We start from the raw sequence: 57,671 nt of genomic DNA on the forward strand, positions 1-57,671 counted from the left end.
CCATTATGGATATTAAATTTTTATTTATTTTATACTTTCCTTTATTTTCGATATTAAAATTATTAACTGTTACAAAACCCGATGAATTTTTTGATAACTTCCCATACAAAACTATAATTTTTAATTCAATAGAATAGTTGCTAATATTTAATGAATAGTTTTCTCCACGAAAATATGATTTTTTTAAAATTTTGTTTGAAAAAAAATTTATATAGGCAATATCCTTATCAATATAAGCACTGTCTAAGTGAATTTTGTAATTATTTATTTCAAATGAAAGTTCATTATTAATAATTTCTTCTATATTAGCAATAGCTTCTGTTGCTATTAGGTCATTTTTATTATGAATTAATATAGGCCATGGATTGTTCCTGTTTTTAATATCATCACTTAATTTACTAATAACCTTGTATCTAGATGGGTCATTTCTTTCTATTCCAACAATTTTTTCTATATTTGTAAGTTTCATAGAATCAAATTCTATTAATTTTCTTTTATTCTTTATAATTTTATAAAGGTCCAAATTAATTTGCCAGATTGGTTCTTCTTTATTTTCTATTAATCTAATATTTAAAAAAGGTAGATCAAAAATATCTCCATTATAGGTTATTAATTTTTTGTTTTGAATTTTTTCTTTATAAATTTTTAATAATTTTACTTCTTCTTTATCATTTTTTGAAAAATATTGGTCTATATAAAATTTATTTTTTTTATAATCAAAATAGATTAGTCCTAAAACTACAAGCTTATCTATTTTTGGGTCAAGTCCTGTAGTTTCAATATCTAAAATACATTCATCTTTTTTTAAATTTTTCCCATAAAAAGGGTATCTAACACATAACATACTTATACTATACCTTATATTTGATTTATTTTCTTTATAATAATATAATAAATAAGTTAAAGGATGTGATAAAATGATATATTTAGATAATGCTGCTACAACAAAAATGTATGATGAAGTTATTGATATAGAAAAAGATTTTGAAAAAAATTTTTTTGCAAATCCATCTGCCTTACATAGTTTTGGTATGGATGTGGAAAATAAAGTAAAAGAGGCTAGAGAAATTATTTCCTCTTACATAAATGCAAATGAAAGTGAAATTTATTTTACAAAGGGAGCAACAGAATCCAATAATATAGTAATAAATTCATTAGCAAGCGAAAATAATAAGGCGATAACTACAAAATTAGAACATTCGTCTGTTATTGATGCTTTTGATAATTCAATTTATAAGGAAGTAAAACTTATTTCAAATGATGAATTTGGATTTGTTGATATTGATAAATTAGAAAAAGCTATTGATGAAAAAACAAAATTAGTATCAATAATTTACGTTCAAAATGAAATAGGAAGTATTCAAGATATAAGAAAAATTTCTGATATCATTAAGAAAAAAAATAAGGATATTTTATTTCATATAGATGCAACTCAAGCATTAGGTAAAATTTCATGTGATGTTAAAAAATTAGGAGTTGATGCTATGAGCTTTTCATCACATAAAGTTCATGGACCAAAAGGAATTGGTGGTTTATATATTAAAAATTCCTTTAAAAATAAAATTAAACCCTTAATGTATGGGGGAAGGCAAGAAATATTTTCTTCAGGAACAACCAATGCTCCTGCAATTTACAGCTTTGCTAAGGCGTTAGAATTATCAAAAGAAAAAGAAGATTTTTCTTATGTTAAAAATTTAAATATTTATTTAAGAAATAAAATTTTGGATAAATTTTCTGATATTCACGTAAATTCTCCATTAGAAAATTCAAGCCCTTATATTTTAAATATATCTTTTGGTAAAATAAAATCAGAAGTTTTACTTCACATGCTAGAATCAGATGAAATTTTTGTATCAAGCGGTTCAGCTTGCTCAAAAGGAAATAATAGCAGGATACTTTCAGCGCTTAATTTAAATGAAAAATATATGGATGGAGCTATTAGATTTTCTTTTTCAAATGATATTTCCATGGAAGATTTGGATTTTGTAGCTAGTAAATTATATACTTATGTAGAAGAAATAAGAAAGGTGTTTTAATGGAAGATTTACTATCAGTAAGCTTTGGGGAATTGTTTTTAAAAGGGAAAAATAGAAATAAGTTTTTCAAAGCTGCAATCGATAATATAAAAAGAAATATAAAAGACATTGGCTATGAAGATATGTATCTTGAAAGCTCAAAATTATATATAAAAGCCGATAAAAATGATTTTGATGATCTTATTAGAGAAATAAAAAAAGTTTTTGGAATAATTTATATTTCAGAAATTAAAAGATGCGACAAAAATAAAGAATCTATAGAAAATGGTCTAAAAGAAATTTTAGATAATATGGATATAAAAAATAAAACTTTTAAAGTCACAACAAATAGAGTTGATAAAACATTTGAAATTAAATCTCCAGAATTTTCACAAATGATGGGTGGATTTATCTTAAAAAATTATGCCAAAAAAAATAATTTAAAAGTTGACGTTCATAATCCAGATTTTAAAGTTTTTATAGATATAAAAAAATACGCCTATGTTTATGCAAATAGACACGAAGGAATGGGAGGACTTCCACTAGGCTCAAGTGGAAATGGACTTTTGTTATTATCAGGAGGAATTGATTCGCCCGTTGCAGGTTTTATGATGGCAAAAAGAGGAATGAGAATTAATTGTCTTCATTTTCATTCTTATCCATTTACATCAAAAAGAGCCTTGCAAAAAGCTATAGATTTAGGAAAAATATTATCCCAATATACTGGGAAAATGAGAATATATTCTGTAAATATGGCAGAAATTTATAAGGCAATAAATAAAAATTGTCATAGAAATCAAACAACAATTTTATCGAGAAGATTTATGATGAGAATAGCTGAAAAAATTTCAGAAAAAAATAGTTATGATGCTTTAATTACAGGAGAAAGTTTAGGTCAAGTTGCAAGTCAAACGGTTGAGTCTATGACTGTAATAGAAGATGCAACAAAACTTCCAATTTTTAAACCACTAATTGCGCTTGATAAAACAGAAATTATTGATAGGGCACTATTCATTGGTTCTTATGAAAAAAGTATTGAACCTTATGATGATTGTTGCTCAATTTTTGCACCATCAAATCCAATTACAAAACCAAAATTAAAATATATAAAAGAAAGTGAAAGCAATTTAGATATTGAAAATCTAGAAAATAAGGCGATTGAAAATATGGAAATATTTGATATATAAGTTGACAAAACTTGTATTTATTGGTAATATATTAAGGTAAACCGCTCAGTATGGGTACTGATCACCTTGACTGGCGAGAATCTAAATAGGAGGTGTACTATGTACGCTATAATTAAGACAGGTGGAAAACAATATAAAGTATCAGAAGGCGATCTAGTTAGAGTTGAAAAACTTAATGCAGAAATAGGAGATAGTGTAAGCTTTGAAGATGTACTATTAGTAAAAAGCGATAGTGATTTAAAAGTTGGAACTCCAATAGTTGAAAATGCAAAAGTTGAAGCTACTGTAAAAGATCAAGCTAAAGACAAAAAAATAGTTGTGTTTAAATATAGACCTAAAAAAGCATCAAAAACTAAAAAAGGTCATAGACAACCATATACTTTAGTTGAAATTAACAATATTTCTTGTTAATGATTGATGTTACTTTATTAATAAAAAAGGAAAAAAGATTAGGATTTGCAATAAAAGGTCATGCAAATTTTGATCAACACGGATATGATATAGTTTGTGCTGCAGTGTCTATTTTATCATACACAGCGGTAAATACCCTAGATTATTATGAAATAGATTTTGATTTTTTTGATGATGAAAACGAAATGAAAGTTTCGCTAAAAAATTCAAATGAAAAATCTGAAATTATTTTAAATAATTTTGAAATTGGTATTAAAACTTTACTCACAAATTATAATGAATATGTTAATTTAAATTATAGGGAGGTTTAGGATGTTTTTAAACATAAACTTACAAAGATTTTCTAGTAAAAAAGGAGTTTCTTCTTCTAAAAACGGTAGAGATTCTAATGCAAAAAGACTTGGCGTTAAAAGAGCTGATGGACAAACAGTAAATGCTGGAACAATTATCGTTAGACAAAGAGGAACAAAAATTCACCCTGGCGAAAATGTAAAAAAAGGTGGAGATGACACACTTTTTGCTGTATGCCAAGGAGTAGTTAAATTTGAAAGAAAAGGAAAAAATAGAAAACAAGTTTCTGTATATCCAAAGCAAGACATTGCTTAATAGAGAACTAGCTTGCCCACGGGCAAGCTTTTTTTGTAAAAAGGAAATTTACACCAATGATTGATTATGCAAAAATCGAACTTCAAGCGGGAAAAGGTGGAGATGGAGCTGTTGCCTTCAGAAGAGAAAAATATGAACCTACAGGAGGCCCTGCAGGTGGAGATGGAGGAGATGGAGCAAGCATTTATATAAAAGCTACAAATTCCCTTTCAACCCTTGAAGAATATAGATATAAAACAAAATATAAAGCAACAAATGGCGAAGACGGTATGGGTAAAAAAAGATTTGGAAAAAAAGGAGAAGATCTTTATTTATATGTACCAGTTGGAACAATTGTTAGAGAAAGTACAAGCGGAAAAATTATAAAAGATTTGAAAAAAAATGGAGAAGAATTTCTAATAGCAAAAGGTGGCAAAGGTGGAAAAGGAAATGTTCATTACAAATCTTCCACAAGGCAAGCTCCACGTTTCGCTCAAAAAGGAAAAGAAGGTCAAAAAATAATTATAAGCCTTGAGCTTAAAATTCTGGCTGATGTTGGTTTGGTTGGACTTCCAAATGTAGGAAAATCAACCTTGATTTCTGTAATTTCTAAAGCAAAACCAAAAATTGCAAATTACCATTTTACAACTCTTGATCCAAATCTAGGAGTAGTTAAAATTGATAAAGAAAGATCTTTTATAGTCGCTGATATTCCAGGACTAATAGAAGGGGCCAATGAAGGTTTAGGTCTTGGTCATGATTTTCTAAAACATGTTCAAAGATGTAAAATTCTTGTTCATTTAGTAGATATTTCAGGTTTTGAAGGACGTGATCCTATTGAAGATTTTGAGCTTATAAATAATGAATTAAAATTATTTGATGAAAATCTTTATAACAAATATCAAATAGTTGCTCTTAATAAATCAGACTTAGATTTTAATGGAAATTATAAAAAGTTTGAAGAAAAATACTCAGATAAATATAAAATTTTTAAAATTTCAGCTGCTACGACAAATGGAATAAAAGATTTGATTGATGAAGTTTCAAGAGTTTTATATAATTTTGAAGATGAACAATACGATCTTGATGAAAAAGTTGATGAAGCTTATCTTGAAGAATTTTATGATAAGTCAATTGCAAGTGATGAATTAAACTTTGAAATAGAAGATGGGATTTATGTTTGCAATGGATATAGAATCGATAAGCTTTTGGAAAAAGTTAATTTAGATGATTATGATAGTCGTATGTATTTTGAAAAAAATCTGAGAGAAATGGGCGTTTTTGAAAAGTTTGTAGAAATGGGAATCCAAGAAGGAGATTCTGTTGCTATAGGAGATATAGTTTTTGATTATTATGAATAGGAGATAAAATGATTTCAGGAAAACAAAGATCATATTTAAAATCTTTAGCTCATGATTTAAAGCCAATAGTTAATATTGGAAAAAATTCATTAACTGATGAAGTAATCACATCAATTGATGAGGCTTTAGAAAAAAGAGAGCTTATAAAAATAAAAATACTAAATAATAACTTAGACGATAACGATGAAATTGTTGATGAAGTTATTGAAAAATTAAATTGTGAATTTGTTTCTCATTTAGGTAATATTTTTACCATATATAGAGAAAGCAAGAAAAATAAAAAGATAGATTTATAATGAAAATTGGTCTATTTGGTGGTACATTTGACCCAATTCATATTGGGCATATGATATTGATGGAAAATGTGATTAATAATTTGGATTTGGATAAAATATATGTTCTTCCAAATTCAAATCCACCACACAAATTAGAAAATAAAAAAACAGCCTTAAATTTAAGGCTAAAAATGGTAAATGAAGCAATAAAAGACAATCCAAAACTTGAAATTAATGATTATGATTATAGAGATAATGAAATTCACTATACCTTTGATACGATTAATTATTTTAAAAAATCTTATCCCGATGATGAAATTTTCTTTATAATGGGCGAAGATTCATTTCTTGATATTGAAAAATGGAAAAATTACAAAGAAATATTAAAAGAAAATTTGATTATTTTTAAAAGATATAGCAACAAAAATTTTTCTCTTATATCTAAAATAAATCAAGTAAGAAAGTATAATAAAAATATATACCTAATTGATAATATAGCTTTAGATATTTCATCAACTTTAATAAGAAATTTAGTAAAAGAAAATAAAAGTATCAGATATTTGGTAAACGATGAAGTTATAAATATTATTAAAGAGGAGAAATTGTATGTTTGATTTTTCTAAATATAAAGATAAGCTTAAAAATGATATTGGAGAAAAAAGATTTAATCATGTAATCAGAGTTAAGGATATGGCTTTAAAAATCAATAAAAATATAGATATTGAGAAAATAAAAACAGCAGCTTTATTACACGATTGTGCAAAATATAATGAAAAATATTATTTAGATAAGTATAAGAAATATTGTGATTTTTCAAATGAAATTATTAGCAATAAAGCAATTTTACATTCATTTTTAGGACCTATTGTTGCTAAATATGAATATGGAGTAGATGATGAAGAAATTTTAAATGCAATTAAATATCATACAACTGGAAGAGAAAACATGACTGATTTTGAAAAAATAATATTTCTTGCAGATGCTTGTGAAGAAAATAGAAATTATGAAGGTGTAGATAAGTTAAGAGAGTTAGCCTTTAAAAATTTAGATGATGCTGTTTTATTTAGCTTAGATGGAACTATAAAGTCATTGGTTGATAGGAAGATGGTAATATTTCCTTTGACTATAAAAGCAAGAAATTATTTATTAAGGGAGAAAAATGGGTAAATTAGATATTATAGTAAAAACATTAGAAGATAAACAAGCTTATGATATTAAAGTTATTGATCTTGAAAATAAATCTTCAATAGCAGATTATTTTGTACTTGCTACTGGAAATTCAATTAATCAAAATAAAGCTTTAATAGAATATATTGAGGAAAATCTTAAAAAAGAAGGATTTGATGTTTTATCTATCGAAGGATTGAGAGAAGGAAAATGGATATTAATGGACTGTGGAGAAGTGATAGTTCATATATTTTCATCAAATCAAAGAGAATTTTATAATATAGAAGATTTATGGGAGTCATAAATTATCGTTTAATAGAGGTATTTTATGGAAACTGATAAAAAAGATAAGATTATCATTGCTTTGATAATTGGAATTGTTATTGTTATATCTCGAAATTTTGTTTCAAGTAAAAATACTGATGAGCTTGTATTTGAAAAACATAGCTCATCAATTGAAATGAAATCAAATGAAGATATGAAAAATACTGATGATAATAAACTAAATTCTGAATCTAAAAATTCTATTAAAAAAGTACATATTAGTGGTGAAATTAATAAGCCTGGAGTTTATCAAGTAAATGAAGATTATAGATTAGAGGATTTAGTAAATGATGCGGGAGGGCTTACTGAAAACGCTGATATTGATAAAATAAATTTGGCATTAAAGCTTGAAGACCAAATGAGAATAATAATTCCAAACATCAATGACAAAAATAATGATGTGGAAGTTTCTACAAATCAACTTATTAGTCCCGTAGAAAAAATTGACGATAAAAAAGTTAATATTAACAAAGCTGATAAGGCTCAGTTGATGACTTTGCCAAATATTGGAGAAAAAAGAGCGCAAGCTATTATCGAATATAGAGAAAAAAATAAATTTAATAAGATTGAAGATATTAAAAATGTATCTGGCATTGGGGATAAGTATTTTGAAGCGATGAAAGATATGATAGTGATAGATTGAGGAGTAAATATGAAATTATCAACTAGAGGTAGGTATGGACTTAGAGCTATACATTATTTAGCAGAAAATGAAGATAATGGATATATTTCAGTTTCTGATATTTCTAATGCCTTAAAGTTGCCAGAAAATTACTTAGAACAATTAATAAGAATACTCAAAAGAAATAATTTAGTAATATCAGCAAGAGGTGCTAAGGGAGGTTACAAACTTTCTAGAAATTCAAGTGAAATTACAGTTGGAGATGTTTTGAGAGTATTGGAAGGCGAAATGACCTCAAGTGAATGCGTAGCTGATAGAAATAACTGTAATAATTCGGAATGTGAAGCTTATTATGTTTTTGCAAAAATTGATGATGCTATCAACAAGGCAGTTAATTCAATAACTATAAAAGATATGGTTAATGAAAAACTATAAATAGGAGAAAATTATGAGAAAACTAGGAATGAACGAACTTAGAAAAGAATATTTGAATTTTTTTGGCTCTAAAAAAAATCATACAGTATTAAAATCTTTTTCTTTGATACCAGAAGATGATGAATCATTACTTTTAATCAATGCTGGTATGGCACCATTAAAAAAATATTTTACTGGCGAAAAGAAAATGAAAAATAACAGAGCTACATCTTCACAAAGATGTATAAGGACTGGAGATATTGAAAGAGTTGGAATAACTGAAAGGCATGGAACTTTTTTCGAAATGCTTGGTAATTTTTCTTTTGGAGATTATTTTAAGAGAGAAGCTATACATTGGGCATACGAATTTTTAACAGTTAATCTTGAAATTGATAAAAATCTTTTGTGGGTTTCAGTTTATGAAAATGATGATGAAGCATTTGATATTTGGCATGATGAAATAGGAATTGCCAAAGATAGAATTTTAAGATTTGGAAAAGAAGATAATTTTTGGGAACTAGAAGTAGGTCCATGTGGCCCAGATTCAGAAATTTTTGTTGACAGAGGTATAGAAAAAGCTGTTGATGAAAATGATAATAAACCAGGAAATGATGATTCAGATAGGTTTATGGAAGTTTGGAACTTAGTTTTCACTCAATTTAATAAAAACGCAAATAAGGAATATATACCATTAGCTCATCCAAATATTGATACAGGAATGGGACTTGAAAGAATGGCGATGGTTCTTCAAAATAAAGACAATATTTTCGAAGTTGATGTAAACCAAAATATTATCAAAGAAATTGAAGAATTATCAAATAAAAAATACAAGGAAAATAAAAAAGATGATATTTCTATAAGAGTTATTGCAGATCACGCTAAAGCTATGACTTTTATGGTATCAGACGGTATTCAACCTTCAAATGAAAAAAGAGGGTATGTTTTAAGAAGGCTAATAAGAAGAGCATTTAGACATGGAAAACTATTAGGAATTGAAGGAGAATTTTTATCTTCTATTGTTGATTGCGTTATTGATTCTTATAAAGTTGAGTATGATGAGCTTACAAACAATAGAGAAAAAATAATTAACATTATAGAAAAAGAAGAAGAAAATTTCCAAAAAACAATTGATAGTGGTCTGGATATTTTAAATTCTTATATTAAAGAATTAAAAGAAAATAATAAAGATATACTTAAAGGTAAAGATGCATTTAAGTTGTACGATACTTACGGTTTTCCTTTGGATTTAACAAAAGAAATTCTTGACGAAAATGATTTAAAAGTTGATACAAAAGAATTTGATGAATATATGGAAAATCAAAGAAATCTTGCAAGAAATGCAAGAAAATCTGATGCAGGTTGGTCTCTTGAATCGATAAATGTAGATGAATTTAAACAAACAGATTTTGTAGGTTATGAAAATTTTGAAATAAATTCAAACATTATTGGTTTATTTGATAGTAAAGAAAAAGTAAACTTTATAAAAAAAGGTCATAAGGGTATAATTGTAAGTGATAAGACTTCTTTTTATGCAGAAGGTGGCGGACAAGTAGCTGATACAGGATTTATTATCACAGATGATGCAAAAGCAAGAGTTTATAATGTACAAAAGAAAAAAGATGTTATACTTCATTATGTTGAAGTTGAAGAAGGTAAGTTAGAATCTTGTAATGCATTATTTAAAGTTAATAAACAAAGAAGATTAGATATAACAAGAAACCACACTGCAACACATTTACTAGATCAAGCTTTGAGAAATTTATTAAGTGACGAAGTTAAACAAGCTGGATCATTAGTAGATGAATATAAATTAAGATTTGATTTTACTTATCCAAATGCTTTAACTAAGGATGAAATCAAGAAAATAGAAGATGAAGTAAATGAAAAAATTAGAGAACAATTGCCTGTAAAAAAAGAAATTATGTCTTATAAAGAATCAGAAAAACTTGGAGCTATAGGTTTATTTGAAGATAAATATAAAGATATGGTTAGAGTTGTTTCAGTTTCTGATTATTCAAAAGAATTATGTGGTGGATGTCATGTAAATAATTCATCTGAGATTTTAATGTTTAAAATAATTCAAGAATCATCTGCAGCTTCAGGCATAAGAAGAATTGAAGCTATAACAGGAAAAAAAGTTTATGAATATTTAAATAATAATATAGAATTAATTAACTCAATTTCTGATGAATTAAAAACAAACCCTAAAAATATATTGTCAAGAGCTAAATCTTTAAATGAAGAAATAAAACAGCTCAAAGATGACATTCAAAAGCTAAAAGAATTCAACGAAAAAGATATTTATAAAGATATGGAAAGTGAAGTTAAGGATATTAATGGTATAAATCTTTTAGTTCACAAATTTGATAATGAAGATCTTGATACATTGAGAAATTTTGAAAACAGAATAAAAGATAAATACAAAGATTTAATAATTGTATTTGCTACTGTAAAAGATAATAAAATAATCTTTACAGCATCTGTTTCTGATTCATTAACAGATAAATACAATGCAGGAAAAATTGTCAAAGAAGTTAGTAAAATAACAGGTGGAAACGGTGGAGGAAAGAAAAATTTCGCTCAAGCTGGAGGTAAAGATATTTCTAAACTAGATGAAGCTTTAGAAAAAGTTTATGATTTAATATAAGGAGAAATTATGTCAGACAAAAACTTCAATGAAACTATGCGTTTCGATCCACAAGATGAGAAAAAAGTTGATATAAGAGAAATTATTACAGAAGTTTATAATGCTTTAGAAGAAAAAGGATATAAACCAACTAACCAAATTATTGGATATTTAATTAGTGGAGATCCTACTTATATTACAGGACACAAAAATGCTAGAAAATTGATAAGACAAGTTGATAGAGATACTATTCTAGAAGAAATATTAAAATATTATATTAATGAGTAGAATTATGGGATTAGACTTGGGTGATAAAACAATCGGAGTCGCATTAAGCGATCCGTTTTTTATCACTGCCCAAGCCTATATTACAATTAAAAGAAAAAAAGCAAGTTTAGATATTGAAAAATTAATTGAAATAATTAATGAAAAAGAAGTAAATTTAATAATTATTGGACTTCCAAAAAATATGAATAACACCTTAGGACCTCAAGCCATGAAGGTGATTTCTTTTGTCGATTTATTAAAAAAATCCACTGATATTGAAATTAAATATCAGGATGAAAGAATGACTACTATACAATCAGATCAGGTCTTGATGGATATGAATGTTAATCTTAAAGATAGAAAAAAATATGTAGATAAAATTGCTGCCTCTTTTATTTTACAGACCTATTTGGATGGGAGAAATAATGGATAAGATAATTTTAACAGATGAAAATAATAACGAAGTCGAATTTAATTTGATAGATACATTCGGAGTAGACGATAAAGATTATGCTGTTTTAGAGCCAATAGATGAAGATTTTATATTGATTTTTGAAATGATGAAAAGTAAAGATTCTGTTAGCTTTAAGGCAATCGATAATAATAAAGAATTAGACGAAATTGTAAAAATATATGAAGAAATGAAAGAAGATGAAAATGAACATTGAACAGTTAAAAAAAGTATTTGAAAAAAATGGTCATAAATTTACAAAACAAAGACAAATAATTTTCAATGCTCTTAAAAATTCTAATTCAAAACATTTGACACCAGAAGAGTTGTTTTCTATAGTACATGAAGATAATAAACAAGTTGGTATAGCAACTGTTTATAGAACTCTTAATATTTTTGAAGATTTGGGAATTGTTAATAAGCAAGAATTTACAGATTCTGTGAATACTTATGAGCTTATTAGTCAAAAAGATGCACACCATGACCATTTAATTTGTACTAATTGTGGAAAAATTGTTGAAGAAAAAATTTTAGATAATGAAAAATTAGCAAAAAGTTTAAAAGATAAATATAACTTTGAATTGGATTATTATTCTTTAAGAATATATGGTATTTGCTCCGAATGTGAAGATAATTTAAGGAGTAAAAATGAGAATGCAAAATAAACTAAAAGTCATCCCATTAGGAGGACTTGGAGAAATAGGTAAAAACTGTACAATTGTCGAATATAAAAATGAAATGATTATGATAGATTGTGGCTTAACATTTCCAGATGAGGATATGTTAGGTGTAGATATAGTAATACCAGATTTTACCTATGTTGAAGAAAATAAAGATAAGTTAAAAGGTATATTCATAACTCATGGTCATGAAGATCATATTGGGGGAATTGCATACCTTTTAAAAACAGTAGATACTAATGTTTACTGTTCAAAACTTACAAAAGGATTATTAGAAAATAAATTTAAAGAACATGGACTTAATCCTAATAGACTCAAGATGGTTAATGTCAATAATACAGTAAAAGTTGGAAATCTAAGTGCAGAATTTATCAGAGTAAGTCACTCAATCCCAGATTCTTGCGCAATAGCTGTAAAATCTCCAATAGGAACTATATTATTTACTGGCGATTTTAAAATGGATTTTACGCCTATAGATGGCGAACCTACTGATATACAAAAGCTTGCTTCTTTAGGTAGAAAGGGATTATTATGTCTTTTTTCTGATTCTACAAATGTAGAAATAGAAGGAAGTTCAATGAGTGAGAAAGAAGTAGGAGAAACTTTTATTAATTTATTTGGACAAGCACCAGGTAGAATAATTGTAGCAACTTTTGCTTCAAACCTTCATAGAGTACAACAAGTAATATTTGCTGCTGAAAAATATAATAAAAAAGTAGTTTTATCTGGAAGATCTATGATAAATAACGTAAAAATTGCAAGTTCACTAGGATATTTGAAAATTAGAAATAATACTTTAATTGATATGAAAAATATTAAAGATTATTCTGATGATCAAATTGTTGTCTTGTCAACTGGAACTCAAGGAGAACCACTATCTGCATTGACAAGAATGGCAAATAATGAACATAAGCAAGTTCATTTAAATTCTTCAGATACAGTTATACTATCATCATCAGCAATTCCTGGTAATGAAATGCCAATTAATAATACAATTAATAATTTGACAAAAATTGGTTGTGATATTATATATGATTCTTTGGCAAAAGTTCATGCATCAGGTCATGCTTGCCAAGAAGAAATTAAATTAATGCACCAATTAACAACACCAAAATATTTTATCCCAGCTCACGGCGAACCACGCCAATTAAAAAAGCACATGGAAATAGCTATGGATATGGGATTGAATAAAGAAAATATTTTAGTCGGTCAAAATGGAGATGTATTTGAATTTACAAAAAAATCTGCCAGAATTAATGGTAAAGTTCAAGCAGGGAATGTTCTAGTAGATGGTTCTGGTATTGGCGATGTTGGAAATATTGTTCTTAAAGATAGAAAACATCTTTCTGAAGATGGGCTTTTAGTTGTAAGTTTAACAATTGAAAAACATACACAAAGAGTTTTATCAAATCCTGAAATTGTTTCAAGAGGATTTATTTATGTAAAAGAAAATCAAGATCTTATTGAAAATTCAAAAGATATTGTTATGAGAACAATGAAAAAATGTGAAAAAAAAGATATTCATGCTATTAGCCAAATTAAATATCAAATAAGAGAAGCTTTAAAGTCATATATTTATAATCAAACTGGAAGAGATCCTATGATTTTACCAGTTTTAACAGAAGTTGATAGCAATGAATATTAATTATAATCATATAGTTGATTATTTAAATAATATTTATATTGATGAAGATTTTATTGAATTAAGAAATTACGGAATTGAAAATAATATTCCTATAATGAAATTAGAAACAAAAGAATTTCTTAAAACTTTAATTTCAATTTCAAAACCTAAAAATATTTTAGAAATTGGAACAGCGATTGGTTATTCTTCTTTACTTTTTTCTAAATATTCTAATGCAAATATTACTACAATTGAAAAGAGTAAAGATATATCAGAAATAGCTAAAGCTAATTTTTCTAAATATAATAAAAAAATAAATTTAATAAATATGGATGCAAAAAAAGCCTTGAATAATTTTAATCAAGGCTTTGATTTTGTTTTTATAGATGCAAATAAATCACAATACGAATATTATTTTAATGAATCATTAAAATTATTAAATGAAAACGGACTTATTGTTTGTGATAATATTCTTTTTAGAGGAGAAATTACAAACGATGATTTAATTAATAGACGACACATAACTATGGTTAAAAATTTGAGAAAATTTTTATCTCATATTACAAATTTAGACGATTATGTAACAAGTATAATACCAATAGGCGATGGTATTAGTTTAACGACAAGGAGAGTTGATGAAAGATAAAGTTGAATTATTAGCACCAGCTGGAGATATGGAAAAATTAAAAGCAGCTATAAAATTTGGAGCAAATGCTGTTTATATGGCTGGAAATAATTTTGGTCTTAGAAAAAATTCAAAAAATTTTGATAAAGATGAACTTAAAGAAGCAGTTGATTATGCTCATGAACATGGAGTTAGATGTCATATTACTATGAATATAGTTCCTCATGATAATGATCTTGAGGGAATTGTAGAATACATCAAATATCTTGAAAAAATTGGGGTAGATGCTTTAATAATTTCAGATCCTGGTATTTTTAATATAGCAAAAGAAAATTCTAATATAGATTTACACATTTCAACTCAAGCATCTGTAACTAATTCTCACACAATTAATTTTTGGTATAAACTTGGTGCAAAAAGAGTTATACTTGCAAGAGAATTATCACTTGATGAAATAATAGAAATTAGAAAAAATGTTCCAAAAGATTTAGAAATTGAATGTTTTATTCACGGAGCTATGTGTATTTCATATTCTGGAAGATGTTTATTAAGTAATTACATGACAGGAAGAGATGCAAATAGAGGAGATTGTGCCCATGCTTGCAGGTGGAAATATGCTCTACAAGAAGAAAAAAGACCGGGCGAATATTATCCAATAGGCGAAGATGAAAATGGAACATTTATTATGAATTCCAAAGATTTATGCCTAATAGATGAAATTGATAAACTATTAGAGGCAGGAGTTGATTCATTTAAAATTGAAGGAAGAATGAAAACTGTCTTTTATGTTGCAACAGTTATTAGAAGCTACAGACAAGCAATTGATGCATACTATAATGGAGTTTATAATGAAGAAATTGCTAAAAAATATATGGATGAAATAAAAAAAGCTAGCCATAGACATTTTACAAAAGGATTTTTCTATAATAAAGCAGATTCTTCTTCTCAAATTTATGAAAATTCTTCATACATTAGAAATTATGATTTTATTGCTGTGGTTTTAGATTATGATAAAGAAAATAAAATTGCAAAACTAGAAGAAAGAAATAGATTTGTTTTGGGAGATGAAGTTGAGATTTTTGGAAATAGTCCAGACTTTATAAAATTTAAAATTGAAAATATGAAAGATTCCAAAGGAAATGATATAGAAATAGCCAACAAGGCAAAACAAATAGTTTATATAAAAATTGACCATGAGCTTAAAAAAGGAGATATGGTAAGACGCAAAATTGATGAATAACTTTAAATTTTAAATGATTTTTTAAATCATATAAAATTTATATAAGCACCTTCTGATTAGGATTAACAAAACTAATCAGGAGGATTTTTTATTTCAAAGAGAAAATTATTAATTTTTAATTATTTATTAAAATTGGTATAATCAAGATAGTAACTTTAACTAATTAATTTGGAGGATGAATTGTTAAGTAATAAAGGTTTTGATTTGTGGGCTGATGATTATGATCAAAGCGTTGAAATATCTGATAATGATGGTTCATATCCTTTTTCAGGATATAAAACTATACTTAATGAAATATATAATAGGATATTAAATGAATCTTATAGAAATATTTTAGACATTGGATTTGGCACAGGAACTTTAATATCCAAGTTATATGACCATGGCTATAAAATCTATGGGCAAGATTTTTCTAAAAAAATGATAGAGATAGCACAAAATAAAATGCCTAATGCGAAGCTTTTTTATGGAGATATTTCTAAGGGCTTGGTTAATCCCTTGTTAGAACATAAATATAATGCAATAATTGCTACATATTCATTACATCATCTAACTGATGAGAAAAAAGTTATATTTTTGAAAAATTTACTAGAACAATTAGATGATGGGGGATGTATATACATTGGAGATATAGCTTTTCTATCTCGTTCTTTACATGATAAATGTATGAAGGAAGCTTATGAACAGTGGGATAATGATGAGATTTATTTTGTTGTGGATGAATTTAGGTCTTATTTTCCTAAATTGAAATTTGAAAAATTTTCTGAATGCTCAGGATTAATTACATTGAAAAAATAGGATATTTTCTAGATAAATTAAATGGTAATAATAAAATTTAGATAAAATACAAAAAAAGGCTGTAATTATTTTACAGCCTTTAAATTTACTTATCTTTTGATGGATTTTCAGAAAAATCTGATCTTGTTCTTCTTGCTTCTGCTCCAACGTTTGAGTTGGTGTCAGCTTCATCAGTTATACTTCTTAAATTTTCTTGATCTGCAGTATGTTTTTTATCTAGAGATTCACTGCCATCAGCTTTATTTGTTTCTCTTGATTTTTTATCGAGTTCTTTGTCTCCTCTGTATTGATTGTCATTGCTTATTCTGTTTTCGTCAGTCATTTTAATCTCCTTTTTAAATTTTAAAATTAGAATCTTACTATTACTATACCCAATTGGACAAATTTAACCATTTTATTTTTTTGATATTTCTTTTATAATTTCTATAATTGTATCAGAGGCTTTTTTCATATCTTCGATAGGTATCAATTCATAAATACCATGGAAATTATAACCGCCTGTAAACAAATTTGGACATGGAAGATTCATAAATGATAATTTTGAACCATCGGTTCCGCCTCTAATAGGTTGTGTTATTACTTTTATTCCTAAATTTTCCATAGCTTTTTTAGCACATTCAATTATCTCTTTATGATTTTTTAAAACATCACCCATATTATAGTAAGTGTCGCTCATTTCTATTTTTATAATATTGCCATATTTTGAATTTAAGAAATTTACACAATCATTTAGGAAATTTTTCATGTTTTCAAATTTTTCCTTATCAAAATCTCTGATTATATAAACTAAATTTGTATCTTCTATACTTCCATCAATTGAAATCATATGATAGAAGCCCTCATAGCCTTCTGTATGCTCTGGTCTTTGAACTTGACCTAATAAATCATCTAACTCTTTTGCAACGCTTATAGAGTTAATCATTGTGTTTTTTGCAGTACCTGGATGGACAGATTTTCCTTTTATTGAAATTTTTGCTTCTGCTGCATTAAATGATTCATATTCTAATTCGCCAAGTCGTCCTCCATCTAAGGTATAAGCAAAATCTGCATCAAAATAATCAACATCAAAGCTATCGCATCCTGTACCGATTTCTTCATCAGGTGTAAAAGCAATTTTTATATCTCCATGTTCTATTTGTGGATTATTAATAAGATATTCTATGGCATCCAGTATTGCAGCAATTCCTGCCTTGTCGTCAGCTCCTAATAACATTTCTCCATTTGTTGTAATTAAAGTTTTTCCTTTTAAATCTTTTAAAAATGGAAAATCATTTTCTTTTATAAAGATATTTTCTTTTAGTTTTATATCTCCACCTTCGTATTTTATAATTTGTGGATTTTTTATTCCTCCTGGCATTTCTGGAGAAGTATCCATGTGAGCAATGAATCCAACTTTTGGTAAGATTTTATCTGTATTTGCTTTTAGACATGAAAAAACAAATCCTTCATCATTTATATAGGCATCAAGACCTAAATCATTCAATTCTTCTTTTAAAATTTTACCTAATTCTAATTGACCTTTGCTTGTTGGTTTTATCAAATTTGCTTTTGATTCGTCACTTCTTGTATCTATTGCAATATATTTTAAAAATCTGTTTTTTATTTTTTCCATTTTATCCTCCTATAAATTAATTATACACCCTTAGAATATTTAATTATACTGGTATTTTTAATTCAAATTTCTTTTGATATATGATAAAATATAAAAGACATTAGATAGGAGAAATTATGACTAAAAAAATTTTAAAAATAAAAACTAATAATAAATTACCAGAATATAAAACTTTTTATTCAGCTGGTATGGACATATATTCTTCAAATGAAGAAGAAATTATTATAAAGCCAGGAGAAGTGGGTAAAGTTCCTACTGATTTAAAAATTGAAATTCCCGAAGGCTTTTTTGTTGCTATTTATCCTAGGTCATCTACAGGTGTTAAAAGACAATTAATGCTTGCTAATTCTACTGGAATTATTGATAGTGATTATAGGGGAGAAATAAAATTATTTTTTTATAATTTTGGAAAAAATGAACAAGTTATCAAAAAAAATGAAAGATTGGCTCAAATGGTAGTTCAACCTTATGAAAAAGTTGAAATTCAAAAAGTTAATGACTTATGTGAAAGTGAAAGAGGAGAAGGTGGATTCGGTTCAACCGGAAAATAATGAGAAATAATAAAAATAACAATATTTCAAAAATTTATAATAAAAATAAATACAATCTTGTTTTACTTGTAATAGTCTTATTGATTTCAATCTTTTTATTTTCAAAGCTAGCAAGTTATATTTCTAATAAGTCATTATCTAATTATGATAATGAAATTGTTGTAATTAAAAATAATGATAGTGAAATAGATTCCTTGTCTTTGAAAGATATAAGAAAAATGGGAAAAAACGAAATGAAATTTACTACTCCTAAGGGAGAGGAATTTAAACTTGTAGGTGTATCGATTGAAAAAATCCTAAACAAAGAAGGTATTAATCCTAATTTGAATAATACAGTTGAGTTTTCGGATGGGTATGGACACACTACAAATATGAGTATGGAAACTGCTCTTGAAGTAAACAGAGTTTTATTAGTTTATAAAATCAATAATAAGGCTAATATGGACTATGACAAAAAATTGGGCATATTTTTTATAGTTGATAAGCAAGAAAAAGATTCAAGTAAATGGATAAAAAATATTCAATCAATAAATATTAAATAACTCATGATTTATCATGGGTTATTTCTTTTATATGAATTTTCCTATATGTTATAATAATCAAAGGATGTGATTATATGAATTCAGATTTTAAATATGATAAATTAACCCCTATGTTAAGGCACTATGTGGATGTCAAAAAAAACTTTGAAGATTCTCTTTTACTTTATAGAGTCGGAGATTTCTACGAGGCTTTTTTTGATGATGCTATAATTATTAGCAAAAATCTCCAATTAGCTTTGACTGGAAAAGAATGTGGTCATGACAAAAGAGCACCTATGTGTGGAGTTCCTCATCATGTTATTGATACATATATAAATAAATTAGTTCAAAATGGATTTAAAATAGCCTTGTGTGATCAAGTTGAAGATCCGAAAATGGCAAAAGGCCTTGTAAAAAGAGCTATAACAAGAGTTATAAGTCCAGGTACAATAATAGATTTGGAATCGCTTGATAAAAAAGAAAATAATTTTTTACTTTCAATATATGAGAATAAATACGGAATTGGTGCTTGTTTTTCAGATATTTCAACTGGAAAATTAATGGCCTTTGAAATAAGAAATAATCAAAGCATTAGCGCAAATAAATTAATAGATGAGATAGAAAAAATTTCTCCATCAGAAATAATCATAAATTCAAATTTTTCCAATAAAAAAGTTTTAAAATATCTAAACTTAAATAAAGAAATCCTTATAAATAAAATTGATGATACAAAGGACTATGAAAGTTTAAGCAAAAATGTATATAAAAATTTGGGAGTAGAAAATTTCAAAAAAATAGAGAATATGAGAATTTCTTTAATAGCTATTTCAAATTTATTGGATTATATTTATAGTTATCACAAGGAAAAATTAGCTCATATAAATGATATTGAAATTTTAGATATTGCATCTTATATGCAGTTAGATGCAAATACACGAAGAAATCTTGAACTACATTCAAATATTGATAAAAAAGGTAAGGATAATTCTTTATTTAAATTGATTGACAAAGCTGATACTGTTATGGGTTCAAGGCTTTTAAATATGTGGCTTGAAAGACCTTTAATAGAAAAAGAAAAAATTGATAAACGTCTAGATTTGGTTGAATTTTTCTTTTTAAACCCTGATTTATCAAATAAAGTTTCATATTTTTTGGATGATATATTTGATTTAGAAAGAATTATTGGAAAAATTTCTTACCAAAGAGCTAATGCAAGAGATTTTATTTCTTTGAAAACATCAATAAGAAATATTCCAGAATTTAAGAAATTTTTGGCAGGACTTGATAATAAAGATATTATTTCTTTTTCAAAAAATCTTCCAGATGTTTCCAATATTTATGATATTTTAGATAAATCTATAGTTGAAGATCCACCTGTTTTAATTACTGAAGGGGAAATTATCAAAGATGGTTTCAATGATGATTTGGATAAGTTAAAAAAAGATTCTTTGTCAGCAGAAAATGATTTGATTGCTTATGAAAATGAACAAAAAGAAAAGACAGGCATAAATAAATTAAAAATAAATTACAATAAAAATAACGGGTATTCAATAGAGATAACTAAATCAAATTTAGACTTAGTTCCTGATACTTATATAAGAAAACAAACTTTAATTAATCGAGAAAGATATACTACAGAAAGACTTGAGGAGCTTTCAAATTTGATTTTGGGCTCTAGCGATAGAATAAATAATCTTGAGTATGAAATCTTTTGTCAAATAAGAGAATTTATATTGGATAATACTAAAAAACTCCAATACTTATCAAAATTAATTTCAATTATTGATTCTATTAATGCATTGGCAAAACTTGCTAGGGAAAATAACTATTGTAAACCTGAAATTACTACAGATAATATTATAAAAATTAAAAATGGCAGACATCCTGTTATTGAAAAAAAACTTAAAGAAAATGAATTTATTTCAAATGATACAGACATCGGAGAAAGTAATAATCTAATTCAAATAATTACAGGGCCAAATATGGCAGGAAAATCTACTTATATGCGACAAATGGCAATAATTATAATTCTTGCTCAAATGGGTTCTTTTGTTCCTTGCGAAAAGGCAAGTATTTGTATTTGTGATAAGGTATTTACAAGAATTGGAGCTAGCGATAATATTTCAAAAGGCGAGTCAACCTTTATGCTTGAGATGAATGAAGTAAGTAATATATTAAAAAATTCAACTGACAAGTCCTTCATTATTTTAGATGAAGTAGGGAGGGGGACAAGCTCTGATGATGGTTTATCAATAGCTATGAGCTTGGTTGATTATTTAAGCAAAAAGAAGAAGGCTAAAACAGTTTTTGCAACTCATTTTCATGAATTGACAGTTCTTGAAAATAAATTGGATAATGTCATCAATTTAAAAATAGATATATTAGAAGAAAATGATAGCTTAGTTTTTTTGAGAAAAATTTCTAGAGGAAAATCTGATAGGTCTTATGGGATTGAAGTTGCCAGAATGTCAGGGTTGCCATTAGATTTAATAGAAAATGCTAAAATATTTATGAATAAGCTTGATGAAAGTGATGAGATATTCAAGGACAATAACAAAATAATAAAATCTTCTATTGATGATTTGAATAGAATTAAAATTGATGAATTGAAAAATAAAGTAAATTTGATAAATATAAATGAATTAACCCCATTAGAAGCAATAAATATTCTAAACAAGCTTATTGATAATATAAAGGAGATATGATGAAAATCATAGAACTTGATAAAAAAACAATAGAAAAAATAGCAGCAGGAGAAGTTATAGAATCTCCTGTTTCCATAGTAAAAGAATTAGTAGAAAATGCAATAGATGCTAAAGCAAAAAATATAGTTGTAGAAATAAAAAATGGCGGAAAATCTTATATAAGAGTTACAGATGATGGTATAGGAATTGATGAGGATGATTTTAAAATAGCTTTTAAAAGACATGCAACTTCAAAAATTAAAGATTTCTCAGATTTATACGATTTGTTTACTCTTGGTTTTAGGGGTGAAGCCTTATCATCAATTGTTGCTTGTGCAAATATAAAAGCGATTTCAAAAACAAAAAATCAAAATCTAGGCAAAGAATTGATTTTTGAAAATGGAAATATAAAGTCATACAATTCTATAGCTACAAATATGGGGACAAGCATAGAAGTTTATGATTTATTTTCAAATCTTCCTGTAAGACGTAAATTTTTATCATCTGATATAAATGAATCAAATAAAATAGCAAAAATAATGCAAGCATTAGCTCTTGGTTATAATGATGTATCATTCAAATTTATAAAGGACAATAGGCTGATTTTTCATACATTAAAAGACCAAGATATGGATAATAAAATTATTGAATTGTTGGATGAGAACTTAAAAGACAATCTTATCAAAATAGAAATTCAAAATTCTCTTTATAAAATTAAAGGATTTATTTCAAAAGTTAATTATTATAGGGGAAATAGGTCTTTTCAATATATTTTTGTAAATAATAGGCTTATTGAAAATGATAATATAAGCAAGGCAATAGAAAATGAATATAGAACACTTATTCCAAATCAAAGATTTCCAGCTTTTTTTATCTTTATAGAAACAAATTCTAACAATATTGATGTAAATATTCATCCTAACAAAAAAGAAATTAAATTCACATATCAAAATGAGTTAATTGATTTATTAGAAGATAAAATATCTAAAATATTATATGAAAATATTAATATTAGAGAAGTTAAAGTTTCAGAAAAAAATAAAGAAGAATTAAATTTTTATGATGATTATAGCGAGATCTTAAATTCATACAATAGGGTAAAAGAGGAAGATAATTCTTATAATTTTGAAAAAAATCCAGATAAGAAAGAACAAGCAAAAAAGGAAGAAGATTTCTTTTCTGGTGTAGAATTAAATTTTATAGAAAAAAATGAAATAATTGAAGATATAGACTACAATAAAAAAAGTCTTGGAACAGTAAAAAAATTAGAAATTGATAAGCTTATTTATAAGTGTTCAATTTTTAATAGGTATTCTTTATTTTCTTATAATGATAAAATTTTAATCCTTGATAATAGACGAGCTGATCAAAGAATTAAATTTGATAAATATATAGAAAATTTTAATAATGGAAAAATTTCATCTCAACAATTGATTGAATCAAAAATTGTCAAAGTAAATCTTCAAGAATATAATAAATATCTTGAAAAAAAAGAAATTTTCAAAAAAATGGGTTTTGATATTGAGGAATTTTCTTATGACAAATTAATAATTAGAGCTGTTCCTTTTATATTTGAAGAACCTGAAAATAATAATTTTTTCTATGATTTATTAGATATTGATGAGAAAAATGAAAACTTATTTTTAAATAAAATTTCAAAGCTAATAAACAAAAATGTCTTTAGAAAAGGAGATCTTATTAATAAATCAGAAGCTATGGCTACAATAGATAAATTAAATAAGTGTGATAATCCATATAAAACTTACGATGGAAAATCAACTATTATTATGATTGAAGAAGATGAATTGGAGAAATATTTTGATAGATAAAGTTTTGATTGTAACAGGACCTACAGCTTGTGGGAAAAGTGATTTTGCTATAAAACTTGCCAAAAAATTTAATGGAGAAATTATTTCTGCTGACAGCCAACAAATTTATAAAGATATGGATATAGGAACAAACAAAATAAAAGAAAGCGAAACGGATGGCATAAAACATTATGGACTTGATATAAAATATCCTAATGAAGAATATTCTGTTCAAGAATTTAAGGATATGTCAAGAAATCTAATAAGTGAAATCAATTTAAAAAATAAAATTCCTATTGTGGCTGGTGGTACTGGTTTTTATATTGATTCAATTTTATTTGATATGAATTATGGAACAAATAAAAAAGATGAAAATTTAAGGGACAAGCTTACAAAAGATTTTCAAATGTTTGGAAATGAATATATGTATGAAAAATTTTGTGAAATTGATCCTATAGAAGCTAAAAAATATCATCCAAATGAAACCCAAAGAATCATAAGAGCCTTTGAGACTTACAAATTAACTGGAAAAAAACCAAGTGAATTAAGAAAAGGACTAAAAAATTTAAATAAAAATATAAAGCCTATAGTGTTTTTTATAAACTACAAGGATAGGTCAAAACTTTATGAAAAAATCAATCTTAGAGTTGACCAAATGATTAATGACGGATTAGAAAATGAATTTGATTTTGTAGCTAAAAAGTATAAGCTAAGCCCATTATCTAAGTCATTACAAGCTATAGGTTATAAAGAATTTTTTCCTTATAAAGAAAATGAAATTTCTTATGATGAACTAAGAAGTGAAATCAAAAAAAATACAAGACGATATGCCAAAAGGCAAATCACATGGATGAAAAAATATTTAAAATATGATTTTTCTCATTTAATTTATAGGGATGAGGATATGGATGAAAAAATCTTGGAAAATATGGAAAAAATTGTAAAGGAGACTTATGATTTACAATAAATTATATGGAATTGATACAAAGATTGAAAATTATATTGAAAAAATAGATCTAGATTTAGAAGATAAATTTAAAGAATTAGATAAGATAAGTGAATACAATCAAATAAAGGTCTTAAAAGCTTTTAGCGATAATAGTCTTTCTGCTATTCATTTTAACTCTGCAACAGGATATGGATATGCAGATATTGGTAGAGAAGTAGTTGAAAATATTTTTTCTTCAATTTTCAAATCGGAAGATTCTCTTGTAAGACCAAATATAGTATCTGGCACTCATGCTATTTCTTTGGTTTTATTTTCTCTTTTAAATTACGGAGATAAGATTTTATCAATAAATGGAGATCCTTATGATACTTTACAACAGGTTATTGGAATTGAAGGAAATAAAAAAGGAAATTTGATTTCAAAAGGAATTAAATACGATAAATTAGAATTAAAAAATGATCAAGAAATTCAATATGAAAAAATTAAAGAGAAATTAGATGATAAAACAAAGCTTGTAATGATTCAAAGATCAACAGGATATACAAATAGGAGAGCTTTTAGTATTAGTGAAATAGAAAAGGCGATTATTGAAATTCGAAAAATAAATAAAGACGTAATTATTTTTGTAGATAATTGTTATGGGGAATTCACAGAAATTAAAGAACCTATAGAAATAGGCGCAGATATAATTGCTGGCTCTTTAATTAAAAATCTTGGTGGCGGAATTGCAATAACTGGCGGATATATTTCTGGTAAAAAAGATTTAATTGAATACTGTGCAAATACCCTTACAGCACCTGGAATTGGAAAAGATGAAGGATTAAGTTTTGGAACAAATCGAAATGTCTTGCAAGGTTTATATTTTTCGAGCAAAACCACAATTGAGTCTATAAAAGTTGCTCTTCTTTTCGCAAAAGTTTTTGATAATTTAGGATATGAAATAATCCCAAAATTAGATGATCCAAGAAGCGATATAGTCCAAGCTATAAAATTACATTCTAGTAAAAAACTAGAATTATTTGCAAAAGCAATCCAAGAATCTTGTAGCGTAGATTCCAATTTAACACCGATAGCTGATCAAATGCCTGGATATGAAGACCCTGTTATAATGTCATCAGGAGGCTTTGTAGAAGGAGCTACTTCTGAATTATCTTGCGATGGGCCATTGAGAAAACCATACACAGTTTATTTGCAAGGCGGATTAAATAAATACCACGGAAAACTTGCCTTGATGAAAGTATTAGAAAAATTTATTGATAATAAAATTTTAGATATAGATTTACTAAAATAAGTGATGAAACTAAAAAATACTCAACCAATAAGAATTAGTCATTGATTGAGTATTTTTTTATAAATTCTAGCTTTGAAAAATTAATATTAATAGATAAGAATTTTTTTATATTTTTAAATTTGATAAAGGATTTTTGTTTACTGCCTTTTTCAAATCTTCATCATCCAAGTGGGTGTAAATTTGAGTAGTAGATACACTTTCGTGTCCTAATACATCTTTTAAGGCTCTTATATCCACGTTTCCATACTTATACATCAAAGTCGCTGCTGTATGTCTTAGTTTGTGAGTAGAATAGATTTTTGTATCAAAACCTGCTTTTTCTAAATATTTTTCAACAGTTGATTGAACAGCTCTGTTTGAAATTCTTTGTTTTCTAGTAGATATAAACAAAGCGTCAATTTTTTTGTCTTTTAAATATTTTTTCCTAATCTTTATATAATTTTTAATTAAATCTATGCAATTTTTAGTTAGGTATATAGTTCTTTCTTTATTACCTTTACCAATAATTGAAAAATGATCATCTTTAATATCTTTTAAATCCACACTAACAAGTTCGGAAAGACGCATGCCTGTTGTTAAAAAAGTGAAAACTATAGCCATATCTCTATTTTTTAGAAATTCATTTTTTTCTTGACTAACAATTTCAAGTAAGTGTTCTGTTTCGCTTAAAGTGAGGTAGACAGGTTGTCTTTTTTGAATTTTTGGATTTCTTAATTTTTCTGTTATATTATTATCAATAATTTCAATTTCTTGATGTAAATATTTATAAAAAGAACGCAAGGCAGAAATTTTTCTTGACCTTGTAGAAGTATTATCGTTTAATTCATTATCCAAATAAGATATATAAGAATACATATCCTGAATATTAATATCGTTAATAAAAGCTTGATTGAAAATTTTATTAGAATCAATATTTGATTTTTTTAAATCATAATCAAATTTTTCCTTATCATCAAAATAAACCTTTCTTAATATTTGATAAGAAATAAAATTAATAAGGTCGTAATGATATTCGCTAATAGTTTTTTCAGATAAGGCTCTAATAGATTTTAAGTAGGAAAGATAATCTTTTAAAATTAAAGGGGACTTTATTTTAGTCATAAAAAACTCCTAAATATTTCTTGCTAAGCTCATTATAGCAGAAAAAAATAAAAATATCAATCATTGCACAAAATAATAATTTTGTGCAATGATTTTAGAATTAAAAAGCCTATACACTAACAAAGTTTTTTAGTTCAAATATTTTAGTAAAAAACTTTTCAGATATAAAATTATATATAAAAACAGCAGCTTTATAGTTGACTCATAAATCATTACAACAAATTTTAAAAATATATTAAATTTCTAAAAAATCAGACGTCGTATTTTGCGTTTTAAGCGATTTTATATTTTTGCTAATACAATTCTACTCCTAAATAAATAATAAAAATCGAATTTTTATATTTTGAGTATTGATTTAATTTTAAATCGATTTAAACAATTCATTACAGTATAATTTGAAAAAATATATAAATAAAAAAATTGGATAAAGAATTTTTCTTTATCCAAAATTTAAATAATTATTTTCTTTTCTTAGATGCTATTAGAGCAAAACTTGCTGCAGAAAGTGTGGTTAAAATAGAACTTAGTGAACCTATTCCAGTTTTTACATTTTTTGAACTACTGTTGCTGTAAGTAGTATTTGTTGTTGCACTTACATTATTATCTGTAGTTTGTGATTTCTTTCTATTATTTATTGGGCTAGATTTTTTAGTTTCATTATTTTCTACATTATTATTTGCCTGAATATTTTCAACCGGTTTTTTTACTGCGTTAGCTGTTGAAGCTACAATAATATTTTTGCTATCGCTTGAAAGTTTTTTAGATTTAGTAGATGATGCAAGAATATTTTGTGGATTTGTAGTTGATTTAGTATCGGCAACTTTAACACTTGGTTTTTGTGTAGCTTTAGCAACTCTTTGACTTTGCTTGCTATTTGCGTTAGCCTTTTTGTCGGTTTTAATTGTACTTATATTTTTATTAGATGTATTAGATGCTAAAGTATTAGAGTTTTTCTTTGCGTTATTTGGTTTTGCAGCAGAATTATTAGCTCTTGTTGTATTTGAATTTAAATATTGATTAGCTAATGCAGATAAATTATTTCTAGTAATTACATTCAAAACAGCATCAACATAATTACTAGCTGTTGCATATCCAGCTTTTTTAATTAATCTTAGTTGTTCTTTATAATCTTTAGCTTTAGTAACACCAAAACTGCTATAATATCTACCACTTAGTAAGCTTAGGTATTGTCTAATACTTTGTTCGTAAGTATCAAATTTTCTAAACTCGTCTTTTATTTTTATATTTTTACCGTTAATTTCTTCGTTAGTTAGGTAAACGTGACCTTTACCTTTTCCTTTTTCAGAATTAGGAACTTTTACTCCAAATAAATTCTTACTATATTTTGCAAGTGTAGATTCTCCCCATCCTGATTCAAGGATAGCTTGTCCCATCATTACTTCCGGGAAAATATTATATTCTTTAGCAAGACTTGAATGGCTTGCAAGCATAGCAAGAAATTCTTTTCTATTATTGTAGTTATTTATATATTTTCCATTATTAGAAGATTTATTTTGGTAAGAAACAGCTTTAGGCGCAGCTTTTAATGCAGGACTTTTTACAGCAACCTTTTTAATTACAGGTGCTACTTGTAAAGCTTCATTAGAATTTTTTTCTTCTTTTTGCTCAATAACAGACTTTTCTTCTTTTATTAATTCTTTTTCAGAAGTTTCTATTTTATTATCAACAGCCTTATTTTCTTCAGCTTTTTCCCTAATAGGCTCTTCATCCTTTTTATCATTTATAGGATTTTCAGGTAAATTTTCTTTTACATTATCAATATTTTCTTCTTGAATATTGTCTTTTTCATCTACTATAAGCTTATCTTCATCAGTTTCTTCAGTTTCTTCTTTTACATCTTCAACATTTTCAACTTTTTCATTTTCATTTTTAGAATTTTCTATATTATTTTCTGAAACTTCAGGATTTTTAACTTCATTAAGATTTTCCTCCAAAGTTTCTTTTTCTGATTCTACAGTATTTGTTTGATCATCTTCTATATTATCTACAAGAGTTTGGATAGTTGAATTTTCCTCAGATTTATCTTCATTTTGATTATTTAAAACTTCTTCAATGTTTTTATCAGTGTTTTCAACTTCTTCATTTTTTTCTGATTCTTGTATAGATTCATTTTCCTTGATTTTGTCTTTTTCTTCTAAGTCAAGTTTTTTATCAACTATAACCTTTTCAACATTAGTGGATTCAAGATCTTTAGCAGAAGAATTAGAAAACAATCCACCACTAGCAAGTAATAAAACTAATGCTCCACTTGTAATTTTTGTTATATTCTTGTTACTATTTTGTTTCATTTAAAACTCCTTGTATTGTTATTACTATAATAATATATTGTTTTGTAATAATTGTCAATATTTAGTTTAAAATTCAATATATTTGTAATATTTTTAGAAAAAGTTTTGGATTTGTAATATATATTTAAAAGCAAATAAAAAGAGAGGATTTCTCCTCTCTTTAAATTTTATTTAGCATATTCTATTGCTTTTGATTCTCTAATTACATTAACTTTTATTTGACCAGGATATTCTAATTCATTTTCGATTTTTTGTGCAATCTCTCTAGCAATTACAACCATTTGATCATCTGATATTTTTTCAGGCTTTATCATTACCCTAAGTTCTCTTCCTGCTTGAACGGCGAAAGTTTTTTCTATACCATCAAATGAATTAGCAATTTCTTCTAAGTTTTCTAGTCTTTTAATATAATTTTCTAAGCTTTCTCTCCTTGCTCCAGGTCTTGCTGCTGAAATTGTATCTGATGCTTGTACTAGGATTGCAGCTATGCAATTAGCTTCTACATCTCCATGATGGGATTCAATACAATTAATTACATTTTTATTTTCGCCATATTTTTTGGCAGCTTCGACTCCTATTGATATATGAGTTCCTTCTACTTCATGATCTATGGCCTTTCCTAAATCATGTAATAGTCCTCCTCTTTTAGCATCTTTGTCGTCAAGTCCTAGTTCTTGAGCTAACATTCCAGCGATTTTTGCAACTTCTATGGAATGCTTTAAAACATTTTGTCCATAAGAAGTTCTAAATTTAAGTTTTCCTACAAGTCTTACAAGTTGAGGATGAAGATTGTGTATTCCCACTTCTTCAATTGCTCTTTGTCCATCTTCAATTATTCTTTGTTCAACTTCATCTTCTGCTTTCATTAGCATTTCTTCAATTCTTGATGGATTTATTCTTCCATCAAGTATTAATCTTTCCAATGCTACTTTAGCTATTTCTCTTCTGATTGGTTCGAATGCAGATATTACTACAGCTTCTGGTGTATCATCAATTATCATATCTGTTCCTGATAATTGTTCAAAAGCTCTGATATTTCTACCTTCTCTTCCAATTATGCGACCTTTCATTTCGTCGTTTGGCAATGATACTACTGTAACTGTGCTTTCTGCTACTTCATCAGCCGCATATCTTTGAATTGTTGTTGCTAGAATTTCTGAAGCTAATTTTTTACTTTCATTTTTTGTTTTTTCTTCAAACTCTTTAATGATTTTAGCTTGTTCATGAACAACATCATTCTTTAAGCTTTGAAGTAAAATATCTTTGGCCTCACTTGTTGTAAGTCCGGCAATATCTTGTAACTTCAACTCTTGTTCTTCGATAAGTTTCTCAATTCTGTCTTCTTTTTGTTTTAACTTTTTTTGGTCACTAGAGATTTCATCAGATTTCTTATCTAATAATAAGGATCTTTTGTCTAGACTCTCTTCCTTTTTTAAAAGATGACCTTCTTTTGTAGCAAGTTCATTATTTTTTTTGTTAATTTCTTGCTCGCTTTCTTTTTTGCGTTTAGAAATCTCATCTTTAGCACTTATTAGCGCATCTTTTTTTAGAGATTCGGCATCTCTATTTGCTTCATCAATAATTCTTGCAGATAATTCTTCTGCAGAAGAAATTTTTGATTCACCTATTTTTTTTCTACAAAGATAGCCTATAAAAAAAGCTAATATAATGAAGGCGACAGATAGAATAATTTGATTAAAATTCATTTTATCACCTCCTGTAATTAGGATTTTCATCCTATAAATAATTATATCATAAATCTATATTTATACGAAAAAGTTTTTCTAAATTTATTTTTCTTTCATTTGCTTTAGATACATTTTTTTGTATTCTCCATTATTTTGAATTAATTGTTCGTGATTACCGCTTTCTAATATTTTGCCGTGTGATAGGACAATAATTTTATCTACATTTTTTATTGTTGATAATCTATGAGCAACTATAAAAGTTGTTCTGTCTTTTTTTAATTCATTTATGCCTTCTTGAATTATTTTTTCGGTTTCCGTATCTATATTTGATGTCGCTTCATCTAAAATTAAAATTTTAGGATCTCTTATATAAGCTCTTGCAAAAGATATGAGTTGTTTTTCTCCTTGGCTTAAATTAGATCCATTTTCTAAAACTTTGCTGTCAATGCCACGTTTTAATAATTTTTGTCCACCAACCTTTTTTAATGATTCTATAACTTCTCTATCTGTAAAATCTTCTCCCAAGCTAATATTATCTTTTATGCTAGCCTTAAATAAAAAAGCATCTTGCAAAACAACTGCCATATCTTTTCTCAATAAATCTCTATTTATTTTATTAATGTTGGTATTTCCTATATATATTTTTCCTTTTCTTGGGGAATAAAAATTTAAAAGCAGATTTATCAAAGTTGATTTGCCCGAACCTGTTTGCCCAACAAAAGCAACAGATGTTCCGTTTTTAACTTCAAATGAAATTCCTTTTATTACGTCTTCATTATCATAAGAAAAATAAATATCATCAAAATTAATGTCATTTTCTAAATTTATTTTTTTATTTTCTAATTTTTCCATCGATTTCATTTCTAAAAGTTCAAAAATGTGATTTGCTGAGCTTAGAGCATCCTCGACATCTCCAAATCTCATAATTATTGTATTGATATTGTTGAAGATTTTAGTTGTATAGTCTATTGCCATATATAAAGAACCTATTGTTACAAAATATATATTTGTAATTGAGCCAATTCCAAAATAAATAAGCACGATTATTATAGCTAAAAATTGAATAATATCCATAGCTCTATAACCTGAATAAGATCTTAATTTGGATAATTTAATATTCAAATCGTATATTTTTCTATTTATCTTATCAAATTTTTTGAAAATATAATTTTCTCTATTAAAAACTTGAATGATTTCCATATTTTGAATATATTCATTAATTTTTGCATTAACATCTGCTGTATAGATTTTTATATCTTTTGTATATGCATAAGTTTTATTTAAATAAGTTTTAAATATCAAATACACAATGGGCATGAGTATCAAAAGCATTAAAGCTGCTATTGTATCAGTAAATAAAAGTGTTATATATAGACCAATAATTAATATTAAGGAATTTATAATATCAGAAAACAATAGTTGAAACATTGTTTTTAATTTATTTGTATCATTGGTTATTCTTGATGCGATTTTTCCTGATGGAAGATTATCAAAATAGGAAATTGGAAAAGTTGATACCTTATCATAAACATCTTTTTGTACTTTTGATGCAATTTTATTAGCTGCAATTTGAAAATTAACTCTAGACCTGTTTAATAAAATTCCTGACAATATAAAAACGATAAAATATATAAATAATAGTATTGCAATTTTTTTGTAGCTTTGTGGTGTAAGCTTAGATTTTAATACATCATTTATTATAAAAGCAATAATCATAGGTCCGATTATTTCAAGTATAGTTCGAAAAAAAGAAAAAATAAATCCAATAAGCAAAGACTTTTTTTCATCTAATGCGTAAGTTTTTAATTTATTATAATTTTTCTTTTCATTTGCCTTAATCATACATATCACCTAAAATTTGATTTTCATATTGTTTTTTATACCATTTGTCATTTTTCATTAGCTCATAATGGTTTCCTTTTTCAACAATTTTTCCATCTTCTAAAACAATAATTTCATCACAATTTTGCACTTGGCTTATCCTATGAGCTACTATAATTGTTGTTTTATTACTCCTATATTTATTTAAATTCGTAATAATATTTTTTTCGGTATTAGCATCAACAGCACTCATAGCATCATCTAGAATTAAAATTTCTGGATTTTTTAATACAGCCCTAGCAATAGACAATCTTTGTTTTTGTCCACCTGATAACGAAACTCCTTTTTCTCCAGTAATAGTTTCAAGACCTTCAGGAAAATCAGCTATATCTTTTTTAAAATCTGCTATTTCTATTGCCAAATTCAACTCTTCTTCACTTGCATCTTCTTTTGCAAATAATATATTATTTCTTAATGTATCTGAAAAAATCATATTTTCTTGTGGAACATACCCAAGATTTTCCTTAAAACTTTTAAAAGAAATATCTGATGAAATATCATCATTAAAATATATATCAGATTTATCAACCTTATATAAGTCTAAAATTTGTTTAATCAGGGTAGTTTTGCCTGATGAAGTTTTTCCTAAAATTCCCAAAGATTTAGAATTTTTTATAGATAAGTTTATTTCGTTTAATATATTTTCTTTTGAACTTGGATATTTAAAATTATGATTATCAAATTTTATATCCAATGGTAAATTGACGCTTTTTTTATTATCTGTATTTTTTATTTCCTCTTTATAATTTAAAGTTTCATCTATCCTATCCATAGCAGCGCTTGCTTGCTCTTTTAAATTTATAAAATCTCCTAGCGCATACATTGGCCAAACTAGCATATTTAAATAATAGGTAAAAGAAACAATTTGACCTATAGAAATTTTTCCTAAACTCATTAAATATGAGCCAAATCCTATTGCTATAATAAAAGTAAGTGAAGTTATAATTCTTTCTACAGGAGCTAAAAGTGCTTGATATTTTGCAAGAATTATATTGTTTGTAGCTAATTCATCAGCATTTTTATAAAATATTTTCCTCCTATTTTCAACTATATTGAAAACCCTAATAAGCCTTATACCTTCTGCATCTTCCAAAACACTATCATTTAACCTATCAAAGGATTGATTTACTTTTTTTGACTTATCGTAAATCTTATCCCCTATTTTAAAATAGATAATAGCAATAAAAGGTAGTGGTAAAATAGAAAGCAAAGTAAGTCTTAAATCGATAGTAAAAATCATAACCAAAATTATACTAAAAGGAAGAATTGTAGCATCTATTAGTGCTAAAGTTCCATAACCTGCCATTATTGATATTTGGGAAATATCATTGGTAGATTTTCCCATAAGAGATCCTGTAGAATTTTTTTCGAAAAATTCTTGAGATTGGTTTAAAAATTTTCTCATTAACTTATTTCTTGCTAAATATTCTATGCTTCCACTAGCCTTAAAAACATTATAAGACCAACCCATAGCCAAAAAATATTTTAAAATAACCACAAATATAGTAAAGGATATAATTTTAATAAAATTATTTAAATCAATTGAATTGTTGTATATTAAATCAATTAATTTTCCAATAATATATGGCAAAAATAGTGAAACAATATCACTTAATAATAAAAATATAACTCCTATAATATAATATTTTTTATAATACTTAATAAACCATTTAAATTTTTTGTACATACTACCTCTTAAAATTAAAGAGCTGCTAATTTTAAAATATTTGTTAATAATTTAAAATTAAATAACAGCCCTTTTATTATTTATTATGTTTATGTTTTATAATCTTAGCTGGAGCTCCTACTGCAGTACAATCATCTGGCACATCATCTAAAACTACAGAATTTGCACCAATTTTACAAAAATTACCTATGGTGATATTTCCCAATAAAATTGCACCTGCTCCAATTAAAACATTATTACCAACAGTTGGATGTCTTTTTACTCTTGCATTTTTCAAACCACCTAAGGTAACGCCATGATACATTAATACATCATCGCCAACTTCAGCAGTTTCTCCGATTACAACACCCATTCCATGATCTATATAGCATCTTCTTCCAATCTTAGCACCAGGATGGATTTCAATGCCAGTTTCTGTTCTAGCTTTTTGACTAATCTCATTTGCCTTAGAAAATTCTCCTTGTAAATATAATTTGTGTGCCTCAAAATGAGCTAATAAAGCTTTAATTCCCGGAGAAAATCTCAAAGCATCTTCTGCCTTAGTTAAAGCAGGATCTTTCTCCAAAGCCGCCTTAACTAATTCATCTTTATATTCTTCAAAAGTCATATTAATCTACATTATATAATTCTGTTGATAAATATCTTTCGCCTGTATCTGGCAAAACAGTAACAATCTTTTTACCTTCGCCTAGTTTGTCAGCAATTTCTATTGCACCACATACATTAGCTCCTGAAGAAATTCCAACAGCTAAAGCTTCATTTTTGGCTAAATATCTAGACATTTTTATAGCATCATCGCCTTTAATATCAACAATGCCATCTATTAAATCAAAATCTAAATTCTTAGGAATAAAGTTTCCACCTATTCCTTGAATTTTATGACCTGATGCTTTACCGCCTGATAATAAAGGACTTTCTGCTGGCTCAATTGCAAAAATCTTTACATTTTCATTATTTTCTTTTAATCTTTTGCCAACTCCTGTTACAGTTCCACCAGTTCCAACTCCAGCAATAAAAGCATCTGGAGATATTTCATTTAAAATTTCTACACCAGTTGTTTCGTAATGAGCCTTTATATTAGCAGGATTTGAGAATTGGTCTGGCATAAAATATCCATCTTTTTTTGATAATTCTATAGCCTTATCAACCGAACCTTGAAGACCATTTTCTGTTGTCCTTATTACTTCAGCTCCGTATGCCTCAGCAAGTTTTGATCGTTCTATACTCATTGAGCTTGGCATAGTTAATATACATTTATATCCTTTTGCAGCAGCAAGGGCGGCAAGAGCAACGCCTGTATTTCCGCTTGTTGGCTCTACGATAGTATCTCCTTTTTTAAGTTTGCCACTTTTTTCTGCTTCTTCTATCATATACAAAGCTATTCTATCTTTGATAGAGCCTGCTATATTATTTTTTTCAACTTTTACATAAATATCTGCTCTGCCTTCTTTTTTTAAGGAATCTAATTTTAATAATGGAGTATTTCCAATTATTTCTTTTGCGTTATTATAGATTTTCATTTATTCTCCTTTCAAATTTTTTTATAATAATTTAAAATTTAAAAATCATTTAATTTTTTCAATTGTTAATATTATATAGTAAAAAAATAATCTTTCAATCGATTAAGAAAAAATCATAGTAAATTACTATGGATTCTTTGTAAAAAAAGAAAGCCAAAAGGCTTTCTCTATAATTTAATTATTAAGCATTCATTTGGCTTTGAACTTCTTTAGCGAAATCTTCTTCTTTTTTCTCTAAACCTTCGCCAACTTCAAATCTAGCAAATCTTCTGATTTTGATGTTTTCTCCTACATTATTTGCAGTATCTCTTAGATATTGTTCTATTGTAAGATCTGGATTTTTGATATATTGTTGATCCATTAAGCATACATCTTTGAAATATTTTTTAAGTCTACCTTCAACTTTTTTGTGAGCAATCATCTCTTTTTTGTCTTCAGGCATATTTGGATTAGCTTCATTCATAGCTTGTTTAATTAATATTTCTTTTTGTTCTGCTACATCTTTTTCATCAGCGTCTTCTTCTGAAATGTATAGTGGATTTAAAGCAGCTATATGCATAGCTATATTTTTTGCAAATTCTTTAACTGTGTCTGTATTTGCTGAAAAATCTGTTTCAGTATTGATTTCAACTATTACACCAATTTTATCGTTGTGAATGTATGAACCAATAATTCCTTCAGCAGCAATTCTATCAGCTTTTTTATCTAAAGTAGCTTGTCCTTTTTCTTTTAATAGCTTTATAGCATCATCTATATTACCATCAGTTTCAGTTAAAGCTTTTTTACAATCCATCATTCCAGCGCCAGTTTTTTCTCTTAATTCTTTTACTAATTTTGCACTTACTGCCATGATATCCTCCTAATTATTCCTCAATAGATTCTTCTTGATCGTCTTCTTCTAAATCTTCTGCTTCTGTTTCTTCTTCATCACTTTCTTCAAAGTCTTCTTCGCTTACTGCGAATTCACTACCTTGATTTCCTTCTATTACAGCATCAGCCATTAAAGAAGTAATAAGTTTTACAGCTCTTATAGCATCGTCATTTCCAGGAATAGCAATATCTACTACATCTGGATCACAGTTTGTATCTACAATTGAAATAACTGGAATACCTAAGATTCTAGCTTCGTGAACTGCTATTTGTTCATTTGATGGATCTACAACAAATAATACATCTGGTAAATCTTCCATATCTTTGATTCCACCAAGATTTTTTTCTAATTTATCCATTTCTTTGTTGTATTGTAGAACTTCTTTTTTTGGTAAAAGATCAAATGTTCCATCTTCTTCCATTGTTTCATATTTTTTAAGTTTGTTTACACTATTTCTAATTGTGTTAAAGTTTGTCAACATACCACCTAACCATCTGTTAGATACATAATATTGACCACATCTTTTAGCTTCTTGTTCAATTGAATCTTGAGCTTGTTTTTTTGTTCCTACAAATAAAACTGTTCCACCTTCACTAGCAATATCTCTAATTGTTTCGTAAGCTTTTTCAATTTGATTTGCAGTTTTTGCTAAATCTATAATATAGATTCCATTTCTTTCTGTGAAGATGAATTTTTTCATTTTTGGGTTCCATCTTCTTGTTTGGTGTCCAAAATGTACACCAGCTTCTAATAATTTTTTCATTGATACTATTGACATATATCTTACCTCCGTTTATTTTCTTCCATCCTTTTCTTCTAGATTTTAAACTAATTAAATTAGCAACGTAAATCTATCCAAAGATGTGCATAGTACTTATGTAATATACCATAAATTATAATATATTACAAGTTTATTCGAACATTGCTTCAACAAATGATTTAGAATCAAATTTTTCTAAATTATTTATTCCTTCTCCTACACCAATATACTTAACAGGTACTTCAAGTTCAACTTGTAATGGGAAAATCACACCGCCTTTTGCAGTTCCATCTAGTTTGGTTAAAATCAATCCTGTAATATCGCAAACATTTTTAAACTCCCTAAGCTGACTTATCGCATTTTGTCCTGTAGTTGCATCCAAAACTAATAAATTTTCTCTATTAGCATTATTAGCATGAGTTGAAATTGTTCTATTTATTTTTTCTAATTCATTCATAAGATTTTTTTTGTTGTGAAGTCTTCCTGCTGTGTCACAAATCAAGACATCAGACTTATTTGCTTTTGCTGCTTGAATTGCATCAAAAATTACTGCTGATGGATCTGAACCTTCTTTGTGAGCAATCATTTGTGTATTTGATTGTTTTGCCCACAAATCAAGTTGCTCAATTGCTGCTGCCCTAAATGTATCGGCAGCTGCTAAAGTCACTTTGTATCCATCTTTTTTCAAGTTATTTGCAAGTTTTCCTATAGTAGTTGTTTTACCAACTCCATTAACCCCTATAACTAAAATTACTGTTAGCTTATCTTTTGAAATATTTAAATTATTTTCAAGATTTTTTTCATCTAATTTTTTTTCCATAATTTCTTTTAGCAAAGGAAAAATTTCATCAGCATTTTTAACTGATTTTTCTTTAATTTCATATTTTAATTGGTCAACTATTTCAATGGTAGATTTCATACCAATATCTGCTGATATTAAAATTTCTTCTAATTCATCATATAAGTCATCATCAATTTTTACATTTGCTGTAAATAAGTTTTTAAGTTTTGAGGAAAATTGCTCTCTTGTTTTTGATAAACCCTTTGATAATTTAGTAAAAAATCCTAATTCTTCTTCGGTATCATCATTTTGTAATTGTTTAAAATTTTCATTTTGAAAATTTTCTTCTATAGTTGTAGTTTCTTCAAATCCGCTTTCTTGTATTTTTTCATTTTCTTCGCTTTTTTCTAAATTATTTTCATCTGATAGATTTTTTTTGCTATTTTCTTCTTCATCATTCTTTTTTTTCTTAAAAAAATCAAACATTTTTTCTCCTTAATTTATATCACTTGGATTTAGTGCAATCAGTATGCTTGTGTCTTTGCTTTTACTTATAAAGTAATTTTTAAGTCTTGTAAGAAAATCAGATATTTTTTCTAATTTTTTCTCATTCGTTTTAATAATTATATTATATCTATATTTATTATTTATACGAGAAATTTTGCATGGATTTGGCCCTATTATTTTAACATCCAAATCTTTTTCATATTCTAAATCAAGATAATATTTTATTTTTTTTGATATGTCTATGCATTTTATTCTCGACTTGTTTAATACTTTAATAGTAATCAAATTTACAAATGGTGGATAATCGAAAGCTTTTCTTGCTTCTATCTCATATTTATAAAATCTTTCATAATCATTTTTACTTGCTGCATTTATTACAAAATTATCTGGTCTATAGGTTTGTATTATCACTTCACCTTTTTTATCTGATCTTCCTGCTCTTCCTGAAACTTGGGTTAATAGTTCAAAACTTGTTTCGTAAGCTGTGTAATCATTAATATTTAAAGATAAATCAGCACTAATAATTCCAACTAAGGTTACATTTTCAAAATCAAGACCTTTTGCTATCATTTGTGTCCCAATAAGAATATCAACTTTATTTTCTTTCATATTCTTATACATTTTTTCATAAGTTTTTTTATTTTTTGCTGTCATTGAATCCATTCTTATGATATTTGCTTTTGGAAATAATGCTTTAATTTCTTCTTCCAATTTTTCAGTCCCAGCACCAAATTCTTTAATTTTATTTGAGCCACAAGAAGGACAAATATGAGGTTGGTTTTTTGTTCTTCCACAATAATGACATACTAATTTGGATACATTTTTGTGGTAGGTCATAGAAACATCACATGCTTCACACTTTATCACGTATCCACACTGCCTGCAGAAAGTAAAAGAATTATGTCCTATTTTATTCAAAAATAAAATTGTTTGTTCTTTATTTTTTAGTTTTTCTTTAATTTTTTCATATAGTAAAGAGCTTATCATTGAATAATTTGAACTTTTCAATTCTTCTCTCATATCAACAATATTTACTTTTGGAAGTTTTCCATTTACTCTATTTTTTAATTCAAGTAATTTATAGTCTCCATCTAGAGCTTTAGTCATAGTTTTAATAGATGGAGTGGCTGATGCAAATATTAAAGTTGCCTTGTTGTATTTTTTTCTAAATAAGGCCAACTCATCAGTATGAAATTTTGGATCTTGGGAAGAAATATAACTTTTGTCGTGTTCTTCATCAATTATAATTAGACCAAGATTTTTAAATGGAGCAAAAATTGCACTTCTTGCGCCTACAACGATTTTAACTTCTCCATTTTTAATCATTCTCCACTGTTGAAATCTTTCTTTTTGACTTAGTCTTGAGTGCATTATAGCAATTTTTTGTTTAAATCTTCCTTGAAATCTTTCTATAGTTTGGGGAGTTAATGATATTTCCGGAACAAGAATTATTGAATCTTTTCCTTTTTTTAAATTTTCTTCTACAATTTGTAAAAAAACTTCAGTTTTTCCACTGCCAGTAACCCCTTTTAATAAATAAGAATCATTAGGATTTTTTATAATTTTATTAAAGGCTTGACCTTGCTCGTTATTTAATGAAAATTTGCCATAATTTTTTATTTCTTTAACCAAAAATTCATTTACTTCTATTTTTTCAATTTTTACAATATTTTTTTTAACAAGAGAATCTAAAGAACTTTTACTTGAGCTTGTCTTACTTAATACATCTTTATAATCTGAATTTTTATTATTTTTGAGATAATTAATAATTTCTATTTGTTTTTTGGCATTTTTTGGAATTTTGATTTCCTTATAATTTTCAGATAGACTAAGTAAGTATTTATAATTAATATTTTGATTTGAATTAATGTCAAAATAAGAATCTATTAGTTTATCTTTTTTATATTTTCTTAAAGTATCTATATCTAACCCATAATTATTAATTAAATCTTCCAAAGATTTTTTTTCTTTTAAAATTTTATATAGCTTATCCTTTTTATCTAAATTTTTTGTTTTATAAAAATATTCTTTGATTTCTTTAATATTTCCAGGTGGTAAGACTTGTTTTATACAAGCTCTTAAAGGAGAAAGATACCTTTTATTCATAAAAAAAGCTAAATTAATTAATTCATCATCTACGAGATTTTTTGAATCAATAATATCTACAATATCTTTTATTTCAAAGTTTTCATTCAAATTTTCCACTATATCGTAAACAAAGGCAATAGTATTCTTATTGCCTTTGCCAAATGGGACAATAACCCTCATCCCTTTTTTTATTTTATTTTTAAATTTATCAGGTATGTGATAAGTAAAAGATTTATCCAAAAATCTACTTTTACTATCAAGTATTACATAACAATACAAATTATCACCTAAACCAAAAGATCCAAAATTTTATTAGCTAATTCTTTTTTTGTCATTATATCAAGTTTTTCAACCTTATCCTTTGAAAGAATTGATGCAATATTTGTATCTACATCAAAACCTGCACCCTTCTTTTTCAAATCATTGGCTATAATATAATCGGCTTTTTTTGACTCCAATTTTATTTTTGCATTTTTTATAAGGTCATCTGTTTCTGCAGCAAAACCAATTAAAACTTGTTTATCTTTTTTATTTCCAAAATATTTTAATATATCAATATTTTCAATCAATTCTAGATTTAAATTATCGCCATTTTTTTTAATTTTTTTATCGCTTACTTCTCTAACTTTATAATCTGTAGGAGCAGCTGACATAATTAAGGCATCGCAATCATCAAATTCTTTATCAATTGCTTCTTTTAATTCTAAATTAGTTCTAATATTAATTTTATCAATTCCATTTGTCTTAATAGGATTTACGGGACCAGATACTAATTTAACATCAGCGCCTCTTTTAAAAGCTTCTATGGCTATATTATATCCCATTTTACCACTGGATTTATTTGTTATAAATCTTACATAATCAATTGGCTCTACAGTTGGTCCAGCAGAAACAATAATTTTTTTCCCTTTTAAATCTTTTTTTGTAAAATAATAATCAAGGTATCTTACAATATTTACAGGTTCTTCCATTCTTCCATCTCCTCTTGTATCGCAAGCAAGAAGTCCTGAATTTGGATTAATTATATGTACTCCTCTTTCTTTAATTGTTTTAAGATTATTTTGAGTTGCCTTATTATTTAACATATTTGTATTCATAGTAGGAGCTACAATTATGTCTTTATCACAAGCTAAAAGTGAGGCTGTAAGCATATTATCTGCAATGCCATAAGTCATTTTAGCAAGCGTATTTGCACTTAATGGCGCAACCAAAAAAACATCTGCCCATTTTGGAAGCTCAATGTGATGAACCTTCTCATGACTTCCTTCAAACATATCAGAATAGACAAGACATTTTCCCATAGTTTCAAAAGACAAAGGACTAACAAATTCACAAGCAGCCTTTGTCATAATAATTTTTAAGTTTGCTCCTTCTTTTTTTAATCTTGAGCAAAGATCTAAAACTTTATAAGCGGCTATTCCCCCACTAACACCTAGGAGAATATTTTTACCCTTAATCATTTTTTTCTACTTTTCCTTCCATTATTTCATGTAAAGCTTGAGTTACAGGTTTATCTTCTACTTCTTTAGTCAATAAATCTGAACCATTTACAATTCTTCTTGCTCTTTTTGCAGCCATCATGCAAATTTCGTACCTACTTGAACTTATTTCTGATAATTCTTTAAAAGATGGATTATTCATATTTACTCCTTTTCAAAATCTATTTCTTCTCTAAAAACTTTATGTTTTTCTGCATTAATAATTTCATTTACTAAATTTATAGCAGAATTCAAATGATCATTTACAACCAAGTAATCATAATCTTTTATATATGATAATTCTTTTCTTGCATTATGCATCCTTAGGTTGATGTCACTTTCAGTTTCAGTTCCTCTATTAACAATTCTATTTTTTAGTTCGCTAAGGCTAGGAGGCGCCAGAAAAATATAAACTCCATTATCAATATTTTTCTTAACATTTAATGCTCCTTGAACATCTATTTCTAAAATTACTATCTTACCTTCATTGATTTTTTCTTCGACAAAGTCTTTAGGTGTACCGTAATAATTATCGTGAACTTTAGCATATTCCAAAAATTTATCTTCTTCAATCATTTTTTCAAATTCTTCATGACTCTTAAAAAAATAGCTTACTCCTTCTATTTCCCCAGGTCTTTGTTTCCTAGTAGTCACAGAAACTGAATAAACTAAGTTTTTTTGTGTATTCATAAGGTCATGCAATACTGTTCCTTTACCTACACCTGAAGGTCCAGATATTACTAATAAAAATCCTTTTTTCATCGTGCCTCCTTATTACTACTATTTTACATTATGCAAAAATTTAGTTCAAGTATATTATTCTGATATAATATAAATATAAAAATTAAAGAGGTGATTTAATGAGTTATGATGGTTTAGTAACAAAAGCCATAACTTTTGAAATAAAAAAATTATTGCTTGGAGGAAAAATCCAAAAAATCAGCCAACCTTCCAAAAATGATATTGTTTTAAATATATATTCGGTTGGAAAAAGCTACAAATTATTATTAAGCGCAAATAATAATGAGGCAAGAGTTCATATTACGGAAAAAAAATATGAAAATCCTATAAGTCCACCAAATTTTTGTATGGTTTTAAGAAAATATTTAAATCAAAGTAAAATTGTTGAAATTGAACAATACAAAATGGATAGGGTCATTATTTTTCATATATCTTCAGTTGATGAAATGGGTTTTGATATTTCAAATAAATTAATAGTAGAAATAATGGGAAAATATTCCAATATAATACTAACAGATGAAAATTATAAAATAATAGATTCGATTAAAAGAGTAAATTTTAAAATGTCATCAGTTAGAGAAATCTTGCCAAGTCTAGAATATAAATTTATAGAAAGCAATAAAATTAACATTTTAGAATCAGATTTTTCACTTGATATTTTAAAATTAGATAAAAACATAGCAGATAATCAAAATCCAGAAAAACTTTTATATGAAAATTATTTAGGATTCTCCCCTACAATTTCTAAAGAGTTAATATACAAATCAAATATTGATCCTAGAATAAATTGGGGACTTGTAAGTGAAGATGAAAAACAATTGCTTAATGATAATCTATATGAACTTAGAAATTCATTAATTAATAATACCTACAGCCCAGTTTTATATAAAAATAGTAGAAAATATAAGGAATTTTATTCCTTTGATTTATCTGGTCTTGGGTTTGAAAAAATATTATGCAATTCTATGAGTAATGCTATTGAAAATTTTTATGAATCAAACAAATCCAATGATAGACTTAGACAAATTAAAAATAATTTATTAAGAAAAATAAATAGCCAAATTAAATTAGTTAATAAAAAAATAGATATTTTAAATAAAAATCTAAGCAAAGAAAAAAATATGGATTCTATAAGAATGAAAGGCGATTTACTAGCAGCAAATGTAAATAAATTAAACAAAGGCTATAAAGAAATAATTTTAAAAGATTTTTATAATAACAATAAAGATATAAAAATAAGCCTAGACTCTAGAAAAAATCCATGGGAGAATGTTGATAGTTACTATAAAAGATACAAAAAAATTAAAAATTCCATAGATTTTGCAAAAGATGATCTTCCAAAGCAAAATGACTTATTAGAGTATTTAAATCAAGTATCTGATTTTGTTGAAAGAAGCGAGAGCATAAGTGATTTAGATGAGATAAAAGAAGAACTAATTGAAAATAAAATAATTAAAAATACGAGTAGAAATAAGAAAAAAACTAAAGCCAAATCAAAACCTATGCAGTTTAAAACTGTGGATAATAGTAATATATATGTTGGAAAAAATTCAAGACAAAATGACTATATTACTTTAAAACTTGCAAATAAAAATGATTATTTTTTCCACGTAAGAAATGCTCCAGGAAGTCACGTTATTTTAAAAACCAATTTATTAAATGAAAATGATATAAAAATAGCCTCCTATCTTGCTGCATCAAACTCATCACAAGCTAAATCAAATAAAGTTGACGTTGACTACACAGAAAAAAAGAATGTGAACAAGGCAAAGGGAGCTAAACCTGGTATGGTTTATTATGAAAATTTCAAAACGGTAACCGTAAATATGGATGAGAATCCAAAAAACTTATATGAAAAAATAAAATAAATTAAAAAGCCCAGAAAAAAATCTGGGCTTTTAACATATAAAATTGAATTATTATTTATTGTTAACTGCTTCTTTAAGAGTTTTACCAGCTTTAAATACTGGAGCTTTTGAAGCTGGGATTTTGATAACTTCATCAGGTTTTCTAGGATTTCTTCCTTCTCTAGCTTTTCTGTCTCTAGTTTCAAAAGTACCAAATCCTACAAGTTGAACTTTTTCTTCTTTTTTAAGAGATTCTGTTACAGTTTCGATGAAAGCATTTAATGCTCTTTCAGCTTCTACTTTTTTAAGTCCACTTTTTTCTGAGATATTAACTAATAATTCTGATTTATTCATATATCCTCCTTATAAATCAATCTTAATCTATTCTGCTTAACTCTAAGTAAGATTATACATATATATTTTATTTATTTCAAGCGTTTTTCAAATAAAAAGCTTGATATTTGAATTTTTTATAAGATTTTTCAAATAATTATTATATTCGTTTCTTAAATATAATTCTTTTGCATCAAGCAAAAGACTTTTTTTGTTATTATTTATTGAATTAACCATTAAAATTATGTATGAATCTTTGTATTTGAATACATTACTTATTTCGCTTGCCTTGGTTAGTGATGATTCTTTAAGCAAATTATCATCATTATAAACGAACTCAGACCTATAAATATCATAATTTCTAACTTTATTTTTAAGATGATTTTTAAAATCATCAGAATTTTTAATATTAGACCTTATTTTTATAGCTTCTTTTTTATCATCAAAAATCAAGCAATCATACTTATATTTTTTATGGAGATTTTTATTATCTTCATAATATTTTAAAATTTTAGAATCTTTAACCTTATTATTGTTTAAAAAATAATCATAGTGTTTTTTTCTAATTGAATCTTGATATGAAATTTCTTCAAATTCATCTTCTGTAACACCAAATGACTTTACATTTTCAATTAGTGAATCCTTTGATGAAATTTCTTGGCTTATTTTATCGATTATTTCTTGAGAATCATTTTTTGTTACTTTGATTCCGTTTTTTTTCAAATCATTAAGCATAGCTTGATCCATAATCAAAGAATCTAAAAGTTCAGATTCTAATTTTTTATAATTAGAATCTCCCTTTTTAGATTTAGAATCTAAGAATTTATCCCCATATTTTTTTAAATAAAATTTTTGATAATAACTTAATTCTTTTTCAAATAATTCTTTGCTTATTCCTTCATCATTAACAACAGCTACATACTTGTCCTTATCAAATTTTTTTGAACAAGAACTTAGTAAAATTAAAGAAATACTAATTATTGCTATTGGAATTTTCTTTATTATTTTCATCTTTTTTATTATCAGATGTTTTTGATTCTTTTTTTGTTTCCTTCTTTTGAGGACCATCTTCTGTTACTACTTTTGCTTTGTTAAATAGGTCTGTTAGGTAATCAGAATATTTTTTATCATTTAAAGTTTTAGAAATTTCATCTTTTAATGCTTCTGGAGAATCTTTTTTATCTGTAACTTTTATTATATGGTATCCATAAGAAGTTTTAACAGGATCAGAAACTTCATCTTTTTTCATAGAAAAAGCTTTATCTGCAAATTCTTTAACCATTTTATCTTTAGTAAAGTATCCTAAATCTCCACCTTTTTCTGCATTAGCAGTATCTTTTGAATATTCTTTTGCAAGTTTTGCAAAATCTTCTCCATTATCTAGTTTTTCTTTTACTTGTTTTGCTGTTGCTTCATCAGCTACTAAAATATGGCTTGCTTTAACTTGAGATAGAGTATCTTTGTTTTCTTCGTAATATTTTTTAATTTGTTTTTCATCTACTGGATTTTTTTCTTCAAACCAAGCTCTGTGTTTTTGATAAATTTCATCTTTTTTAATTGTTTCTTTAAATTTATCACTGCTCATATTATAATCTTCAAGCATTTTATCAAATTTTTCTTGTCCACCAAATTGTTGAACATATTGTAAAAATTTGTCATCAAGAGCTTTATCATCAACTTTTACATTATTTTTTTTCATATCATCTGCTATAAGTTTGTCTTGAACTAGCATTTGAACAATTGAAGGTTTTAATTGTTGTCTGCTTGCAAGCATTGCAGAATAAAAACTCATTTCATCTTTATAAGAATCTTTTGTGATTTTTTCGCCACCAACTAATGCTACTGCATCATCTGGTAATTTTTCTCCTTTTGCACTTTCTGAAGTTTGAGTTTCATTTGATCCGTTGTCTTTTTTGTCTTTTGCTCCATCATTAGCACAAGCACTTAATGCAAAACTTGTTGCTAAAACTAAGGCTATAAGTCTTTTGTTCATTTTTTCTCCTTAACATTTTTAATAACTTTTAATAATTCGTAACAGTCTAACAGTTTTGTATTTTTATTTGGTAATTTAAAAGCTGGATTTTGTGAAAGGTCAAATGAAAGTTCTCCGTGATAATTTTCATTAATTTGAGATAATTGCTCAAAAGTAAATTTATTTCTATCGTCATAAGATATTATTATTTCATTTTTTACTTCTCTAATTTCATCAAAACCTAATTTATCAGCAAGGGATTTTACCAATGATACGTACATTATATTGTCAACCATTAATGGAATATCTCCATACCTATCAATCAAATCTTCAACAAGAAAACTATAGTCTTCCAAAGTTTCAATTCTTGATATTCTAGTGTACATTTCTATTTTTTGTCCTTGATCTTCTATATAAGATTCTGGAATATAAGCATCCACTTTCAAGTCAATATATACGTCATTTAAATCGCTAGATTTAAATTCTTTTCCGCTTGCTTTATTAACAGCTTGTTGCAAGAATTTAACATATAAGTCATATCCAATAGCTTCTACTTGCCCACTTTGGCTTTCACCTAAAATATTTCCTGCGCCCCTAAGTTCTAAATCTCTCATAGCAATTTTATAACCACTGCCAAAGTCAGAAAAATCTTTAATTGATTTTAATCTTTTTTCACCTATTTCAGTTAAAACTTTTCCTTTGGCATAAGTAAAATAAGCATAAGAAGACCTAGATGATCGACCTATTCGTCCTTTCAATTGATAAAGTTGACTAAGTCCCATCATGTCAGAATCATAAACTATAATTGTGTTTACATTTTGTATATCCATACCAGTTTCAATGATTGTTGTGGCAAGAAGTATATCAATATCCCCATTCACAAAATCTTCCATTATTTTTTCAAGATTTTTTGCAGACATTTGCCCATGAGCGATAGCAATATTTGCATCTGGTATTAATTCAACAAGTTCATTGTAAATTTTTTCGATATTATAAACTCTATTATAGACAAAATATACTTGCCCATCCCTATCAAGCTCTTTTTCGATAGCTCTTTTTATAATTGATGAATCATATTCTAATACGTAAGTATTTACAGGAAGTCTTCTTTCTGGAGGTTCATCCAAAGTTGACATATCCCTTATCCCAGTTAATGATAATTGTAAGGTTCTTGGAATTGGCGTAGCAGACAAAGTTAAAACATCAATATTTTCTTTTAATTTTTTTAGTTTGTCTTTATGTCTTACACCAAATCTTTGCTCTTCATCTATAATTAACAAGCCAAGATTTTTAAATTTTATATCATTTGATAGTAACCTATGAGTTCCTACAATAATATCAATTTTACCTGATTTTAAATTTTTTATATTTTTATCTTGTTCTTTTTTACTTACAAATCTAGATAATAAAGCACACTCGACAGGATAATCTTTAAACCTTTCTTTCATTGTAGAATAATGTTGACTTGCAAGAATTGTAGTTGGTACTAAAAAACAAACTTGATAGCCGTCCATTATTGCTTTAAATGCAGCTCTTAAAGCTACTTCAGTTTTTCCATAACCAACATCTCCACAAAGAAGTCTATCCATTGGTTTGATATTTTCCATATCATCTTTAATTTCATTAATAGATCTTACTTGGCTATCCGTTTCTTCATAAATAAAAGAATCTTCAAATTCTTTTTGCCAAGTTGTATCTTCACTAAAAGCATGTCCCTTGGCTTTTGATCTTTTTGCGTAAAGTTCTACCAAATCATCTGCTATTTCATCTACAGCTTTTTTTGCTCTTTGTTTAGCTTTTTTCCATTGATTACTTCCAAGTGATGAAATTTTTGGCTTGTCCCCTTTGTTACCAATATATTTACTAACTAAACCCATTTGGTCAACAGGAACAAATACTTTATCATTTCCCTTGTATTCAATTACAAAATAATCTTTTTTGGTATTATTTACTTCAATTTTAGATATTCCTTTATATATACCAATACCATTATTTTCATGAACTACATAATCGCCAATTTCTATATCAGAATAATTAATTATATCTTTAGCGCTTACTTGTTTCTTTCTTGTTTTTTTATTCTTAAATTTATCTTTACCAAAAATATCCCTATGAGAATATACATTTATTTTTTTGTCAGTGAAAATATAACCTCTTGATAAAGAATTTTCAGTTAAGATTATATTAGTATTATTTAAATCAGAATCTAGACCAATAGAAAAATTTCCAATATTATTTTCATTAAAAATTTCTTTTATACTTTCTAGAGATTTTTTATCAGATGCAAAAATAATAGCTTTTTCATTATTTTTAATTAAAGAATTAATATTAAAAATGAAATTTTCAATATTTTTATTAAAATTTTCTTGCTCAATAGATTTTAATTCAATAATTTTTTTTGCTTTTATTATATTATTGTTTTTTAATAAACTTGAAGAATTTATTATAGGATAAGATTTGATATTAGTAAAAATTTTATTTATATCTATTTTAATATTTTTAAATGATGGAAATATTTCCTCATTTTCTAACTGATTTGTAAAATCTAGATCTGATTTTTCCTTATCTTGTGAAAAATTGTCAATTGACCTATTTAAATCTTGAAAAAGAAATATTGAATCTTTATCTAAATAATCAAAAAAGTCATCAAAATTTTCATTTCTATAGGGAGTAATTAAATCTTCATTTGCGATATATAAACTATCACTGAGATAAGAAATTATTTGGTTATATTTATCTTTTAATTTTGTAAAATTACTTGAATCTGATATATTTTTTATATCTTTTTTTATTAATTCAATTATTTTCTGATAATCATTTTTATCATAAATTAACTCTTTTGTTGGTCTAATTATTATTTCATCAATATTTTCAAGAGATCTTTGAGTGTCTTTATCAAAAAATCTCATTGAATCTATTTCTGTATCAAATAATTCTATTCTTATAGGATTATCATATTCTATAGGCCAAAAATCTATTATTGAGCCTCTAATAGAAAATTCTCCTTTTGACTCAACTAATTTTGTAAAATCATAATTTAATTCTATAAAAGATTTTTTTACCTCTCTTAAATCTAATTCACTATCAATATCAATTTTAAATGACTTATCTTTAAAAATTTTTCTTGGAGTTAATTTATTTCTTAATGCATCTAAAGTAGTAGTAATTATAAATTTATCCTGATTAATAAGCTTTGTTAAAACTTCAATTCGATTTATTTCATTATTATTTTCTAAATTTTTAATATTATAGTAGTTGATTTCAGTTGATGGAAAATACATACAAGAATCATCTTGCAAAGAATTAATATCTTCACACATTAACTTTGCTTTTTTTTCATTCTCGCAAATAATAATTAATGTTTTCCCAGTATAAGTAAATAGAGTTTGAAAAATATGAGCTTTGCTCTCATCAGTTAGTCCATGTAAAAATATTGGAGATAATTTTTTATAATTTCCAATTATTTCATTAACTTGACTAATATTATAAATTTCATTAATAAGGCTATTCATTATCTTCAACTAGCCTTTTTGAATTAAACATACTCATGGTTTTTTCTATACCTTCTTCTAAAATCATCTCTATAGCATCGCTTGCAAACTTTACTTCTTCTTCAATGATTTTAACTTCTTGTTTTGAAAATCCACTTAATACAAAATTAGCCAAATCCATATATGAAGGTTTCTTTCCAACTGCAACTTTTATTCTTGGAAAATCATCAAATTCTAGATTGTAAATAATTGACTTCATTCCATTATGAGTTCCAGCTGAACCTTTTTTTCTTATTCTAATACTTCCAAAATCAATATCTATATCATCATAAATAACTATGAGTTTATCATGGTCAAAATCAAAATATTTATATATTTCTCTAATAGCTTCTCCTGAATTATTCATATAAGTTTGAGGCTTTACAAGCATAACTTTTTGGCCAGAAATTACTCCCTGGCCAATTAAAGATTTAAATTTAATTTTTCTTACATCAATACTATATTTTCTAGCTAAATAATCAATAGTTATAAAGCCAGCGTTATGTCTTGTGTTCTCATACTGTATACCAGGATTACCCAAGCCTACAATATAATACATTTTTATTTACCGTCCTCAAAAAGACCACTTATTGATTCGTAAGTGTTAATTCTATTTATAGCTTCAGCTAATAAAGGAGCTATTGAGATTTGTTTGATTTTTTGAATTTTCTTTTCTTCAGGTAATTTTATTGTATCTGTAATAACTACTTCTTTTACGCAAGAATTTTCTAAATTTTCGCAAGCATTTCCACTTAAAACACCGTGAGTTGCAGCAATTGAAACTTCTTTTGCACCGTGTTCTTTTAGATAATTTGCTGCATTGCAAATAGTTCCAGCTGTATCAATAATATCATCAACTAAAATACAATGTTTACCTTCAAAATCTCCAATTACATTCATAACTTCTGAAACATTTGGTCTTGGTCGTCTTTTTTCAATTATTGCTATTGTTAATTTCAAATAATCTGCAAAGCTTCTAGCTCTAGTTACTCCTCCTAAATCAGGACTTACTACTACATATTCATCTGGATTGTCAAAGGCTTTTTCTTTAAAATAAGATGACAATAATCTAATAGCAGTAAAGTGATCAAGAGGTATATCAAAATATCCTTGAATTTGACCAGCATGAAGATCCATTGTTATAACTCTATCAGCCCCAGATACAGTTATAAGATTTGCCACAAGTTTAGCACTAATTGGTTCTCTTCCTCTAGTTTTTCTATCTTGTCTTGCATATCCATAATAAGGAACTACTACATTTACATAACCTGCAGATGCTCTTTTACACGCATCTGTCATAATTAATAATTCCATAAGATTATCATTAGTTGGATAAGATGTTGGTTGAATAATATATACGTCTTTACCTCTTACAGCTTCGTTAATTTTTACATTAATTTCACTATCTGCAAATTTTTTAACTTCAACTTCTCCCAATTTAATGCCCAATGATTTTGCAACAGCTTCCGCCAAATCAGGATTAGAGTTTCCTGCAAATACTACTAAATCGCCTCTTTTGATATGTGATGAACTTGAACATTCACTCATTTTTAATTTTGCTCCTTTAACTTTTCCAAATCTCTTTTTTTCTTTTTTTCAACGTAACCAGATATATTTTTTTGTTCTGCTCTTTCTATTGAAAGCTCTCCTTGGTCAACATCTTTTGTTATTGTTGAGCCTGCAGCAATATATCCCTCTTTTTTCACATGAACAGGTGCTACAATATTAGAATTTGATCCTATAAATGCTCCATCTTCAATAATTGACCTATGCTTAAATTTACCATCATAATTTACAAAAATAACTCCACAGCCAATATTTATATCTTTACCTAAATCACAATCTCCAATATAAGCAAGGTGTCCTGCTTTTGTATTATCGTTAACATTAGAATTTTTAACTTCCACAAAATTTCCAATATGGACATTTTTGCCAAGTTTAGCCTTAGGTCTTAAATGTGAAAACGGACCAATATCTGTTCCTTGATCAACAAAAGATTTTTCTATTACAGAATTGTCAATTTTAACCTTATCTTTTATTATTGAATCTTCAATTCTAGATGAGCCTTCAATAATACACTCTTCGCCAATTTCTGTATTTCCTAAAATTTTACATGGACCAGATATTACAGTATCTTTTCCAATTTTTACGCCCATTTCAATATCTACTATACTAGGATTATCAATAATTACACCATTTAACATGTGATAATCATTAATTCTTTGTCTTAAAAGTTTTGTAGCATTTGCTAGCTCTTTTTTATTATTTATTCCATAAAATTGATCAGGATTGTCAGCCATATAAGCTTCTACTTTTTTTCCTTCATTATTTAAAATTTCTATACAATCTGTTAAATAATATTCATTGGACTTGTTGTCAGTATTAATCTTTTTTAAAGAATTTTTTAGATCAATCCCTTTTAAAGCATAGATACCAACGTTGATTTCATTTACTTCTTTTTCTTTTTCGCTTGCATCTTTTTCTTCTACAATTTTTTGGAATTTATTATTTTCTCGTATTATTCTTCCATATCCTTTTGGATTGTCAACTTTTGTTGACATAACAGTTAGACTATTATTATTTTCTTTATGAAAATCAATAAAATCTTCAAGAGATTTTTTTGTAATTAGTGGAATATCTCCATTTAAAATAAGGCAATCATCATCGTCATTTATTAAATCAATAGCCATACTTACAGCATAAGCTGTTCCGTAAGGGAATTCTTTTCCAATCTTTTGTTCTTTTATTTCAATATTTGGAAATTTTTCTTTTAATAAATCCTTATTTTTTCCACCAATTATTATAGTATTTGAATTTTCAAATGAGCAAGCATCAACTATGTAAGTTATAAGCTCTCTATTTAAAATTTTAGTCATAACTTTTGAGGTATTAGATTTCATTCTAGTACCTTCTCCAGCAGCAAGTATTATATTTTTTAACATCTAATCTCCTTATTCTGGTGCAACTTCCAAAGCAAGTGTCATCATTTGTGTATAAGCACTTTGTCTATTTTCTGCACTATCAGATTCGTTAGATACTAAGGAATCACTAATTGTAAAAACTCCTAAGGCTCTTTTTCCATATTTTCTTGCTACAGTAAAAAGACCATAAGATTCCATCTCTACACATAAAACTCCATATTTTTGTAAATTTTCAAAAACTTTTGGATCCATTTCACTATAAAATTGGTCTGATGAATGAACTTGACCACAGTGAGTTGTGTATCCTAATTCTTGACTTTTTTTGTATGCTTCAAGTAATAAATCAAAATCAGGTGTTGGAGAATAATGAATATTTCCAAATAAATTATCGTTAATTGATGATTCGCTACAAGCACTTGTTGCAAGAACAATATCGTGTAATTTTATATTTTCTTGCATACTTCCAGCACTTCCAATTCTAATTATTGTATCGACATCATAAAAATTAAATAATTCATTAAAATAAATCATGGATGAAGGAATTCCCATTCCACTTCCCATTACTGAAACTCTTTTTCCTTTATAATAACCAGTATATCCGTACATTCCTCTTGTATTTGTAAATTCTTTTGCATCTTCAAGAAAATTTTCTGCTATATATTTAGCTCTTAAAGGATCTCCTGGCATCAAAACTGTATTTGCTATTTCATCTTTACTTTTTGCTGAAATATGTGGTGTTGGTATTGTCATAATTACTCCTTATTTTTATATTTATAGTAATATAATATCACTTTTTAAAATATTTTTAAAATAAAAAGGGCTGTTGCAAAATTATAAATAAATAATTCTGCAACAGTCCCTTACAAATTAATTATATTTTTCTATATATTTTTTAGCTATCTCTTCTTTAGTAAATCCTAATTCTTTTTGCACATCTTTAAAATTACCTGATATTCCAAATCTATCAATAGAAATATTTATTCCCTTATCTCCTGTGAATTCACTCCATCCAAATGAACTTGCCATTTCAATTGAAACCCTATTTTTAACATTTGCTGGAAGAATTTTTTCCTTATAAGCTTGGTCTTGTTTTCTAAATAATTCCATTGATGGCATTGATACAACTCTCACATCAATGTTAGATTTTTTCAATTCATCTCTTGTTTGTAAAGCTAATTCTACTTCACTACCTGTTGCAATTAAAATTCCATCTGGAACTTCTTTATCAGAATCTTTAATTATATAAGCTCCATTTGAAATATCATCAATATTTTGTGTAGCTTCAAGATTACTTACGTTTTGACGTGTTAAAGCTATAACTACTGGAGAATTTTTGCTTTCAAGAGCGATTTTCCAAGAAAGTCTAACTTCATTTGCATCTGCTGGTCTTAGCATTATTACATTTGGTATTGTTCTAATCATGGCTAATTGTTCTATTGGTTGATGGGTTGGTCCATCTTCTCCAACAGCAACAGAATCATGAGTGAAAACATAAGTTACAGGAATTTGTGAAAGAGCTGAAATTCTTAAACCTGCTTTTAAATAATCTGAAAATACAAAAAATGTAGAAACGTGATGGAAAGTTCCGCCGTGTGCTACAATGGCATTTGCTATTACACTCATGGCAAATTCTCTAACGCCATACCAAACATTTCTTCCCTCAGGATTTGTATCTGAAAATCTTTCAGCATTTTTTATATTTGTTTTATTAGATGAAAATAAATCTGCGCTTCCACCCCAGAAATTTTTTGTAACTTTTGCTAAATCTTGGATAATTTCTCCACTAGATGCTCTTGTTGCAAGACTATCATCAGATGGAGAATATTTTTTAATTTCTTCCATCCAATTTTCTGGTAATTTTCTTTCAAAACCATTGATGTATTCTTTATAGTCTTTTGGATATTTTTCCTTATATTCTTCTAAAAGTTCTTCCCATTTTTCGTATGATTTTTTACCATTTTCTATAATATTTTCTTTGAATGTATCATAAACATCTTCTGAAATTTCAAAATCTTCATATTCCCAATTGTAGAATTTTTTTGCTTCTATAAAATCGTCATTTCCTATTGGTGCACCATGGACTTTATTTGTTCCTTGATTTTTTGAACCATAACCTATAACTGTTTTTACTTCTATAAAAGTTGGACCATTTTTATTTTCTTTTGCTTTATTAATTGCATCATAAATTTCTTCGAGGTTATTTCCATCTAAAACTTTTATATAATTCCAATTTTGAGCCTTAACTCTTTGTTCAATATTTTCTGAAAAAGATGTATTTAAATTTCCATCCAAACAAATATCATTTGAATCATGAAGAATTATTAATTTATTTAAATTTAAATGACCTGCTAAAGACATTGATTCATATGAAATTCCTTCCATCAAATCTCCATCTCCACATATTGCATAAGTATAATGATCAACTATATTAAATCCATCTTTGTTATACATTGCAGCCAAGTGTTTTTCTGCTATTGCAAATCCAACTGCATTTGCAATTCCTTGGCCCAAAGGACCAGTTGTTACTTCAACACCATCTGTATGTTTTCTTTCTGGATGGCCTGGAGTTTTTGAGCCAATTTGTCTGAAATTTTTCAAATCATCAATACTCAAATCATAGCCTGATAAATGTAATAGAGAGTAAAGCATAGCTGAACCATGGCCAGCTGACAAAACAAATCTATCTCTGTTGTGCCAATTGCTTTTTTTAGGATTAACATTCATTATTTTATTCCACAAAACATAAGCCATAGGACTTGCTCCCATTGGAAGACCTGGATGGCCACTATTTGCTTTTTCAATTTGTGCTATTGATAAACATCTTATTGCATTTACAGCTTTTAAATCTTTTTTATCAAACATTAATTATTCTCCTCAATTTCTTTGATTTTATTTACTCTTTTAAGATGACGTCCGCCTTCAAATTCTGTTGTAGCAAAAATCTCAACAATCATTTTTGCAACTTCTGAGCCAATTACTCTTGAACCTATGCACAAAACATTACTATTATTGTGCGCTCTAGACATTTTTGCAGAATATGTCTCAGACACGCAAGCTGCTCTTATGCCTTTAAATTTATTGGCAGCAAGGCTCATTCCTATTCCTGTACCACAAATTAAAACAGCAAAATCTGCTTCTTTGTTTAAAACTTTTTCGCATGCAATTTTTGCAAAATCTGAATAATCACAAGATTCTTTTGTAAATGTTCCAACTTTTTCAACTTCGTGTCCAAGCTCTAAAAGTTTTTCTTCTACGCTATCAACTAGATCAATACCACCATGATCATTTCCTATTATATATTTCATTAAAAACCTCTCTAACTATTTGCTTATAAATAAAGATTATCATTTTATGACTTTACTGTCAATTTAGTAAAAGTTGTTAGAAATATCAAATTAATGGTCTTTGTATAAATTTTATGGTATAATAGTTAGGCAAAAAATATAAAAACAAAGGAGCATCAATGTTCGAATTTAATATAAATGATTATAAATATAAAAATATACATATGATAGGAATTGGTGGAATTTCCATGAGTGGTATTGCTATTTTATTAAATAATAATGGT

The 57,671-nt window shown here is 26.7% G+C and carries 56 protein-coding genes (2 of these 56 running past the window's edge); 29 read left to right on the forward strand and 27 right to left on the reverse strand.

Annotated features, from left to right (window positions below):
* Window positions 1-844, reverse strand: the 5' portion of a protein-coding gene (locus tag HMPREF0078_RS03750; RefSeq protein ID WP_004838784.1) for a ribonuclease H-like domain-containing protein. It extends 74 nt beyond the left edge of the window; the window shows 844 of its 918 coding nt (coding positions 1-844); it begins with the start codon at window positions 842-844; its stop codon lies off the left edge, out of view.
* Between the two features lie 73 nt (window positions 845-917).
* On the opposite strand from HMPREF0078_RS03750, the gene HMPREF0078_RS03755 reads away from it, so the two are divergent.
* The 21 genes from HMPREF0078_RS03755 to HMPREF0078_RS03855 all read left to right on the forward strand — a co-directional run bounded on the left by HMPREF0078_RS03755 (window position 918) and on the right by HMPREF0078_RS03855 (window position 16,672).
* Entirely contained in the window at window positions 918-2,036 is a 1,119-nt protein-coding gene (locus HMPREF0078_RS03755) for a cysteine desulfurase family protein (RefSeq protein ID WP_004838785.1), read from the forward strand.
* Window positions 2,036-3,202: a tRNA uracil 4-sulfurtransferase ThiI gene (thiI, locus tag HMPREF0078_RS03760; protein WP_004838786.1), complete on the forward strand. Its 1,167-nt coding sequence runs from the start codon at window positions 2,036-2,038 to the stop codon at window positions 3,200-3,202. Before HMPREF0078_RS03755 ends, thiI begins: the two co-directional genes overlap by 1 nt.
* Window positions 3,203-3,301: 99 nt before the next feature.
* A complete protein-coding gene (gene rplU, locus HMPREF0078_RS03765; RefSeq protein WP_004838787.1) occupies window positions 3,302-3,613 on the forward strand; it encodes a 50S ribosomal protein L21 in 312 nt (103 codons plus the stop codon).
* Window positions 3,613-3,924 carry a ribosomal-processing cysteine protease Prp gene (locus tag HMPREF0078_RS03770; protein WP_004838788.1) on the forward strand — a complete coding sequence of 104 codons (312 nt, stop codon included), beginning with the start codon at window positions 3,613-3,615 and terminating at the stop codon, window positions 3,922-3,924. Before rplU ends, HMPREF0078_RS03770 begins: the two co-directional genes overlap by 1 nt.
* 1 nt (window position 3,925) lies before the next feature.
* On the forward strand, window positions 3,926-4,219 hold the full coding sequence (gene rpmA, locus HMPREF0078_RS03775; RefSeq protein ID WP_004838789.1) for a 50S ribosomal protein L27: 294 nt from the start codon (window positions 3,926-3,928) through the stop codon (window positions 4,217-4,219).
* 56 nt (window positions 4,220-4,275) lie between these two features.
* Window positions 4,276-5,559 (forward strand): GTPase ObgE, encoded by a 1,284-nt coding sequence (gene obgE, locus HMPREF0078_RS03780; protein ID WP_004838790.1) that lies wholly within the window; start codon window positions 4,276-4,278, stop codon window positions 5,557-5,559.
* Between the two features lie 8 nt (window positions 5,560-5,567).
* Window positions 5,568-5,855: a ribosome assembly RNA-binding protein YhbY gene (yhbY, locus tag HMPREF0078_RS03785; protein WP_004838791.1), complete on the forward strand. Its 288-nt coding sequence runs from the start codon at window positions 5,568-5,570 to the stop codon at window positions 5,853-5,855.
* Window positions 5,855-6,448: a nicotinate (nicotinamide) nucleotide adenylyltransferase gene (nadD, locus tag HMPREF0078_RS03790; protein ID WP_004838792.1), complete on the forward strand. Its 594-nt coding sequence runs from the start codon at window positions 5,855-5,857 to the stop codon at window positions 6,446-6,448. The genes yhbY and nadD overlap by 1 nt, the downstream gene beginning before the upstream one ends.
* Window positions 6,441-7,001: a bis(5'-nucleosyl)-tetraphosphatase (symmetrical) YqeK gene (gene yqeK / locus HMPREF0078_RS03795; RefSeq protein WP_004838793.1), complete on the forward strand. Its 561-nt coding sequence runs from the start codon at window positions 6,441-6,443 to the stop codon at window positions 6,999-7,001. The genes nadD and yqeK overlap by 8 nt, the downstream gene beginning before the upstream one ends.
* Window positions 6,994-7,305 carry a ribosome silencing factor gene (rsfS, locus tag HMPREF0078_RS03800; RefSeq protein WP_004838794.1) on the forward strand — a complete coding sequence of 104 codons (312 nt, stop codon included), beginning with the start codon at window positions 6,994-6,996 and terminating at the stop codon, window positions 7,303-7,305. The genes yqeK and rsfS overlap by 8 nt, the downstream gene beginning before the upstream one ends.
* Before the next feature lie 24 nt (window positions 7,306-7,329).
* Window positions 7,330-7,968, forward strand: coding sequence for a DUF655 domain-containing protein (locus HMPREF0078_RS03805; protein WP_004838795.1), 639 nt, complete (start codon window positions 7,330-7,332; stop codon window positions 7,966-7,968).
* A gap of 9 nt (window positions 7,969-7,977) precedes the next feature.
* Window positions 7,978-8,382, forward strand: a complete 405-nt coding sequence (locus tag HMPREF0078_RS03810; RefSeq protein ID WP_004838796.1) for an RrF2 family transcriptional regulator — start codon at window positions 7,978-7,980, stop codon at window positions 8,380-8,382.
* Between the two features lie 13 nt (window positions 8,383-8,395).
* A complete protein-coding gene (alaS, locus tag HMPREF0078_RS03815; RefSeq protein ID WP_004838797.1) occupies window positions 8,396-11,008 on the forward strand; it encodes an alanine--tRNA ligase in 2,613 nt (870 codons plus the stop codon).
* A gap of 9 nt (window positions 11,009-11,017) precedes the next feature.
* The gene (locus tag HMPREF0078_RS03820; RefSeq protein WP_004838798.1) at window positions 11,018-11,275 is read left to right on the forward strand and encodes an IreB family regulatory phosphoprotein; all 258 of its coding nucleotides are present in this window, start codon (window positions 11,018-11,020) and stop codon (window positions 11,273-11,275) included.
* Complete coding sequence (gene ruvX, locus HMPREF0078_RS03825; RefSeq protein ID WP_004838799.1) at window positions 11,268-11,687, forward strand: Holliday junction resolvase RuvX; 420 nt, start codon at window positions 11,268-11,270, stop codon at window positions 11,685-11,687. The genes HMPREF0078_RS03820 and ruvX overlap by 8 nt, the downstream gene beginning before the upstream one ends.
* A complete protein-coding gene (locus HMPREF0078_RS03830; RefSeq protein ID WP_039920500.1) occupies window positions 11,680-11,922 on the forward strand; it encodes a DUF1292 domain-containing protein in 243 nt (80 codons plus the stop codon). The genes ruvX and HMPREF0078_RS03830 overlap by 8 nt, the downstream gene beginning before the upstream one ends.
* Window positions 11,912-12,370 (forward strand): Fur family transcriptional regulator, encoded by a 459-nt coding sequence (locus HMPREF0078_RS03835; RefSeq protein WP_019117678.1) that lies wholly within the window; start codon window positions 11,912-11,914, stop codon window positions 12,368-12,370. The genes HMPREF0078_RS03830 and HMPREF0078_RS03835 overlap by 11 nt, the downstream gene beginning before the upstream one ends.
* Complete coding sequence (locus HMPREF0078_RS03840; protein WP_039920503.1) at window positions 12,354-14,030, forward strand: ribonuclease J; 1,677 nt, start codon at window positions 12,354-12,356, stop codon at window positions 14,028-14,030. The genes HMPREF0078_RS03835 and HMPREF0078_RS03840 overlap by 17 nt, the downstream gene beginning before the upstream one ends.
* Complete coding sequence (locus HMPREF0078_RS03845; protein ID WP_004838803.1) at window positions 14,020-14,655, forward strand: O-methyltransferase; 636 nt, start codon at window positions 14,020-14,022, stop codon at window positions 14,653-14,655. The genes HMPREF0078_RS03840 and HMPREF0078_RS03845 overlap by 11 nt, the downstream gene beginning before the upstream one ends.
* A complete protein-coding gene (locus tag HMPREF0078_RS03850) occupies window positions 14,645-15,874 on the forward strand; it encodes a peptidase U32 family protein (protein WP_004838804.1) in 1,230 nt (409 codons plus the stop codon). The genes HMPREF0078_RS03845 and HMPREF0078_RS03850 overlap by 11 nt, the downstream gene beginning before the upstream one ends.
* Before the next feature lie 180 nt (window positions 15,875-16,054).
* Entirely contained in the window at window positions 16,055-16,672 is a 618-nt protein-coding gene (locus HMPREF0078_RS03855; RefSeq protein WP_039920505.1) for a class I SAM-dependent DNA methyltransferase, read from the forward strand.
* A gap of 85 nt (window positions 16,673-16,757) precedes the next feature.
* On the opposite strand, the gene HMPREF0078_RS03860 is transcribed toward HMPREF0078_RS03855, so the two are convergent.
* Both HMPREF0078_RS03860 and pepT read right to left on the reverse strand, forming a co-directional pair.
* Complete coding sequence (locus tag HMPREF0078_RS03860; protein ID WP_004838806.1) at window positions 16,758-16,994, reverse strand: hypothetical protein; 237 nt, start codon at window positions 16,992-16,994, stop codon at window positions 16,758-16,760.
* A 72-nt stretch (window positions 16,995-17,066) separates the two neighbouring features.
* Window positions 17,067-18,284, reverse strand: coding sequence for a peptidase T (pepT, locus tag HMPREF0078_RS03865; protein WP_004838807.1), 1,218 nt, complete (start codon window positions 18,282-18,284; stop codon window positions 17,067-17,069).
* A gap of 116 nt (window positions 18,285-18,400) precedes the next feature.
* Here pepT and dut point away from each other — a divergent pair, with 116 nt between their 5' ends.
* The 6 genes from dut to HMPREF0078_RS03895 all read left to right on the forward strand — a co-directional run bounded on the left by dut (window position 18,401) and on the right by HMPREF0078_RS03895 (window position 26,088).
* Window positions 18,401-18,835, forward strand: a complete 435-nt coding sequence (dut, locus tag HMPREF0078_RS03870; protein ID WP_004838808.1) for a dUTP diphosphatase — start codon at window positions 18,401-18,403, stop codon at window positions 18,833-18,835.
* Window positions 18,835-19,377 (forward strand): hypothetical protein, encoded by a 543-nt coding sequence (locus tag HMPREF0078_RS03875; protein WP_004838809.1) that lies wholly within the window; start codon window positions 18,835-18,837, stop codon window positions 19,375-19,377. The genes dut and HMPREF0078_RS03875 overlap by 1 nt, the downstream gene beginning before the upstream one ends.
* A gap of 74 nt (window positions 19,378-19,451) precedes the next feature.
* Window positions 19,452-22,061, forward strand: coding sequence for a DNA mismatch repair protein MutS (mutS, locus tag HMPREF0078_RS03880; protein WP_004838810.1), 2,610 nt, complete (start codon window positions 19,452-19,454; stop codon window positions 22,059-22,061).
* Window positions 22,058-23,869, forward strand: coding sequence for a DNA mismatch repair endonuclease MutL (gene mutL, locus HMPREF0078_RS03885; protein WP_004838811.1), 1,812 nt, complete (start codon window positions 22,058-22,060; stop codon window positions 23,867-23,869). Before mutS ends, mutL begins: the two co-directional genes overlap by 4 nt.
* Window positions 23,859-24,815, forward strand: a complete 957-nt coding sequence (gene miaA, locus HMPREF0078_RS03890; protein ID WP_050756652.1) for a tRNA (adenosine(37)-N6)-dimethylallyltransferase MiaA — start codon at window positions 23,859-23,861, stop codon at window positions 24,813-24,815. The genes mutL and miaA overlap by 11 nt, the downstream gene beginning before the upstream one ends.
* Window positions 24,802-26,088, forward strand: a complete 1,287-nt coding sequence (locus HMPREF0078_RS03895; protein ID WP_004838813.1) for a methionine gamma-lyase family protein — start codon at window positions 24,802-24,804, stop codon at window positions 26,086-26,088. Before miaA ends, HMPREF0078_RS03895 begins: the two co-directional genes overlap by 14 nt.
* A 105-nt stretch (window positions 26,089-26,193) precedes the next feature.
* Here the strand turns inward: HMPREF0078_RS03895 and HMPREF0078_RS03900 are convergent, their stop codons facing one another.
* The 14 genes from HMPREF0078_RS03900 to gmk form a co-directional block, all read right to left on the reverse strand.
* Window positions 26,194-27,189 carry a tyrosine recombinase XerC gene (locus HMPREF0078_RS03900; protein WP_004838814.1) on the reverse strand — a complete coding sequence of 332 codons (996 nt, stop codon included), beginning with the start codon at window positions 27,187-27,189 and terminating at the stop codon, window positions 26,194-26,196.
* A gap of 458 nt (window positions 27,190-27,647) precedes the next feature.
* On the reverse strand, window positions 27,648-29,498 hold the full coding sequence (locus tag HMPREF0078_RS08890) for a glycoside hydrolase family 73 protein (RefSeq protein WP_004838815.1): 1,851 nt from the start codon (window positions 29,496-29,498) through the stop codon (window positions 27,648-27,650).
* A gap of 167 nt (window positions 29,499-29,665) precedes the next feature.
* Window positions 29,666-31,204, reverse strand: a complete 1,539-nt coding sequence (gene rny / locus HMPREF0078_RS03910) for a ribonuclease Y (protein ID WP_039920506.1) — start codon at window positions 31,202-31,204, stop codon at window positions 29,666-29,668.
* An 84-nt stretch (window positions 31,205-31,288) separates the two neighbouring features.
* The gene (locus HMPREF0078_RS03915; RefSeq protein ID WP_004838817.1) at window positions 31,289-33,028 is read right to left on the reverse strand and encodes an ABC transporter ATP-binding protein; all 1,740 of its coding nucleotides are present in this window, start codon (window positions 33,026-33,028) and stop codon (window positions 31,289-31,291) included.
* Window positions 33,021-34,754 (reverse strand): ABC transporter ATP-binding protein, encoded by a 1,734-nt coding sequence (locus tag HMPREF0078_RS03920; RefSeq protein ID WP_004838818.1) that lies wholly within the window; start codon window positions 34,752-34,754, stop codon window positions 33,021-33,023. Before HMPREF0078_RS03920 ends, HMPREF0078_RS03915 begins: the two co-directional genes overlap by 8 nt.
* A 76-nt stretch (window positions 34,755-34,830) precedes the next feature.
* A complete protein-coding gene (gene epsC, locus HMPREF0078_RS03925; protein ID WP_004838819.1) occupies window positions 34,831-35,361 on the reverse strand; it encodes a serine O-acetyltransferase EpsC in 531 nt (176 codons plus the stop codon).
* Window position 35,362: 1 nt separating this feature from the next.
* On the reverse strand, window positions 35,363-36,274 hold the full coding sequence (cysK, locus tag HMPREF0078_RS03930; protein WP_004838820.1) for a cysteine synthase A: 912 nt from the start codon (window positions 36,272-36,274) through the stop codon (window positions 35,363-35,365).
* A gap of 181 nt (window positions 36,275-36,455) precedes the next feature.
* Window positions 36,456-37,127 carry a translation elongation factor Ts gene (gene tsf / locus HMPREF0078_RS03935; RefSeq protein ID WP_180362997.1) on the reverse strand — a complete coding sequence of 224 codons (672 nt, stop codon included), beginning with the start codon at window positions 37,125-37,127 and terminating at the stop codon, window positions 36,456-36,458.
* A gap of 10 nt (window positions 37,128-37,137) precedes the next feature.
* A complete protein-coding gene (rpsB, locus tag HMPREF0078_RS03940) occupies window positions 37,138-37,923 on the reverse strand; it encodes a 30S ribosomal protein S2 (protein WP_039920507.1) in 786 nt (261 codons plus the stop codon).
* Between the two features lie 133 nt (window positions 37,924-38,056).
* Window positions 38,057-39,172 (reverse strand): signal recognition particle-docking protein FtsY, encoded by a 1,116-nt coding sequence (ftsY, locus tag HMPREF0078_RS03945; protein WP_004838823.1) that lies wholly within the window; start codon window positions 39,170-39,172, stop codon window positions 38,057-38,059.
* A 9-nt stretch (window positions 39,173-39,181) separates the two neighbouring features.
* Window positions 39,182-41,560 carry a primosomal protein N' gene (gene priA / locus HMPREF0078_RS03950; RefSeq protein ID WP_039920508.1) on the reverse strand — a complete coding sequence of 793 codons (2,379 nt, stop codon included), beginning with the start codon at window positions 41,558-41,560 and terminating at the stop codon, window positions 39,182-39,184.
* An 8-nt stretch (window positions 41,561-41,568) separates the two neighbouring features.
* On the reverse strand, window positions 41,569-42,741 hold the full coding sequence (coaBC, locus tag HMPREF0078_RS03955) for a bifunctional phosphopantothenoylcysteine decarboxylase/phosphopantothenate--cysteine ligase CoaBC (protein ID WP_004838825.1): 1,173 nt from the start codon (window positions 42,739-42,741) through the stop codon (window positions 41,569-41,571).
* Complete coding sequence (rpoZ, locus tag HMPREF0078_RS03960) at window positions 42,734-42,922, reverse strand: DNA-directed RNA polymerase subunit omega (protein ID WP_004838826.1); 189 nt, start codon at window positions 42,920-42,922, stop codon at window positions 42,734-42,736. Before rpoZ ends, coaBC begins: the two co-directional genes overlap by 8 nt.
* A gap of 2 nt (window positions 42,923-42,924) precedes the next feature.
* Window positions 42,925-43,521, reverse strand: a complete 597-nt coding sequence (gene gmk / locus HMPREF0078_RS03965) for a guanylate kinase (protein WP_004838827.1) — start codon at window positions 43,519-43,521, stop codon at window positions 42,925-42,927.
* Between the two features lie 98 nt (window positions 43,522-43,619).
* On the opposite strand from gmk, the gene HMPREF0078_RS03970 reads away from it, so the two are divergent.
* Complete coding sequence (locus HMPREF0078_RS03970; protein ID WP_004838828.1) at window positions 43,620-45,368, forward strand: Rqc2 family fibronectin-binding protein; 1,749 nt, start codon at window positions 43,620-43,622, stop codon at window positions 45,366-45,368.
* A 51-nt stretch (window positions 45,369-45,419) separates the two neighbouring features.
* Here the strand turns inward: HMPREF0078_RS03970 and HMPREF0078_RS03975 are convergent, their stop codons facing one another.
* The 10 genes from HMPREF0078_RS03975 to rpiB form a co-directional block, all read right to left on the reverse strand.
* Complete coding sequence (locus HMPREF0078_RS03975) at window positions 45,420-45,701, reverse strand: HU family DNA-binding protein (RefSeq protein ID WP_004838829.1); 282 nt, start codon at window positions 45,699-45,701, stop codon at window positions 45,420-45,422.
* An 87-nt stretch (window positions 45,702-45,788) separates the two neighbouring features.
* Window positions 45,789-46,691, reverse strand: a complete 903-nt coding sequence (locus HMPREF0078_RS03980) for a SurA N-terminal domain-containing protein (RefSeq protein ID WP_004838830.1) — start codon at window positions 46,689-46,691, stop codon at window positions 45,789-45,791.
* On the reverse strand, window positions 46,654-47,673 hold the full coding sequence (locus HMPREF0078_RS03985; RefSeq protein ID WP_004838831.1) for a peptidylprolyl isomerase: 1,020 nt from the start codon (window positions 47,671-47,673) through the stop codon (window positions 46,654-46,656). Before HMPREF0078_RS03985 ends, HMPREF0078_RS03980 begins: the two co-directional genes overlap by 38 nt.
* Window positions 47,670-51,164 carry a transcription-repair coupling factor gene (gene mfd, locus HMPREF0078_RS03990; RefSeq protein WP_004838832.1) on the reverse strand — a complete coding sequence of 1,165 codons (3,495 nt, stop codon included), beginning with the start codon at window positions 51,162-51,164 and terminating at the stop codon, window positions 47,670-47,672. The genes HMPREF0078_RS03985 and mfd overlap by 4 nt, the downstream gene beginning before the upstream one ends.
* Complete coding sequence (gene pth, locus HMPREF0078_RS03995; protein WP_004838833.1) at window positions 51,157-51,741, reverse strand: aminoacyl-tRNA hydrolase; 585 nt, start codon at window positions 51,739-51,741, stop codon at window positions 51,157-51,159. Before pth ends, mfd begins: the two co-directional genes overlap by 8 nt.
* A gap of 2 nt (window positions 51,742-51,743) precedes the next feature.
* Window positions 51,744-52,730 carry a ribose-phosphate diphosphokinase gene (locus HMPREF0078_RS04000; protein WP_004838834.1) on the reverse strand — a complete coding sequence of 329 codons (987 nt, stop codon included), beginning with the start codon at window positions 52,728-52,730 and terminating at the stop codon, window positions 51,744-51,746.
* 2 nt (window positions 52,731-52,732) lie between these two features.
* A complete protein-coding gene (gene glmU, locus HMPREF0078_RS04005) occupies window positions 52,733-54,124 on the reverse strand; it encodes a bifunctional UDP-N-acetylglucosamine diphosphorylase/glucosamine-1-phosphate N-acetyltransferase GlmU (protein ID WP_004838835.1) in 1,392 nt (463 codons plus the stop codon).
* A 9-nt stretch (window positions 54,125-54,133) separates the two neighbouring features.
* A complete protein-coding gene (gene deoD / locus HMPREF0078_RS04010) occupies window positions 54,134-54,853 on the reverse strand; it encodes a purine-nucleoside phosphorylase (RefSeq protein WP_004838836.1) in 720 nt (239 codons plus the stop codon).
* Between the two features lie 117 nt (window positions 54,854-54,970).
* Window positions 54,971-56,965 (reverse strand): transketolase, encoded by a 1,995-nt coding sequence (gene tkt / locus HMPREF0078_RS04015; protein ID WP_004838837.1) that lies wholly within the window; start codon window positions 56,963-56,965, stop codon window positions 54,971-54,973.
* Window positions 56,965-57,408, reverse strand: a complete 444-nt coding sequence (rpiB, locus tag HMPREF0078_RS04020) for a ribose 5-phosphate isomerase B (RefSeq protein ID WP_004838838.1) — start codon at window positions 57,406-57,408, stop codon at window positions 56,965-56,967. The genes tkt and rpiB overlap by 1 nt, the downstream gene beginning before the upstream one ends.
* Window positions 57,409-57,566: 158 nt before the next feature.
* On the opposite strand from rpiB, the gene murC reads away from it, so the two are divergent.
* Window positions 57,567-57,671, forward strand: partial view of a UDP-N-acetylmuramate--L-alanine ligase gene (gene murC / locus HMPREF0078_RS04025; protein ID WP_004838839.1) — the start only. It continues 1,287 nt past the right edge of the window; only the first 105 of its 1,392 coding nucleotides appear in the window; it begins with the start codon at window positions 57,567-57,569; its stop codon lies off the right edge, out of view.

The organism is Anaerococcus vaginalis ATCC 51170, assembly GCF_000163295.1.
In the GTDB taxonomy this organism is placed as follows: Bacteria; Bacillota; Clostridia; order Tissierellales; family Peptoniphilaceae; genus Anaerococcus; species Anaerococcus vaginalis.

Excerpts from the sequence above, each read along its gene's own strand:
- HMPREF0078_RS03985 (WP_004838831.1), bottom strand. The coding sequence starts at position 47,673 with ATGAACAAAAGACTTATAGCCTTAGTTTTAGCAACAAGTTTTGCATTA.
- rpsB (WP_039920507.1), bottom strand. The coding sequence starts at position 37,923 with ATGTCAATAGTATCAATGAAAAAATTATTAGAAGCTGGTGTACATTTT.
- HMPREF0078_RS03845 (WP_004838803.1), top strand. The coding sequence starts at position 14,020 with ATGAATATTAATTATAATCATATAGTTGATTATTTAAATAATATTTAT.
- HMPREF0078_RS03980 (WP_004838830.1), bottom strand. The coding sequence starts at position 46,691 with ATGAAAATAATAAAGAAAATTCCAATAGCAATAATTAGTATTTCTTTA.
- rsfS (WP_004838794.1), top strand. The coding sequence starts at position 6,994 with ATGGGTAAATTAGATATTATAGTAAAAACATTAGAAGATAAACAAGCT.
- rpmA (WP_004838789.1), top strand. The coding sequence starts at position 3,926 with ATGTTTTTAAACATAAACTTACAAAGATTTTCTAGTAAAAAAGGAGTT.
- yhbY (WP_004838791.1), top strand. The coding sequence starts at position 5,568 with ATGATTTCAGGAAAACAAAGATCATATTTAAAATCTTTAGCTCATGAT.
- tkt (WP_004838837.1), bottom strand. The coding sequence starts at position 56,965 with ATGTTTGATAAAAAAGATTTAAAAGCTGTAAATGCAATAAGATGTTTA.
- rny (WP_039920506.1), bottom strand. The coding sequence starts at position 31,204 with ATGAATTTTAATCAAATTATTCTATCTGTCGCCTTCATTATATTAGCT.
- HMPREF0078_RS04000 (WP_004838834.1), bottom strand. The coding sequence starts at position 52,730 with ATGAGTGAATGTTCAAGTTCATCACATATCAAAAGAGGCGATTTAGTA.
- yqeK (WP_004838793.1), top strand. The coding sequence starts at position 6,441 with ATGTTTGATTTTTCTAAATATAAAGATAAGCTTAAAAATGATATTGGA.
- HMPREF0078_RS03830 (WP_039920500.1), top strand. The coding sequence starts at position 11,680 with ATGGATAAGATAATTTTAACAGATGAAAATAATAACGAAGTCGAATTT.
- HMPREF0078_RS03915 (WP_004838817.1), bottom strand. The coding sequence starts at position 33,028 with ATGATTAAGGCAAATGAAAAGAAAAATTATAATAAATTAAAAACTTAC.
- thiI (WP_004838786.1), top strand. The coding sequence starts at position 2,036 with ATGGAAGATTTACTATCAGTAAGCTTTGGGGAATTGTTTTTAAAAGGG.
- epsC (WP_004838819.1), bottom strand. The coding sequence starts at position 35,361 with ATGACTTTTGAAGAATATAAAGATGAATTAGTTAAGGCGGCTTTGGAG.
- obgE (WP_004838790.1), top strand. The coding sequence starts at position 4,276 with ATGATTGATTATGCAAAAATCGAACTTCAAGCGGGAAAAGGTGGAGAT.
- mfd (WP_004838832.1), bottom strand. The coding sequence starts at position 51,164 with ATGAATAGCCTTATTAATGAAATTTATAATATTAGTCAAGTTAATGAA.
- dut (WP_004838808.1), top strand. The coding sequence starts at position 18,401 with ATGACTAAAAAAATTTTAAAAATAAAAACTAATAATAAATTACCAGAA.
- rpoZ (WP_004838826.1), bottom strand. The coding sequence starts at position 42,922 with ATGAATAATCCATCTTTTAAAGAATTATCAGAAATAAGTTCAAGTAGG.
- ftsY (WP_004838823.1), bottom strand. The coding sequence starts at position 39,172 with ATGTTTGATTTTTTTAAGAAAAAAAAGAATGATGAAGAAGAAAATAGC.
- rplU (WP_004838787.1), top strand. The coding sequence starts at position 3,302 with ATGTACGCTATAATTAAGACAGGTGGAAAACAATATAAAGTATCAGAA.
- HMPREF0078_RS03860 (WP_004838806.1), bottom strand. The coding sequence starts at position 16,994 with ATGACTGACGAAAACAGAATAAGCAATGACAATCAATACAGAGGAGAC.
- deoD (WP_004838836.1), bottom strand. The coding sequence starts at position 54,853 with ATGACAATACCAACACCACATATTTCAGCAAAAAGTAAAGATGAAATA.
- HMPREF0078_RS03900 (WP_004838814.1), bottom strand. The coding sequence starts at position 27,189 with ATGACTAAAATAAAGTCCCCTTTAATTTTAAAAGATTATCTTTCCTAC.
- HMPREF0078_RS03975 (WP_004838829.1), bottom strand. The coding sequence starts at position 45,701 with ATGAATAAATCAGAATTATTAGTTAATATCTCAGAAAAAAGTGGACTT.
- pepT (WP_004838807.1), bottom strand. The coding sequence starts at position 18,284 with ATGGAAAAAATAAAAAACAGATTTTTAAAATATATTGCAATAGATACA.
- HMPREF0078_RS03805 (WP_004838795.1), top strand. The coding sequence starts at position 7,330 with ATGGAAACTGATAAAAAAGATAAGATTATCATTGCTTTGATAATTGGA.
- HMPREF0078_RS03755 (WP_004838785.1), top strand. The coding sequence starts at position 918 with ATGATATATTTAGATAATGCTGCTACAACAAAAATGTATGATGAAGTT.
- HMPREF0078_RS08890 (WP_004838815.1), bottom strand. The coding sequence starts at position 29,498 with ATGAAACAAAATAGTAACAAGAATATAACAAAAATTACAAGTGGAGCA.
- pth (WP_004838833.1), bottom strand. The coding sequence starts at position 51,741 with ATGTATTATATTGTAGGCTTGGGTAATCCTGGTATACAGTATGAGAAC.
- alaS (WP_004838797.1), top strand. The coding sequence starts at position 8,396 with ATGAGAAAACTAGGAATGAACGAACTTAGAAAAGAATATTTGAATTTT.
- gmk (WP_004838827.1), bottom strand. The coding sequence starts at position 43,521 with ATGAAAAAAGGATTTTTATTAGTAATATCTGGACCTTCAGGTGTAGGT.
- mutL (WP_004838811.1), top strand. The coding sequence starts at position 22,058 with ATGATGAAAATCATAGAACTTGATAAAAAAACAATAGAAAAAATAGCA.
- HMPREF0078_RS03970 (WP_004838828.1), top strand. The coding sequence starts at position 43,620 with ATGAGTTATGATGGTTTAGTAACAAAAGCCATAACTTTTGAAATAAAA.
- mutS (WP_004838810.1), top strand. The coding sequence starts at position 19,452 with ATGAATTCAGATTTTAAATATGATAAATTAACCCCTATGTTAAGGCAC.
- glmU (WP_004838835.1), bottom strand. The coding sequence starts at position 54,124 with ATGTTAAAAAATATAATACTTGCTGCTGGAGAAGGTACTAGAATGAAA.
- rpiB (WP_004838838.1), bottom strand. The coding sequence starts at position 57,408 with ATGAAATATATAATAGGAAATGATCATGGTGGTATTGATCTAGTTGAT.
- HMPREF0078_RS03875 (WP_004838809.1), top strand. The coding sequence starts at position 18,835 with ATGAGAAATAATAAAAATAACAATATTTCAAAAATTTATAATAAAAAT.
- nadD (WP_004838792.1), top strand. The coding sequence starts at position 5,855 with ATGAAAATTGGTCTATTTGGTGGTACATTTGACCCAATTCATATTGGG.
- HMPREF0078_RS03920 (WP_004838818.1), bottom strand. The coding sequence starts at position 34,754 with ATGTACAAAAAATTTAAATGGTTTATTAAGTATTATAAAAAATATTAT.
- HMPREF0078_RS03895 (WP_004838813.1), top strand. The coding sequence starts at position 24,802 with ATGATTTACAATAAATTATATGGAATTGATACAAAGATTGAAAATTAT.
- coaBC (WP_004838825.1), bottom strand. The coding sequence starts at position 42,741 with ATGATTAAGGGTAAAAATATTCTCCTAGGTGTTAGTGGGGGAATAGCC.
- HMPREF0078_RS03820 (WP_004838798.1), top strand. The coding sequence starts at position 11,018 with ATGTCAGACAAAAACTTCAATGAAACTATGCGTTTCGATCCACAAGAT.
- HMPREF0078_RS03840 (WP_039920503.1), top strand. The coding sequence starts at position 12,354 with ATGAGAATGCAAAATAAACTAAAAGTCATCCCATTAGGAGGACTTGGA.
- HMPREF0078_RS03835 (WP_019117678.1), top strand. The coding sequence starts at position 11,912 with ATGAACATTGAACAGTTAAAAAAAGTATTTGAAAAAAATGGTCATAAA.
- cysK (WP_004838820.1), bottom strand. The coding sequence starts at position 36,274 with ATGAAAATCTATAATAACGCAAAAGAAATAATTGGAAATACTCCATTA.
- HMPREF0078_RS03770 (WP_004838788.1), top strand. The coding sequence starts at position 3,613 with ATGATTGATGTTACTTTATTAATAAAAAAGGAAAAAAGATTAGGATTT.
- HMPREF0078_RS03810 (WP_004838796.1), top strand. The coding sequence starts at position 7,978 with ATGAAATTATCAACTAGAGGTAGGTATGGACTTAGAGCTATACATTAT.
- ruvX (WP_004838799.1), top strand. The coding sequence starts at position 11,268 with ATGAGTAGAATTATGGGATTAGACTTGGGTGATAAAACAATCGGAGTC.
- HMPREF0078_RS03850 (WP_004838804.1), top strand. The coding sequence starts at position 14,645 with ATGAAAGATAAAGTTGAATTATTAGCACCAGCTGGAGATATGGAAAAA.